Annotated in this window: 61 protein-coding genes (1 of these 61 running past the window's edge); 11 read left to right on the forward strand and 50 right to left on the reverse strand. The window is 64.6% G+C overall.

Annotated elements, in window-relative coordinates; all coding sequences use genetic code 11:
• The 3 genes from G3N64_RS09535 to G3N64_RS09545 form a co-directional block, all read left to right on the forward strand.
• Positions 1–272 (forward strand): SDR family oxidoreductase (locus G3N64_RS09535; RefSeq protein WP_205783613.1); only part of this gene is annotated, 272 nt, incomplete at its 5' end.
• A 141-nt stretch (positions 273–413) separates the two neighbouring features.
• Complete coding sequence (locus G3N64_RS09540; RefSeq protein WP_205783614.1) at positions 414–1,676, forward strand: MFS transporter; 1,263 nt, start codon at positions 414–416, stop codon at positions 1,674–1,676.
• On the forward strand, positions 1,657–3,033 hold the full coding sequence (locus G3N64_RS09545; RefSeq protein WP_346778811.1) for a D-amino acid dehydrogenase: 1,377 nt from the start codon (positions 1,657–1,659) through the stop codon (positions 3,031–3,033). Before G3N64_RS09540 ends, G3N64_RS09545 begins: the two co-directional genes overlap by 20 nt.
• Positions 3,034–3,136: 103 nt before the next feature.
• Here G3N64_RS09545 and thpR read toward each other — a convergent pair whose 3' ends face one another.
• Together thpR and G3N64_RS09555 are read right to left on the reverse strand one after the other, a co-directional pair.
• The gene (thpR, locus tag G3N64_RS09550) at positions 3,137–3,703 is read right to left on the reverse strand and encodes an RNA 2',3'-cyclic phosphodiesterase (protein WP_205783616.1); all 567 of its coding nucleotides are present in this window, start codon (positions 3,701–3,703) and stop codon (positions 3,137–3,139) included.
• Entirely contained in the window at positions 3,700–5,190 is a 1,491-nt protein-coding gene (locus G3N64_RS09555; RefSeq protein ID WP_205783617.1) for an alanine/glycine:cation symporter family protein, read from the reverse strand. The genes thpR and G3N64_RS09555 overlap by 4 nt, the downstream gene beginning before the upstream one ends.
• Positions 5,191–5,544: 354 nt before the next feature.
• Here G3N64_RS09555 and G3N64_RS09560 point away from each other — a divergent pair, with 354 nt between their 5' ends.
• On the forward strand, positions 5,545–5,916 hold the full coding sequence (locus tag G3N64_RS09560; RefSeq protein WP_205783618.1) for a hypothetical protein: 372 nt from the start codon (positions 5,545–5,547) through the stop codon (positions 5,914–5,916).
• Between the two features lie 105 nt (positions 5,917–6,021).
• Here G3N64_RS09560 and G3N64_RS09565 read toward each other — a convergent pair whose 3' ends face one another.
• Positions 6,022–6,606: a hypothetical protein gene (locus G3N64_RS09565; protein ID WP_205783619.1), complete on the reverse strand. Its 585-nt coding sequence runs from the start codon at positions 6,604–6,606 to the stop codon at positions 6,022–6,024.
• A 490-nt stretch (positions 6,607–7,096) separates the two neighbouring features.
• Between G3N64_RS09565 and G3N64_RS09570 the strand changes: the two genes are divergently transcribed.
• Positions 7,097–8,230 (forward strand): lipid II-degrading bacteriocin, encoded by a 1,134-nt coding sequence (locus tag G3N64_RS09570; RefSeq protein WP_205783620.1) that lies wholly within the window; start codon positions 7,097–7,099, stop codon positions 8,228–8,230.
• Positions 8,231–8,307: 77 nt separating this feature from the next.
• Positions 8,308–8,703, forward strand: a complete 396-nt coding sequence (locus G3N64_RS09575) for a hypothetical protein (RefSeq protein ID WP_205783621.1) — start codon at positions 8,308–8,310, stop codon at positions 8,701–8,703.
• A 56-nt stretch (positions 8,704–8,759) separates the two neighbouring features.
• Here G3N64_RS09575 and G3N64_RS09580 read toward each other — a convergent pair whose 3' ends face one another.
• The 3 genes from G3N64_RS09580 to G3N64_RS09590 all read right to left on the reverse strand — a co-directional run bounded on the left by G3N64_RS09580 (position 8,760) and on the right by G3N64_RS09590 (position 16,017).
• Positions 8,760–10,226 carry a glutamate synthase subunit beta gene (locus G3N64_RS09580; RefSeq protein ID WP_205783622.1) on the reverse strand — a complete coding sequence of 489 codons (1,467 nt, stop codon included), beginning with the start codon at positions 10,224–10,226 and terminating at the stop codon, positions 8,760–8,762.
• Positions 10,227–10,311: 85 nt separating this feature from the next.
• A complete protein-coding gene (locus G3N64_RS09585) occupies positions 10,312–15,015 on the reverse strand; it encodes a glutamate synthase-related protein (protein ID WP_205783623.1) in 4,704 nt (1,567 codons plus the stop codon).
• A 288-nt stretch (positions 15,016–15,303) separates the two neighbouring features.
• Entirely contained in the window at positions 15,304–16,017 is a 714-nt protein-coding gene (locus tag G3N64_RS09590) for a transposase (RefSeq protein WP_006477151.1), read from the reverse strand.
• A gap of 193 nt (positions 16,018–16,210) precedes the next feature.
• Between G3N64_RS09590 and G3N64_RS09595 the strand changes: the two genes are divergently transcribed.
• On the forward strand, positions 16,211–16,942 hold the full coding sequence (locus G3N64_RS09595) for an OmpW family outer membrane protein (protein WP_205783624.1): 732 nt from the start codon (positions 16,211–16,213) through the stop codon (positions 16,940–16,942).
• Positions 16,943–17,112: 170 nt separating this feature from the next.
• Here the strand turns inward: G3N64_RS09595 and ugpQ are convergent, their stop codons facing one another.
• The 12 genes from ugpQ to G3N64_RS09655 all read right to left on the reverse strand — a co-directional run bounded on the left by ugpQ (position 17,113) and on the right by G3N64_RS09655 (position 29,224).
• Positions 17,113–17,877 (reverse strand): glycerophosphodiester phosphodiesterase, encoded by a 765-nt coding sequence (ugpQ, locus tag G3N64_RS09600; protein WP_205783625.1) that lies wholly within the window; start codon positions 17,875–17,877, stop codon positions 17,113–17,115.
• A 28-nt stretch (positions 17,878–17,905) separates the two neighbouring features.
• Entirely contained in the window at positions 17,906–18,991 is a 1,086-nt protein-coding gene (locus G3N64_RS09605; protein ID WP_205783626.1) for a sn-glycerol-3-phosphate import ATP-binding protein UgpC, read from the reverse strand.
• A gap of 32 nt (positions 18,992–19,023) precedes the next feature.
• Positions 19,024–19,869 (reverse strand): sn-glycerol-3-phosphate ABC transporter permease UgpE, encoded by an 846-nt coding sequence (gene ugpE / locus G3N64_RS09610; RefSeq protein ID WP_205783627.1) that lies wholly within the window; start codon positions 19,867–19,869, stop codon positions 19,024–19,026.
• Complete coding sequence (gene ugpA / locus G3N64_RS09615) at positions 19,866–20,750, reverse strand: sn-glycerol-3-phosphate ABC transporter permease UgpA (protein ID WP_205783628.1); 885 nt, start codon at positions 20,748–20,750, stop codon at positions 19,866–19,868. The genes ugpE and ugpA overlap by 4 nt, the downstream gene beginning before the upstream one ends.
• A 102-nt stretch (positions 20,751–20,852) precedes the next feature.
• The gene (gene ugpB, locus G3N64_RS09620) at positions 20,853–22,187 is read right to left on the reverse strand and encodes a sn-glycerol-3-phosphate ABC transporter substrate-binding protein UgpB (RefSeq protein ID WP_205783629.1); all 1,335 of its coding nucleotides are present in this window, start codon (positions 22,185–22,187) and stop codon (positions 20,853–20,855) included.
• A gap of 90 nt (positions 22,188–22,277) precedes the next feature.
• Positions 22,278–23,462 carry a deoxyguanosinetriphosphate triphosphohydrolase gene (locus G3N64_RS09625; protein ID WP_241020870.1) on the reverse strand — a complete coding sequence of 395 codons (1,185 nt, stop codon included), beginning with the start codon at positions 23,460–23,462 and terminating at the stop codon, positions 22,278–22,280.
• A 65-nt stretch (positions 23,463–23,527) separates the two neighbouring features.
• Positions 23,528–24,607, reverse strand: a complete 1,080-nt coding sequence (gene aroB, locus G3N64_RS09630; protein WP_205783631.1) for a 3-dehydroquinate synthase — start codon at positions 24,605–24,607, stop codon at positions 23,528–23,530.
• Entirely contained in the window at positions 24,604–25,158 is a 555-nt protein-coding gene (aroK, locus tag G3N64_RS09635; protein ID WP_027788566.1) for a shikimate kinase AroK, read from the reverse strand. The genes aroB and aroK overlap by 4 nt, the downstream gene beginning before the upstream one ends.
• A gap of 40 nt (positions 25,159–25,198) precedes the next feature.
• Positions 25,199–26,830, reverse strand: a complete 1,632-nt coding sequence (gene pilQ / locus G3N64_RS09640; protein ID WP_205783632.1) for a type IV pilus secretin PilQ — start codon at positions 26,828–26,830, stop codon at positions 25,199–25,201.
• Entirely contained in the window at positions 26,827–27,696 is an 870-nt protein-coding gene (locus G3N64_RS09645; protein WP_241020868.1) for a pilus assembly protein, read from the reverse strand. The genes pilQ and G3N64_RS09645 overlap by 4 nt, the downstream gene beginning before the upstream one ends.
• Positions 27,693–28,301, reverse strand: a complete 609-nt coding sequence (locus tag G3N64_RS09650) for a fimbrial protein (RefSeq protein ID WP_205783633.1) — start codon at positions 28,299–28,301, stop codon at positions 27,693–27,695. Before G3N64_RS09650 ends, G3N64_RS09645 begins: the two co-directional genes overlap by 4 nt.
• Positions 28,298–29,224 carry a competence protein ComA gene (locus G3N64_RS09655; protein WP_205783634.1) on the reverse strand — a complete coding sequence of 309 codons (927 nt, stop codon included), beginning with the start codon at positions 29,222–29,224 and terminating at the stop codon, positions 28,298–28,300. Before G3N64_RS09655 ends, G3N64_RS09650 begins: the two co-directional genes overlap by 4 nt.
• Before the next feature lie 221 nt (positions 29,225–29,445).
• On the opposite strand from G3N64_RS09655, the gene G3N64_RS09660 reads away from it, so the two are divergent.
• A complete protein-coding gene (locus tag G3N64_RS09660) occupies positions 29,446–31,836 on the forward strand; it encodes a penicillin-binding protein 1A (protein ID WP_205783635.1) in 2,391 nt (796 codons plus the stop codon).
• A 99-nt stretch (positions 31,837–31,935) separates the two neighbouring features.
• On the opposite strand, the gene cyaY is transcribed toward G3N64_RS09660, so the two are convergent.
• Complete coding sequence (cyaY, locus tag G3N64_RS09665) at positions 31,936–32,265, reverse strand: iron donor protein CyaY (RefSeq protein WP_039366759.1); 330 nt, start codon at positions 32,263–32,265, stop codon at positions 31,936–31,938.
• Positions 32,266–32,301: 36 nt separating this feature from the next.
• On the opposite strand from cyaY, the gene G3N64_RS09670 reads away from it, so the two are divergent.
• Entirely contained in the window at positions 32,302–32,580 is a 279-nt protein-coding gene (locus G3N64_RS09670; protein WP_205783636.1) for a lipoprotein, read from the forward strand.
• A gap of 78 nt (positions 32,581–32,658) precedes the next feature.
• Here the strand turns inward: G3N64_RS09670 and msrQ are convergent, their stop codons facing one another.
• From msrQ to G3N64_RS09695, 5 genes are all read right to left on the reverse strand, one after another.
• Positions 32,659–33,345, reverse strand: a complete 687-nt coding sequence (gene msrQ / locus G3N64_RS09675; protein WP_205783637.1) for a protein-methionine-sulfoxide reductase heme-binding subunit MsrQ — start codon at positions 33,343–33,345, stop codon at positions 32,659–32,661.
• A gap of 20 nt (positions 33,346–33,365) precedes the next feature.
• A complete protein-coding gene (gene msrP, locus G3N64_RS09680) occupies positions 33,366–34,361 on the reverse strand; it encodes a protein-methionine-sulfoxide reductase catalytic subunit MsrP (RefSeq protein ID WP_205783638.1) in 996 nt (331 codons plus the stop codon).
• A gap of 158 nt (positions 34,362–34,519) precedes the next feature.
• The gene (gene ccsB / locus G3N64_RS09685; RefSeq protein WP_205783639.1) at positions 34,520–35,710 is read right to left on the reverse strand and encodes a c-type cytochrome biogenesis protein CcsB; all 1,191 of its coding nucleotides are present in this window, start codon (positions 35,708–35,710) and stop codon (positions 34,520–34,522) included.
• A 4-nt stretch (positions 35,711–35,714) separates the two neighbouring features.
• Complete coding sequence (locus G3N64_RS09690; RefSeq protein ID WP_205783640.1) at positions 35,715–37,931, reverse strand: cytochrome c biogenesis protein ResB; 2,217 nt, start codon at positions 37,929–37,931, stop codon at positions 35,715–35,717.
• 122 nt (positions 37,932–38,053) lie between these two features.
• Positions 38,054–38,707, reverse strand: coding sequence for a c-type cytochrome (locus G3N64_RS09695; RefSeq protein ID WP_205783651.1), 654 nt, complete (start codon positions 38,705–38,707; stop codon positions 38,054–38,056).
• A gap of 214 nt (positions 38,708–38,921) precedes the next feature.
• On the opposite strand from G3N64_RS09695, the gene yihA reads away from it, so the two are divergent.
• Both yihA and hemB read left to right on the forward strand, forming a co-directional pair.
• Positions 38,922–39,581 (forward strand): ribosome biogenesis GTP-binding protein YihA/YsxC, encoded by a 660-nt coding sequence (yihA, locus tag G3N64_RS09700; protein WP_085042824.1) that lies wholly within the window; start codon positions 38,922–38,924, stop codon positions 39,579–39,581.
• A 253-nt stretch (positions 39,582–39,834) separates the two neighbouring features.
• The gene (gene hemB / locus G3N64_RS09705; protein WP_021161736.1) at positions 39,835–40,833 is read left to right on the forward strand and encodes a porphobilinogen synthase; all 999 of its coding nucleotides are present in this window, start codon (positions 39,835–39,837) and stop codon (positions 40,831–40,833) included.
• A gap of 155 nt (positions 40,834–40,988) precedes the next feature.
• Here hemB and dsbD read toward each other — a convergent pair whose 3' ends face one another.
• From dsbD to rpsS, 26 genes are all read right to left on the reverse strand, one after another.
• Positions 40,989–42,836 (reverse strand): protein-disulfide reductase DsbD, encoded by a 1,848-nt coding sequence (gene dsbD, locus G3N64_RS09710; protein WP_205783641.1) that lies wholly within the window; start codon positions 42,834–42,836, stop codon positions 40,989–40,991.
• Positions 42,829–43,155 carry a divalent-cation tolerance protein CutA gene (cutA, locus tag G3N64_RS09715; protein WP_205783642.1) on the reverse strand — a complete coding sequence of 109 codons (327 nt, stop codon included), beginning with the start codon at positions 43,153–43,155 and terminating at the stop codon, positions 42,829–42,831. Before cutA ends, dsbD begins: the two co-directional genes overlap by 8 nt.
• Before the next feature lie 202 nt (positions 43,156–43,357).
• Positions 43,358–43,753 (reverse strand): 50S ribosomal protein L17, encoded by a 396-nt coding sequence (gene rplQ / locus G3N64_RS09720; RefSeq protein ID WP_006477175.1) that lies wholly within the window; start codon positions 43,751–43,753, stop codon positions 43,358–43,360.
• Between the two features lie 137 nt (positions 43,754–43,890).
• Positions 43,891–44,868, reverse strand: a complete 978-nt coding sequence (gene rpoA / locus G3N64_RS09725) for a DNA-directed RNA polymerase subunit alpha (protein ID WP_006477176.1) — start codon at positions 44,866–44,868, stop codon at positions 43,891–43,893.
• 124 nt (positions 44,869–44,992) lie between these two features.
• Positions 44,993–45,616: a 30S ribosomal protein S4 gene (gene rpsD / locus G3N64_RS09730; RefSeq protein ID WP_011350679.1), complete on the reverse strand. Its 624-nt coding sequence runs from the start codon at positions 45,614–45,616 to the stop codon at positions 44,993–44,995.
• A gap of 154 nt (positions 45,617–45,770) precedes the next feature.
• A complete protein-coding gene (rpsK, locus tag G3N64_RS09735) occupies positions 45,771–46,172 on the reverse strand; it encodes a 30S ribosomal protein S11 (protein ID WP_085042827.1) in 402 nt (133 codons plus the stop codon).
• Positions 46,173–46,200: 28 nt separating this feature from the next.
• Positions 46,201–46,566, reverse strand: coding sequence for a 30S ribosomal protein S13 (gene rpsM, locus G3N64_RS09740; protein WP_006477178.1), 366 nt, complete (start codon positions 46,564–46,566; stop codon positions 46,201–46,203).
• A gap of 38 nt (positions 46,567–46,604) precedes the next feature.
• Positions 46,605–46,721: a 50S ribosomal protein L36 gene (gene rpmJ / locus G3N64_RS09745; protein ID WP_004199844.1), complete on the reverse strand. Its 117-nt coding sequence runs from the start codon at positions 46,719–46,721 to the stop codon at positions 46,605–46,607.
• 20 nt (positions 46,722–46,741) lie between these two features.
• On the reverse strand, positions 46,742–46,960 hold the full coding sequence (infA, locus tag G3N64_RS09750) for a translation initiation factor IF-1 (RefSeq protein WP_004521905.1): 219 nt from the start codon (positions 46,958–46,960) through the stop codon (positions 46,742–46,744).
• Between the two features lie 7 nt (positions 46,961–46,967).
• Positions 46,968–48,317: a preprotein translocase subunit SecY gene (gene secY, locus G3N64_RS09755; protein ID WP_006482915.1), complete on the reverse strand. Its 1,350-nt coding sequence runs from the start codon at positions 48,315–48,317 to the stop codon at positions 46,968–46,970.
• Positions 48,318–48,359: 42 nt separating this feature from the next.
• Entirely contained in the window at positions 48,360–48,794 is a 435-nt protein-coding gene (gene rplO, locus G3N64_RS09760; RefSeq protein WP_006482880.1) for a 50S ribosomal protein L15, read from the reverse strand.
• A gap of 26 nt (positions 48,795–48,820) precedes the next feature.
• Positions 48,821–49,003: a 50S ribosomal protein L30 gene (gene rpmD, locus G3N64_RS09765; RefSeq protein WP_006400644.1), complete on the reverse strand. Its 183-nt coding sequence runs from the start codon at positions 49,001–49,003 to the stop codon at positions 48,821–48,823.
• Between the two features lie 15 nt (positions 49,004–49,018).
• Entirely contained in the window at positions 49,019–49,537 is a 519-nt protein-coding gene (gene rpsE / locus G3N64_RS09770) for a 30S ribosomal protein S5 (protein ID WP_006482895.1), read from the reverse strand.
• A gap of 14 nt (positions 49,538–49,551) precedes the next feature.
• Positions 49,552–49,917, reverse strand: coding sequence for a 50S ribosomal protein L18 (gene rplR / locus G3N64_RS09775; protein ID WP_006477183.1), 366 nt, complete (start codon positions 49,915–49,917; stop codon positions 49,552–49,554).
• Between the two features lie 12 nt (positions 49,918–49,929).
• Positions 49,930–50,460, reverse strand: a complete 531-nt coding sequence (gene rplF / locus G3N64_RS09780; RefSeq protein ID WP_006758786.1) for a 50S ribosomal protein L6 — start codon at positions 50,458–50,460, stop codon at positions 49,930–49,932.
• An 18-nt stretch (positions 50,461–50,478) separates the two neighbouring features.
• Positions 50,479–50,874: a 30S ribosomal protein S8 gene (gene rpsH / locus G3N64_RS09785; RefSeq protein WP_011350677.1), complete on the reverse strand. Its 396-nt coding sequence runs from the start codon at positions 50,872–50,874 to the stop codon at positions 50,479–50,481.
• Positions 50,875–50,888: 14 nt separating this feature from the next.
• A complete protein-coding gene (gene rpsN, locus G3N64_RS09790) occupies positions 50,889–51,194 on the reverse strand; it encodes a 30S ribosomal protein S14 (protein ID WP_006482884.1) in 306 nt (101 codons plus the stop codon).
• 7 nt (positions 51,195–51,201) lie between these two features.
• On the reverse strand, positions 51,202–51,741 hold the full coding sequence (gene rplE, locus G3N64_RS09795) for a 50S ribosomal protein L5 (protein ID WP_006477186.1): 540 nt from the start codon (positions 51,739–51,741) through the stop codon (positions 51,202–51,204).
• A gap of 16 nt (positions 51,742–51,757) precedes the next feature.
• Entirely contained in the window at positions 51,758–52,066 is a 309-nt protein-coding gene (gene rplX, locus G3N64_RS09800) for a 50S ribosomal protein L24 (protein WP_006477187.1), read from the reverse strand.
• Between the two features lie 9 nt (positions 52,067–52,075).
• Complete coding sequence (gene rplN / locus G3N64_RS09805; protein WP_006482918.1) at positions 52,076–52,444, reverse strand: 50S ribosomal protein L14; 369 nt, start codon at positions 52,442–52,444, stop codon at positions 52,076–52,078.
• A 309-nt stretch (positions 52,445–52,753) separates the two neighbouring features.
• Positions 52,754–53,026 carry a 30S ribosomal protein S17 gene (gene rpsQ / locus G3N64_RS09810; protein ID WP_006477189.1) on the reverse strand — a complete coding sequence of 91 codons (273 nt, stop codon included), beginning with the start codon at positions 53,024–53,026 and terminating at the stop codon, positions 52,754–52,756.
• On the reverse strand, positions 53,023–53,217 hold the full coding sequence (gene rpmC / locus G3N64_RS09815; protein WP_006400652.1) for a 50S ribosomal protein L29: 195 nt from the start codon (positions 53,215–53,217) through the stop codon (positions 53,023–53,025). The genes rpsQ and rpmC overlap by 4 nt, the downstream gene beginning before the upstream one ends.
• Before the next feature lie 9 nt (positions 53,218–53,226).
• On the reverse strand, positions 53,227–53,643 hold the full coding sequence (rplP, locus tag G3N64_RS09820) for a 50S ribosomal protein L16 (RefSeq protein WP_006482873.1): 417 nt from the start codon (positions 53,641–53,643) through the stop codon (positions 53,227–53,229).
• A 2-nt stretch (positions 53,644–53,645) separates the two neighbouring features.
• Positions 53,646–54,446 carry a 30S ribosomal protein S3 gene (rpsC, locus tag G3N64_RS09825; RefSeq protein WP_006482899.1) on the reverse strand — a complete coding sequence of 267 codons (801 nt, stop codon included), beginning with the start codon at positions 54,444–54,446 and terminating at the stop codon, positions 53,646–53,648.
• An 11-nt stretch (positions 54,447–54,457) separates the two neighbouring features.
• Positions 54,458–54,787, reverse strand: coding sequence for a 50S ribosomal protein L22 (gene rplV, locus G3N64_RS09830; protein ID WP_004199272.1), 330 nt, complete (start codon positions 54,785–54,787; stop codon positions 54,458–54,460).
• Between the two features lie 12 nt (positions 54,788–54,799).
• On the reverse strand, positions 54,800–54,983 hold the 3' portion of the coding sequence (gene rpsS / locus G3N64_RS09835) for a 30S ribosomal protein S19 (RefSeq protein WP_004199273.1). Its footprint extends 92 nt past the window's final position; 184 of the gene's 276 nt are visible here — the last part of the coding sequence; the start codon falls outside the window, past its right edge; the stop codon is at positions 54,800–54,802.

The following is a 54,983-nucleotide window of genomic DNA, read 5'->3' on the forward strand; positions in this document are numbered from 1 at the left end:
TGGCCGCGCTCGAATCGCTCGTGCGCACCGCCGCCGCCGAATTCGCCGCGCGCGGCATCACCGTCAACGCGGTCGCGCCGGGCTTCACGCGCAAGGATCACGGGCCGAGCGCCGGCAACGCCGCCGCGTGGGCGCAGGCCGAGCAGGCGACACCGCTCGGCCGGATCGCCGAACCCGACGACGTCGCCGCGCTGATCGCGTTCCTGCTGTCTGACGCCGCGCGGCAGATCACCGGCCAGGTCGTTCATGTCGACGGCGGCCTGACGCTCTGAAGCGGCGCCGGCGCCTCCTTCCCGCTTCCCCCGCCTTCCCGCACGAACCCGCACCGGTCTTTTTGGCTGGCTGCCTCGCGACCGTAAAATAACCGCCACGCGGCAGCGCGAGACAGCACAAGACGAGAGGGGGCGGCAAGCATGCGGGCATTCCAGTGGTTCAACGAACTGTCGACGCGCGAGCGCCGGACGCTGTACGCCGGCTTCGGCGGCTACGCGGTCGATGCGTTCGACTTCATGATCTATTCGTTCCTGATTCCGACGCTGATCGCCACCTGGGGCATGACGAAGAGCGAGGCCGGGATGATCGCGACGAGCTCGCTGATCTCGTCGGCACTCGGCGGCTGGGTCGCCGGCATCCTCGCCGACCGCTACGGCCGCGTGCGCGTGCTGCAGTGGACGATCGCGACGTTCGCGCTGTTCACGTGCCTGTCCGGCTTCACGCATTCGTTCTGGCAGCTGCTCGCGACGCGCACGCTGCAGGGTTTCGGCTTCGGCGGCGAATGGTCGGTCGTGACGATCATGATGGCCGAGACGATCCGCTCGCCCGAGCATCGCGCGAAAGCGGTCGGCACCGTGCAGAGCAGTTGGTCGTTCGGCTGGGGCGCGGCCGCGATCCTCTACTGGGCGTTCTTCGCGCTGCTGCCCGAGCAGGTTGCATGGCGCGCGTGCTTCTGGATCGGCATCGTGCCCGCGCTGTGGATCCTGTACATCCGCCGCAACGTCAGCGATCCCGATATCTACACGGCCACCCGCCGCGCGCGCGACGAGGGCCGCGTGTCGGGCCACTTCCTCGAGATCTTCTCGCCGCCGCACCTGCGCGCGACGTTGTTCGGCAGCGTGCTGTGCACCGGGATGCTCGGCGGCTACTACGCGATCACGACGTGGCTGCCCACCTACCTGAAGACCGTCCGGCACTTGTCGGTGTTCAACACGAGCGGCTATCTCGTCGTGCTGATCGTCGGCTCGTTCGTCGGTTACGTGGTCGGCGCGATCCTGTCCGACCGGCTCGGCCGGCGCGCGTCGTTCATCCTGTTCGCGATCGGCTCGTTCTCGCTCGGCATGGCGTACACGATGCTGCCGATCACCGACACCGCGATGCTGCTGCTCGGCTTCCCGCTCGGCATCGTCGTGCAGGGGATCTTCGCGGGCGTCGGCGCGTACCTGTCGGAGCTGTATCCGGGGGCGATCCGCGGCTCGGGCCAGGGCTTCTGCTACAACCTCGGGCGCGGGCTCGGCTCGTTCTTCCCGATCCTCGTCGGCTCGCTGTCGCAGTCGATGTCGCTCGTGAAGGCGATCGGCCTCGTCGCGGGCGGCGGCTACCTGCTCGTGATCGTCGCCGCGCTGGTGCTGCCGGAAACGCGCGGCAAGTCGCTCGTCGACGATCCGGCCGTCGCATCCTGAGCAACCGCTTCGTTCCGGAAACCGCATGCACGTGATCGTTCTCGGCGCCGGCGTGATCGGCGTCACTACTGCCTGGCACCTGCGCGAAGCAGGCTGCGACGTTACCGTGATCGAACGCGAGGCCGACGTCGCGCAAGCGACGAGCCTCGGCAACGCGGGCGTGATCGCCCCCGGCTACGTGACGCCGTGGGCCGCACCCGGGATGCCCGGCAAGATCCTCAAGTACCTGTTCAAGCCCGCGTCGCCGCTGATCTTCCGGCCGACGCTCGACGCCGCGCAGTGGCGCTGGATCGCGCGCTGGCTGCGCGAATGCGAATTCGAGCGATTCCGCGTGAACAAGCAGCGGATGCAGCGCATCGCGTACTACAGCCGCACGTGCCTGCACGCGTTTCGCGACCGTCATCCGTTCGACTACGGCGCGAGCCGCGGCTACCTGCAACTGCTGCGCGGTGCGTTCGACGTCGAGATGGTGCAGCCCGCGCTGCAGGTGCTGCGCGACGCCGGCATCGCATTTCGCGAACTCGATGCGGCCGGCTGCACGGCGATCGAGCCGGGCTTGCGCTGGGCGCGGCAGGCGCCCGTCGGCGGCATCTACCTGCCCGACGACGAAGCCGGCGACTGCGCACGCTTCACGCGCGAACTGCGGGCGCTGTGCGAAGCAAGCGGCGTGACGTTCCGCTTTCGCACGGAAGTGCAGGCGCTCGACGTCGAAGCCGGCCAGGTGCGCGGCGTGCGGATCGCCGGTAACGGCGATGAGGATGGCCATACGCAGGATCGGGCACGCCCGAATTCGCACGCATCGAACGCGGGCGGCCAGCACCGCGACGCGCGGCTCGCCGCCGACGCGATCGTCGTCGCGCTCGGCGTCGACAGCGCCGGGCTGCTGCGGCCGCACGGCATCGACGTGCCGCTGTATCCGGTCAAGGGCTACTCGGCGACGCTCTCCATCGTCGACGACGAAAAAGCACCGTGCGCCGCGCTGATGGACGAATCGCTGAAGACGGCGATCACGCGTTTCGGCCCGACGTTGCGCGTCGCGGGTACCGCTGAACTCGGCAGCCGGCACGCCGCACTGCGGCAGCAGGCGCTCGATACGCTGATGATGGTGCTCGACGACTGGTTCCCGCACGCGGCCGATCGTGCATCGGCGCGCTTCTGGGTCGGCCGCCGGCCGATGACGCCCGACGGCCCGCCGCTGCTGGGCGCGAGCGGGGTCGACGGGCTCTGGCTCAACGTCGGCCACGGCTCGACCGGCTGGGCGATGTCGATGGGATCGGGGAAGGTCGTGGCGGATCTCGTCACGGGGCGAGAGCCGGAGATCGATCTGTCGGGATTGACGCTCGCGCGCTACGGATAGCAGGCCGGACGTTGCGCGGCGTCGCCGCAGCGATACAGCGGCAAGCCCGCATGCGGCATGACGACGATCGCGGCGGGCAATCGCCGGGCCTCGCCGGAACGACTCAATCCGCCGCCTCGCCGTCCGCCCGTGCGATCGGTGCGGACACGATCGGCCGATGCGACACGCCTTCGTGCGACAACCGGCTTTCGAACAGCGTGAGCGCGTCGAACCGCAGCGCGACCGGCCGCTTCACCGCACCGCCGTGCGCCGGCTGCCCGACCGCATCGTGCGGCAGCCGCGCGAGCGTCACGTGCGGACGGAACGGCCGCCGGTCAGCCGGCACGCCGAGCTCGCGCAGCTTCGCCGATAGTGCTGCATTCAACGCAGCACACGCCGGCTCGGCGGCCAGTTCCGCGACGATCAGCCGCGCGCGCGGCAGGCTCGGCCACCACGCGATCCGCTCGACCTGCATCAACGGCAGCGCATGCGCGGCCGCGAGCGCCGGCAGGCACGCGGCCAGCTCATCGCAACGCACCCGCTCGATCGCGCCGACGAACGCCAGCGTTACATGCAGTTGCGCGGACAGAGAACGCCGCGCGCCACGGGTAACCGGCAACGCGTGCAGCGCGTCGCGCGATGCCGCATCGGGCATCAGCGCGACGAACACGCGCAGCCGGTCGCCGTTCATGACTCGCGCACCACCGCGCGCGGCACGCTTGCCGCATCGGCCACGGCCGCACGCTGCGGCAGCGGGCCATGCTCGCCCCACACGTCGGTCGGCAGCACGTTCGCGAGTGCCGGAATCGTGTTGCGCGTGAACACCGGATCGGCAACGCCTTCCGCGCGCTGGCGGCGATAGTCGCGCCATGCTGCATGCGCGTACTTGCCGAGCGCGAGGATCGCGATCAGGTTGATGATCGCCATCAGCCCCATGCTCGTATCGGCCATCGCCCACACGAGCGGCAGTTGCCCCACGCTGCCGAACATCACCATGCCGAGCACCGCGATGCGGAACAGCGGCAGCACGCCGCGCCGCTTCGTGATGAACTCGACGTTGCCTTCCGCATACGCGTAGTTGCCGATCACCGACGAGTACGCGAAGAAGAAAATCGCGAACGCCATGTAGATGCCGCCCCAGTCGCCGACGTGGCTCGCGATCGAGCGCTGCGTGAGCGCCGCGCCTTCCATGCCGGTGCCCAGCTCGTACTGGCCCGACAGCAGGATCACGAAGGCGGTCGCGCTGCAGATCACGATCGTGTCGACGAACACGCCGAGCATCTGGATCAGCCCCTGCACGACCGGATGCCGCGTACTGGCGGTCGCCGCCGCATTCGGCGCGCTGCCCATGCCGGCCTCGTTCGAGAACAGCCCGCGCTTCACGCCCATCGCGACCGCCTGGCTGACCGCATAGCCGGTCAGGCCGCCCGCCGCCTGCTCGAGACCGAACGCGCTCTTCACGATCAGCGCGATCACGCCCGGCACCAGCGCAATATGCGTCGCGACCGCATAGACCGCGAGCGCGAGGTAGCCGATTGCCATCATCGGCACGATCACCTGCGCGACCGCCGCGATCCGGCGGATCCCGCCGAAGATGATCGGCGCAGTCAGCAGCACGAGACCGAGACCGACGCTCGCGCGGCTCCAGCCGAACGACGTGTCGAACGCATCCGCGATCGCATTGGCCTGCACCGCGTTGAACACGAAGCCGAACGCGAGGATCAGCGACAGCGAGAACAGCACGCCGAAGCCGCGCGAGCGCAGGCCCGTCTGGATGTAGTACGCGGGGCCGCCGCGATAGCTGCCGTCCGGGTGCGACACCTTGAAGATCTGCGCGAGCGTCGCCTCGACGAACGCGGACGACATCCCGACCAGTGCCGTCATCCACATCCAGAAGATCGCGCCCGGCCCGCCGACCGTCAACGCGACCGCGACGCCGGCGATGTTGCCGGTGCCGACGCGGCTCGCGAGCCCGGTCGCAAACGCCTGGAACGACGAGATGCTGCCCGGCTCGCCCTTGCTGCCCACGAGCTTCACGCTGAGGAACAGCGCCTTCAGCTGGATCATCCGGAACCGCAGCGTGAACCACGCGCCCACGCCGAGCAGCAGCGCGATCAGCACGTAGTTCCACAACACGCCGTTGACGGCGTCGATCAGCCCTTGCACGAGTGCTTCCATCCAGTGTCCTTATAAATAGCGTCAGTCATGTGCAGCCACCGCGAACGCGGCTCGAGGGGCGACATGATATGACAGTTTTCAAGGATTATTACAAAACGAAAGGAATTGAATTGACGAAAAATCGCAGCCGGATGCCATCAGGTTAGGCGACGCTTCGAGAAAATGCGGGGTGCCGGCGCGACGCCCCTGCCGATCCTGGCAACCGGGCCGCATCGGCTCGGCAGGAAAATCCGGGTGTCGAAATGTCTTTCCGATGCCGCTCGCCCGACACCAGACCGGACACCGTCCGGATTGCCCGAACGGGACGCGAGGGGGATACAACTTCACCGACCGGAGCAGTAGCCGGACGCACCCATGATCCCAGCCCTCACTCGCTATTCCCGTCGTCTCGCGCTGATTCTCGTCACGGCAGCCGTCGCGCTCGCCTCGCTGTTTCTCGCTGTCGCGGTGATTGCCCGATACGGGCCCGACGACGGCTATTGCCCCGACGCGCCCCTCGCGGAGCTTGAAGCAAACATTCTCGTGTTCGCCGAAGCGCGCGGCATGCGTCCGGACGAAATCGAATTCGTCGGCATGCCGCGTTACCACGCCGACAAGCTCGGCTGGTGGGGCTTCGACCTGAAGTCGAACGAAACAGGCTACGTGGCCACGATCGATTGCGAGCGTCGCGTCACGGGCTTCGGGAAAATTCAAATGCTGCCGCTCGAACCGGCCGCGCCGATGTAACGGGGCCGTTCGTCAGACGGCATCGAACCGAGTGCGGCCAATCCCGTCCGTAGCGACTACCAGCGATCCCCCGATCGGCACGCCGGAGATTACGCCTTCGACACATCAGGGCAGCCGCCATTCGACCGGGATGTCGAAGACCAGCCCCGACAATCCGCTTGCGAGCAAGACACGCGCAAAATGCGCCCAGGCGGGTTCGACGGACGCGAATCGCTCGTACTGCAGGATCTGCTTGGCGATCAGTTCGAGCCGCAGCCCGGCATCCGGCAACACATCGGATTTCAGCAGTGGCGGGACGAGGCTCGTCACCATGTCACGCATCGCCGCGAGCGGAAGGGTGCGCCGCACGTCGTCGCTCGGGGTGAACTGGGCGAAACCCTCCAGCGCCACCCGGGCCTGGATGGCGTCGGCAACGTCCTGCTCGACTTCGATCGGCCGCTGCCGTCCGACGAATGCGTGATCCTCGACGTGAAGACCGGGGCCGAACGAAAGCAGCAGCGCGACGACCTCGTCGAGCCGGACGCGCTGGCCGTCGTCCGTCAGGCACGGTCGGGTGATTTCCGGGGCGTTTTCTCGAGACATGGACTGCGCGACACGTTCGTGGCTGCAACAGGCTTCGACCGTCGATCGGCCAAGGCCCGCACCCTGTTTCGCGCATGTTAAGCGGCAACCGTCATCCGGTGCACGCATAAAAAAACGGGCGCCCTTCCGGACGCCCGTCTCTCATCGAAACCCACTCGCGATCTTCGGCTTAACGCGGCAGGTTCGAATGCCCCATCAGGTAGGCATCGACCGACGCAGACGCCCCCATCGTCTTAGACAACGTCCCGTAACTGTTGGACACATTGCTCCGCCAACGGAACATGCAGAAAAAGCGCTTCCGCATTCGATTTTTCTCGATTCTTGTCCGAAGGTTACGCCGTGGCAATTGATCGGCTTGCTGACCAGCCGTCTTCAGCATTCCCCCATCCAGAGCCCGTTCCCGGTGAATACCGAGACAGGAGGCACCGTCACATTCGCTCGAAAATTCCCTTTGAAATCACCTCGCAGAATCATTCCGGATGACCCTGTCGCAAACACGTTCCGGAAAAATCTCTTGCACACCTAATAAAAAAATATAACCGTTTCATTCTCAGGCATGCGAATCAATCACCCAAACCACCACTGCACGGGGCATGAAATGACGACGCGCAATCCTTTGAAACAGACAAACCAGGTTTCCGAAGCAGAACAACAGCCTTCGATGCGACGACGTTTGCTGGTTGCGTCAACCGCACTCCCGTTTGGCGCGCTGCTGAAGCACACAACGGCCATGGCTCAGAACAATGTCCTCCCACCCATCACGATCACAACGTCGAAGCCACCGGATTTCAATTTTGGAGATTTCGGCATCAAGGTAAACGAAGTTCCCGGCGCCAACCCTGGCGCTGGAATTCCGGCACCCACCGTTTGCTTCAATCAGTATTGCACGTCGAATTTCATGTTGCATTTTGCAAACACGGGAAACATGATCCGAGCTACCGAGATGTTTCTCAAACATCTCCAGATCTTCGGCGGCAATGACACAACATTCTGGCGCAATCAACTAACACTGGTAGGTGGCTTCACTCCGTGGCTGGCCATCGGTGGCTACAAGTACTTGCCTGGCGCCAACCAATACGGATTCAATTTTGAACCGGGGCAATATGCCAATATCACCGCGCTATTTGGCATATACATTGGTCAGTCACACGGCATCCCTCCAACGAGCACATTCGCATCGTATGGCAACCCACTGATGTTCGTCGAAGCAATCAATCATTGGATACACGGCGATGGAACCCAACGAACCATCAACATTGAATCGCTCAACTTGAAAATGAACGCCGCCGATTTCGGCGAAATAACGAAGGCTATTGAAAATCCCGGATATGGCCCTGGCACCTACTCGCTCGACACAGCTTTCAGCACCAACATCTTCCGTCACGGGACGAAAGATCTCTGGAGCGCCTCAGTCTTTGGGCGAGTATCCGGCAGGATACGTGGCACGCTTGTGATGCTTGAAGACGATACATATAGGTTTGACGGCTACTACTCACTCAATCCCGACAGGTTCGATGCAGACCCTTCCAACCGGCCATTCCTGCAGGAGACTGCGACAACGTTTCTGGCCAAGCTCGGTGCCATCCTGGGACACAAGGACTATCAAATTAATTTTTTCGGCGAAAAAAACCTCTCGTTCTCAGGCCAACGACCTGTCAGGAATGCAGGCGCACGGCCCCCGCAGGCAGTTCATAGGCCATCGCTCGGTGGAATGATGCGGCCACCTCGCTAGTACGCTCCCGGGCGACTCCAGTAGGTTGGCTGCCCGGGTCAACCCCGCAAGTTGTTTGCGCCCACATCGAGCACTTCATGATTTCCAGAGTCATACGCGGAGTTCTCAAACTAGTTCTGTGGCTAGTTATCGCAGTGATCTGCGCCTATACGCTACTGTTCATCATCGTCGCAACTTCCCGGTATGAGAGAACGGAAGGCAGTTGCCCCGACATGTCTCTCGATACGCTACGAAAAAAGGTCCTGCTACGTCTTGAGGAACACGGAATACCACCAGACAGCATCCGGTTCGACGGTGCGCCGCAGTATCACGCGTGGAAGTTGGGGGTATGGGAATTCCCGCTGCGTGTTGACGAAACCAGATACACCGCGATGATCGATTGCAACGAGCAACTTTCAAGCTACGGCGAAGTCAAGCATCAGCCGGTCGACCAACCCGGACAAGCTCACGATCGCCCGCAGCTTCATAAATAAAAACCGGGCGCCCTTTCGGACGCCCGGCTGATACGACAGCAACCCTCGAACCGCGCTTAACGCGGCAGGTTCGAATGCCCCATCAGGTATGCATCGACCGAGCGCGCGCACTGGCGGCCTTCGCGGATCGCCCACACCACGAGCGACTGGCCGCGGCGCATGTCGCCTGCCGCGAACACCTTGTCGACCGACGTGTAGTACGAACGATCGCCTTCGGTCGCCGCACGCGCATTGCCGCGCGCATCCTTCGCGACGCCGAATGCGTCGAGCACGGGTGCCGCCGGCTGCGTGAAGCCCATCGCGAGCAGCACGAGGTCGGCCTTCATCTCGAACTCGGAGCCCGGCACTTCCTGCATCTTGCCGTCCTTCCACTCGACGCGCACCGCGATCAGCTTCTCGACCTTGCCGTTCTTGCCTTCGAGACGCTTCGTCGCGACCGCCCAGTCGCGCTCGCACCCTTCGTCGTGCGACGACGACGTGCGCAGCTTGATCGGCCAGTACGGCCACACGAGCGGCTTGTTCTCTTCTTCCGGCGGCTGCGGCAGCAGCTCGAACTGCGTGACCTGCTTCGCGCCGTGGCGGTTCGACGTGCCGACGCAGTCCGAACCCGTATCGCCGCCGCCGATCACGATCACGTGCTTGCCCTTCGCGAGCAGCTGGTCGACGAGCTTGTCGCCCGCGTTCACGCGGTTCTGCTGCGGCAGGAAGTCCATCGCGTAATGAACGCCGGCGAGTTCACGGCCCGGCACCGGCAGGTCGCGCGGCGTTTCCGAACCGCCCGCGATCACGACCGCGTCGAACTCTTCCTTCAGCGTGTCCGGCGAGAGGGTTTCCTTCGCGAGGCTGCCGATCGACTCGGGCAGCGGATCCTTGCCAATGAACACGCTGGTGCGGAACGTCACGCCTTCCGCTTCCATCTGGCGCATGCGGCGGTCGATCAGCCACTTCTCGAGCTTGAAGTCGGGAATCCCGTAGCGCAGCAGGCCGCCGATGCGGTCGTTCTTCTCGAACACCGTCACGTCGTGGCCCGCACGCGCGAGCTGCTGCGCGGCGGCGAGGCCCGCGGGGCCCGAACCGACCACCGCGACCTTCTTGCCCGTCTTGTGCTCGGCCGGCAGCGGCTTCACCCAGCCTTCCGCCCAGGCCTTGTCGATGATCGCGTGTTCGATCGACTTGATGCCGACCGGGTCGTCGTTGATTCCCAGCGTGCACGCGGCCTCGCACGGCGCCGGGCAGATGCGGCCCGTGAATTCCGGGAAGTTGTTGGTCGAATGCAGGACTTCGATCGCCTGCTGCCAGTCCTGGCGGTAAACGAGATCGTTGAAGTCCGGAATGATGTTGTTGACCGGGCAGCCGTTGTTGCAGAACGGGATGCCGCAATCCATGCAGCGCGCGCCCTGGACCTTCGCGTCCGCGTCGGTCAGTGCCGCGACGAATTCCTTGTAGTGCTTCACGCGCGTGAGCGGTGCTTCGTACGCCTCGTGGCGGCGTTCGAACTCCAGAAAACCGGTTGCCTTGCCCATAAGGTGCTCTTCTGTTCGGTGTATCGGGTGGGGGAGCCGCGCGCGGCAGTCATGCGCGCGCGGCATTCGCTATGTCGTTCGTCGCTCAGGCGGCCAGTTCTTCCTTCGCCGCCTTCTTCGCACCGATCTCGCCCAGCGCGCGCTTGTATTCGTGCGGGAACACCTTCACGAACTGGCGGCGCGCCGCGTCCCAGTTTTCCAGCAGCGACTTCGCACGCGGCGAACCCGTGAACTGGAAATGACGCTCGACGAGCCCCTTGAGCAGCGCTTCGTCCGTCGTGCCTGCGTGCCAGAGTGCGCGGTCGACCGTACGCTCCTGCTCGGCCTGCTGCAGCACCGGCTCGAGCGCGACCATCGACTTGTTGCACTTCGCCGCGAACGTGCCTTCCGGATCGTAGATGTACGCGAGACCGCCCGACATGCCGGCCGCGAAGTTGCGCCCCGTCTCGCCGAGCACGACGACCGTACCGCCCGTCATGTATTCGCAACCGTGGTCGCCCGTGCCTTCGACGACCGCCGTCGCGCCCGAGTTGCGCACGCAGAAGCGCTCGCCCGCCACACCGCGGAAGAACGATTCGCCTTCGATCGCGCCGTACATCACCGTGTTGCCGCAGATGATGTTTTCCTCGGACTTGCCGCGGAAGTCGTTGGTCGGACGGATGATGATCCGGCCGCCCGACAGGCCCTTGCCGACGTAGTCGTTACCGTCGCCGACGAGGTCGAGCGTCACGCCCTTCGCGAGGAACGCGCCGAAGCTCTGGCCTGCCGTGCCCTTCAGCTGGATGTGCACCGCGTCGTCGGCCAGGCCGTCGTGGCCGTGCTTCTTCGCGATCACGCCCGACAGCATCGCGCCGACCGTACGGTTCACGTTGCGCACCGGCTGGATGAACGACACATGCTCGCCGTTCTCGATCGCGGCCTTCGCCTTCTCGATCAGCACGTGGTCGAGCGCACGCTCGAGGCCGTGATCCTGCACGTCGACGTGACGCGGTGCGACGTCCTCGCATTCTTCCGGCTGGTAGAACACGCGCGAGAAGTCGAGGCCCTTCGCCTTCCAGTGCTCGATGCCCTTGCGGGTGTCGAGCAGGTCGGCGCGGCCGATCAGGTCGTCGAACTTCGCGACGCCGAGCTGCGCCATGATCTCGCGCACTTCCTCGGCGACGAAGAAGAAGTAGTTCACGACGTGCTCGGGCTGGCCCTTGAACTTCGCACGCAGCACCGGGTCCTGCGTCGCGACGCCGACCGGGCACGTGTTCAGATGGCACTTGCGCATCATGATGCAGCCTTCGACGACGAGCGGCGCCGTCGCGAAGCCGAATTCGTCCGCGCCGAGCAGCGCGCCGATCACGACGTCGCGGCCCGTCTTCATCTGGCCGTCGGCCTGCACGCGGATCCGGCCGCGCAGGCGGTTCAGCACCAGCGTCTGCTGGGTTTCGGCGAGGCCCAGTTCCCACGGCGTGCCCGCATGCTTGACCGACGACAGCGGCGACGCACCCGTGCCGCCGTCATGGCCGGCGATCACGACGTGATCGGCCTTCGCCTTCGCGACACCGGCCGCGACCGTGCCGACGCCCACTTCCGACACGAGCTTCACCGAGATGCTCGCGCTCGGGTTCACGTTCTTCAGGTCGTGGATCAGCTGCGCCAGATCCTCGATCGAGTAGATGTCGTGGTGCGGCGGCGGCGAGATCAGGCCGACGCCCGGCACCGAGTAACGCAGCTTGCCGATGTATTCGGACACCTTGTGGCCCGGCAGCTGGCCGCCTTCGCCCGGCTTCGCGCCCTGCGCCATCTTGATCTGGATCTGGTCGGCCGATGCGAGGTACTCGGCGGTGACGCCGAAGCGGCCCGACGCGACCTGCTTGATCTTCGAGCGCAGCGAGTCGCCGTCCTTCAGCGGAATGTCGCTGACGATCTCGTCGCCGATCACCGACTTCAGCGTCTCGCCCGACTTGATCGGAATGCCGCGCAGCTCGTTGCGATAGCGCTTCTCGTCTTCACCGCCTTCGCCGGTGTTCGACTTGCCGCCGATCCGGTTCATCGCGACCGCGAGCGTCGCGTGCGCTTCGGTGCTGATCGAACCGAGCGACATCGCGCCCGTCGCGAAGCGCTTGACGATGTCCTTCGCCGATTCGACGTCGTCGATCGGGATCGCCTTGGTCGGCTCGACCTTGAACTCGAACAGGCCGCGGAACGTCATGTGACGCTTGGTCTGGTCGTTGATCAGGTGCGCGTATTCCTTGTACGTCTGGTACGAGTTGCTGCGGGTCGCGTGCTGCAGCTTCGCGATCGAATCCGGCGTCCACATGTGGTCTTCGCCACGCACGCGGTACGCGTACTCGCCGCCCGCGTCGAGCATGTCGCGCAGAACCGGGTTGTCGCCGAACGCGTCGCGGTGCAGGCGGATCGCTTCTTCCGCGACTTCGAACAGGCCGATGCCGCCGACCTTCGACGCGGTGCCCTTGAAGTACTTCTCGACGAGGTCGCTCGACAGGCCGAGCGCTTCGAAGATCTGCGCGCCCGTGTACGACATGTACGTCGAGATGCCCATCTTCGACATCACCTTCTGCAGGCCTTTGCCGACCGCCTTCGTGAAGTTGTAGACGGCCTTCTCCGGCGACAGGTCGCCCGGCAGGCCTTCGGCCATCTTCGCGAGCGTTTCCATCGCGAGGTACGGGTGCACGGCTTCCGCGCCGTAGCCCGCGAGCAGCGCGAAGTGGTGCGTTTCACGCGCGGAGCCCGTCTCGACGACGAGGCCCGTGCTCGTGCGCAGCCCTTGCTGGACGAGGTGCGTGTGGATCGCCGACGTGGCGAGCAGCGCCGGAATCGCGACATGCTCGGCGTCCGTCTTGCGGTCCGACACGATCAGCATGTTGTAGCCCGACTTCACCGCGTCGACCGCTTCCGCGCACAGCGACGCGAGGCGCGCCTCGATGCCTTCCTTGCCCCAGGCGACCGGGTAGCAGATGTTCAGCTCGTATGCGCTGAACTTGCCGCCCGTGTACTGGTCGATCGCGCGGATCTTCGCGATGTCCTTGAAATCGAGCACCGGCTGCGACACTTCGAGACGCATCGGCGGGTTGATGTTGTTCGTGTCGAGCAGGTTCGGCTTCGGGCCGATGAACGACACGAGCGACATGACCATGTTCTCGCGGATCGGGTCGATCGGCGGGTTCGTGACCTGCGCGAACAGCTGCTTGAAGTAGTGATAGAGCGTCTTGTTCTTGTTCGACATCACCGCGAGCGGCGAGTCGTTGCCCATCGAGCCGACGGCCTCTTCACCCTGCTGCGCCATCGGCGCCATCAGGAACTTCAGGTCTTCCTGCGTATAGCCGAACGCCTGCTGGCGGTCGAGCAGCGCGGCGCCCTGCGTGCGGCCGGCCGCGACTTCCTCGGCTTTCGGCTCGATCTCGTCGAGCTTGATGCGCACGGCGTCGATCCAGCTCTTGTACGGCTTCGCGTTCGCGAGGTTGTCCTTCAGTTCCTTGTCGTCGATGATGCGGCCGTGTTCCATGTCGATCAGGAACATCTTGCCCGGCTGCAGGCGCCACTTCTTGACGATCTTCGATTCGGGGATCGGCAGCGTGCCGGCTTCCGACGCCATGATGACGAGGTCGTCGTCGGTCACGATGTAGCGTGCCGGGCGCAGGCCGTTACGGTCGAGCGTCGCGCCGATCTGGCGGCCGTCGGTGAACGCGATCGCGGCCGGGCCGTCCCACGGCTCCATCATCGCGGCGTGGTATTCGTAGAACGCGCGGCGGTTGTCGTCCATCAGCGTGTGCTGTTCCCACGCTTCCGGGATCATCATCATCACCGCGTGCACGAGCGGGTAGCCGGCCATCACCAGCAGTTCGAGACAGTTGTCGAACGAAGCCGTATCCGACTGGCCCGGGTAGATCAGCGGCCACAGCTTCGGAAGATCGTCGGCGAGCACGTGCGACGCGATCGCGCCGGTACGCGCGTTCAGCCAGTTCACGTTGCCCTTCACGGTGTTGATCTCGCCGTTGTGCGCGATCATCCGGTACGGGTGAGCCAGCTCCCACGCCGGGAACGTGTTGGTCGAGAAGCGCTGGTGCACGAGCGCGAGCGCCGACACGACGCGCGGGTCCTGCAGGTCGCGGTAATACACGCCGACCTGGCCGGCGAGCAGCAGCCCCTTGTAGACGATCGTGCGCGCCGACATCGACGGCACGAAGTATTCCTTGCCGTGCTTGAGCTTCAGCGCCTGGATGCGGTGGCTCGCCGTCTTGCGGATCACGTACAGCTTCCGCTCGAGCGCGTCCGTCACCATGATGTCCTTGCCGCGGCCGATGAAGATCTGGCGGATCAGCGGCTCGCTCGCCTTCACGGTCGGCGAAATCGGCATGGCATGGTCGACCGGCACGTCGCGCCAGCCGAGCACGACCTGGCCTTCGGCCTTCACCGTCCGCTCGAGCTCCTGCTCGCACGCGAGACGCGATGCGTTTTCCTTCGGCAGGAAGATCATGCCGACCCCATATTCGCCAGCCGGCGGCAGATTCACGCCCTGCTTGGCCATTTCCTCGCGATAGAACGCGTCCGGGATCTGGATCAGGATGCCCGCGCCGTCGCCCATCAGCGGATCGGCACCGACCGCGCCACGGTGATCGAGGTTCTCGAGGATCTTCAGACCCTGCTGGATGATCTCGTGGCTCTTCTTGCCCTTGATGTGAGCGACGAAGCCGACGCCGCAGGCGTCGTGTTCGTTTTGCGGGTCATACAGACCTTGTGCGGCGGGCACCGCGGCGAGCGGCTGCTGGTGGTCGTTCATGGGGACACCGTCGTAAAGGGGGCCTGGAGGCCGTTGAACCATTTTCTTGTTGCCGTCGATCCCGCTCCCGACGGGAGACGGCACGGCCGACAGTGGATGGGCATGCTTCGCCCGAGCCACCGGAATTCGGAATATACGCGACGAATCAAAGGAATAGCAACAAAAACCGCTTTATCGAACCCCATTTAAATGGATGCCTTGATCTGGTGCCATTTTATTGGGGCCGTATCGTTTTGGTGCAAAAAGAAGCGGCGCCCGCAGCGCCGCCTCCTGAACCGCCGCTCCGCCTTATTGCTGGATCGGCGGCGTATTTTCACGCACCTTTCTGGGGCGTCCGCGTGGCAGCGGCGACACGCGCCGGTTCGCGGTGCGCGCCGCCCACTCGCGGTAGTTCTCGCCGCCGAGCACCCAGCCCTTCAACGTCGCCTGCTGCAGCTGGTCGGCCTGACGCTCGTCGAGCGGCTGCTCGCACAGCTCCTTGTACGCGCGCTGGCGGTCGAACGGTGTATTGCCGAGCGCCCAGTAGAGCGGATGGTCGGTGATCAGGCTGTCGACGGTGAGCCCGACGTGGTGCCGGTAGCTCGACCAGCGATAGGCCTCGGGCGTCGCGACGAGCTGCGCGCGCACCGGGCTCATCTCGACCACGCGGCTCGCGAGCAGGAAATAGCGCTCGCCTTCGATCACCGTCGCGCGATAGCGGCCTTCCCACAGGGTGCCGCGCCGCGAATAGCGCCGGTTGAAATGCGCGACGTAGCGGCGGCCGACAGCCTGCATCGCTTTCGGCAGGCTCGCCTCGTCGCTCGGCGTCACGAGCAGTTGCACCTGGCGCGGCAGCAGCACATAGGCGTGCACCGACAGGTGATGATCGCGCGCGGCGGCCTTCAGGCAATCGATGAAGAGTTCGTAGTCCTGGTCGTCGACGAACGCGGGTTGCTGATCCAGGCCGCGCAGAATCACGTGCTGCGGCTGGTCGGGAACGTAGAGTCGTGCTAACCGTGCCATGCTGAATGTCCGTTTGAACGCGTTAGGAAATACCCGGGGGTCCGAAAGTGCGCACCTGCGTAGAATGCCCGTCCCAGCGGCGCGCGAAAGCGTACGGTCGTACGCAACCTAGGGAGAAAACTCTAACTTACAAGCTTGTTTGGTTTTAAACGCAGTCGTCATAATGAGCACGCCTTTGATCGGAGGAGACACAATGAAACGAAAACTGGCCATTACGGGGGCCGCGGCGCTCGCATTCTCGTTGGCGGGCGCTACGGCACATGCACAATCCGCAGGTGATTTCTACGTCAGCACCGGCTGGCTGCACCTTTCGCCGCAGGACAGCAGCGACCCGCTGTTCCTGTACGGTGTCGGCGGCACGCCCATCAACCAATCGATTCCCAACACGGGCGCCGGCATCAACGACGCCGATACGCTCGGGCTCGCAGCTGGCTACTTCGTCACCGACCACATCTCCACCGAGCTCGTCATGGGGATACCGCCGAAGTTCGACATTACCGGCAAGGGTCAGTTCGAAAAGTTCGGCGTCCTCGGCCGTGCATACCAGTGGAGCCCAGCCGTATTGCTTCGCTACCACTTCAACGACGCCAACGCGAAGTTCCGTCCGTATGTCGGCGTCGGCGCGACGTATGTCTGGTTCACCGGCGCAAAGATCACGAACAGCAGCTTCGAGAATGGCGTGCTCGGCGGCCCGACCAGCGCTACGACCAGCAACCAGTGGGCGCCCGTGTTCAACGCCGGCTTCACGTACAACTTCACGAAACACTGGTTCGGGGGCCTGTCGATCTCGTACATCCCGGTCAGCGTGACCGCAACCTTCACGACGGCCCGCCGGACGCCGGTCGGCACCCTGACCGAAACGTCGAAAGCGAAGATCTCCCTCAACCCGATCGTCACGTACCTGAACGTCGGCTACCGCTTCTAAGCGTAGTCGAATATTTGGGGAATGGTTAATCCTGCTGCAATTTGTAGCGGATTTTTCCTGACGTAACGTCTCCACGATGCAAAACGCCCCGGCGGGAGTCCCGCAGGGGCGTCGTTTTTTCGCGTCAGGCACGTTCCCGGCAAAGGATTCGCCGGACGCGGCCGCGACCGTCAGACGATGTCGTCCAGCGCAGCGGGACCGATCAGGTCGATCCGGTCCGTGCAGACCGCGTCGACGCCCCAGCGGGCGAGTTCGCGTGCCCGTTCGAGGTCGTTCACCGTGTACACCAGGATGCGCAGTCCGGCCGCCTTGATCGCGCGCACGAGCGGTTCGTCGAGCTGTTTGTGGTCTGCATGCAACGAAACGCAGCCGAGCGCACCGACAACTTGCGCATGCCAGTCGTCCGGCACGGCCTCGTAGAGCATCCCGCGCGGCAGCGTCGGCACGGTCGCACGCGCCTGTTGCAGCGCATCGAACGAGAACGACGACAGGAGCGGCGGGACTGCGGCATCGCGCCAGTACGCGGCTGCGTCGGCCGCCACGCGCTGCCCGGTCTCGCGCTCGCGTCCCGGGCACGGCTTGATCTCGACATTCGCGGCCAGCCCGTGGGCGAGGCAGCGCGCTGCCGCCGCCTCGAGCGTCGGCATCCGCTCGCCCGCGAAGCGCGCGTCGAGCCACGCGCCCGCGTCGAGCGCGGCCAGCGCCGCATAACGCATGCCCGCCGCCGCACCCTGCCCGTTCGACGTGCGATCGACCGTGTCGTCGTGCAGCAGGAACGTCACGTCGTCGGCCGACAGCTTCGCATCGAACTCGACCATCCGGTGGCCGCGGCGCGCACCCTCGTCGAGTGCGGCGAGCGTGTTCTCCGGCGCGAGCGTGCCGCCGCCGCGATGGGCGACGACGCGCGGATAGGGCCAGTCGGTACGGGATGTCATCGTCGGTCTCTCGGCAGGTGCAGCAGGTTCAGCCGGCACGCTTGCCGGTCTCGGGATCGAAGAAATGCAGCCGGTGCGCAGGCAGCGCAGCCGCGAGCGCCGCGCCGCGTGCGGGACGATCCGCGTGCGGCAGGCGCACCGCGACATCGTGATTGCCCCAGCGGCCGTGCGCGAGATTGTCCGCGCCGAGCAGTTCGCACGAGTCGACCGGCAGCGTCGCCTGCGCGACGCCCGGCTGCGGCGTCATGTGTTCGGGACGCACGCCGAGCACCCAGTCGCGCCCGGTGGCGATCTCCGTGCCGATGCCGGGCGCGCCGGCGACCGGCAGCGCGGGGCCGCCGCCCGCAACCGTAAACGTCGCGCCGTCGTCCGACAGCCGGCCGTGCATCAGGTTCATCGCCGGCGAGCCGATGAAGCCCGCGACGAACACCGTCGCCGGCTTCTCGTACACGTCGACCGGCGCGCCGATCTGCTCCGCGTAGCCGCGGTTCATCACGATCACGCGCTGCGCGAGCGTCATCGCCTCGATCTGGTCGTGCGTCACGTACACGCTCGTCGTCGCGAGCCGCGCATGCAGCCGCTGGATCTCGAGCCGCATCTGCACGCGCAATTTCGCGTCGAGGTTCGACAACGGCTCGTCGAACAGGAACACCGACGGCTCGCGCACGATCGCGCGCCCCATCGCGACGCGCTGCCGCTGGCCACCCGACAGCTCGCGCGGCCGCCGCGCGAGCAACGGCTCGAGCTCGAGGATCTTCGCGGCCGCGGCCACCCGCGACTCGATCGCTGCGCGCTCGATCCCGCGGATCTTCAACCCGTAGCCCATGTTCTGCGCGACCGTCATGTGCGGGTACAGCGCATAGTTCTGGAACACCATCGCGATGTCGCGATCCTTCGGCTCCAGCGCGTTGACGACGCGCTCGCCGATCGCGATCTCCCCGTCCGTCACCGTCTCGAGCCCCGCGATCATCCGCAGCAACGTCGACTTGCCGCAGCCCGACGGGCCGACCAGCACGATGAATTCGCCGTCGGCGATCTCCACGTCGATGCCATGCAGCACGTGCTGCTTGCCGTCGTAGGATTTCCTGACGCCCTTCAAGCTCAGCGCAGCCATTCTTGGTCTTTCTCCCGGTTGCCGTCCGTCATTTATTTCTCTGAATCGACGAGGCCGCGCACGAACCAGCGCTGCATCGCCAGCACGACGACGAGCGGCGGGATCATCCCCAGCAGCGTCGCCGCCATCACGTATTGCCATTCGGTCGCGGCGTCGCCGCTCGCGATCATCGTCTTGATGCCCACCACCGCCGTCGACAGCGATGCCTCCGTCGTAATCAGGATCGGCCACAGATACTGGTTCCAGCCGTAGATGAACGTGATCACGAACAGCGCCGCGATGCTCGTCTTCGACAGCGGCAGCACGACGTCCCAGAAGAACCGCAGCGGCCCCGCGCCGTCGATGCGCGCGGCATCCATCAGCTCGTCGGGCAGCGTCATGAAGAACTGGCGGAACAGGAACGTCGCGGTCGCCGATGCGATCAGCGGCAGCGTGAGCCCCGCGTAGGTGTTCGTCAGGTGCAGCGTCGACACGACCTGCACGGTCGGGAAGATCCGCACCTCGACCGGCAGCATCAGCGTGACGAAGATCAGCCAGAACGCCGTGTTGCGGAACGGGAAGCGGAAATAGACGATCGCGTACGCGGACAGGATGGATACCCCGATCTTGCCGACCGCGATCCCGAGCGCCATCGCGAAGCTGTTCACGAGCAGGCGGCCGAACGGCGCCGTCGTGCCGCCGCTGCCGTGCCCCCAGATGTACGCGACGTTCTCGAACAGGTGCGTGCTCGGCACGAGCGACAGCGGCACCGTGAACACTTCCTGCGCGTTCATCGTCGCCGCGCAGAATGCGACGTAGACGGGGAACACGATCAGCACGACGCCCGCGATCAGCACCGCGTGGCAGAACAGGTCGAAGCCCTTGCGATTTTCGATCATGCGTATTGCACCCTGCGTTCGACGAAGCGGAACTGGATCACCGTGAGCCCGACGACGATGATCATCAGCACGACCGACTGCGCGCCCGAGCTGCCGATGTCGAGCCCCTGGAAGCCCTCCGCGAAGATCTTGTAGATCAGCGTCTTCGTGCTCTGCGCCGGGCCGCCGCCGGTGGCCGCGTCGATCACCGGGAACGTGTCGAAGAACGCGTAGACGAGGTTCACGACCAGCAGAAAGAAGCTGGTGGGCGACAGCAGCGGCAGTACGATGTTGAAGAAGCGCCGCACCGGCCCGGCGCCGTCGATCGCCGCCGCCTCGATCAGCGAGCGCGGGATCGCCTGCAGGCCCGCATAGAAGAACAGGAAGTTGTAGCTCACCTGCTTCCACACCGACGCGAGCACGACGAGGAACATCGCCTGGCCGCCGTTCAGCGCGTGGTTCCACACGATGCCGCTCTTCGCGAGCGCATAGGTGATCAGGCCGATGCTCGGGTTGAACAGGAACGCCCACAGCACGGCGGCGATCGTCGGGGCGACCGCGTACGGCCAGATCAGCAGCGTGCGGTACACGCGCGCACCGCGGATCACACGATCGGCGCACGCGGCGAGCAGCAGCGACACGACGAGCCCGCTCACCGTGACGAGCGAACTGAACACGAGCGTCGTGCGAAACGAATCGAGATACAGCGGATCGGCGAACAGGTGCGTGAAGTTCGCGAGGCCGACGAATTCGCTCGACGTGCCGAACGCGTCCTGCATCTGCGTCGACTGCCACAGCGCGACGCCGGCCGGCCACTGGAAGAACACGGCGGTGATCGCGAGTTGCGGCGCGATCAGCAGGTACGGCAACAGGCTCGTACCGAAACGGGAACGGGATTGCATCGCGGATATCCGGTCAGGCGCAACGGAAAGGTGGCCGTGCCGCAGGCCGGCGCGTGCATCCGTAAGGATGCGACGCGGCCGGCGGCACGATGCGATGCGGGCTCAGCCGCCCGACTTCTCGAAGCGGCGCAGCAGTTCGTCGCCGCGCGATGCGGCCGAATCGAGCGCGTCCTTCGGCGACTTCTTCTGCGCCCAGACCTGTTCGAACTCCTCGTCGACAACCGTGCGGATCTGCGGCATGTTGCCCAGGCGCAGCCCCTTGGTGTACGGCAGCGGCGGCTTGTTCAGCATCTGCTTGATCGCGGTTTCGGCGCTCGGGTTCTTCGCGTAGAAGCCCTGCTGGCGCGTGAGGTCGTACGCCGCGGTCGTGACCGGCAGGTAGCCCGTGTCCTGGTGCCACTTCGCGGCGACGGCCGGCGAGGCCAGGTACGCGAGGAATTTCGCGACGCCCTTGTAGGTCGCCGGATCCTTGCCGGCCAGCACCCACAGGCTCGCGCCGCCGATGATCGCGTTCTGCGGTGCGCCCTTCACGTTCGCGTCGTACGGCATCATGCCCGTGCCGTAGCTGAACTTCGCGAATTTCTGCACGTTCGCGAGCGCGCCCGACGACGTCGTCATGATCCCGCAGTCGCCGCTGTAGAACTTCGCCGACGCTTCATCCTTGCGGCCCGCGTACGTGAACGTGCCGTCCTTCGCCATCTGCTGCAGGAACGAGATGTGCGCGATCTGTTGCGGCTTGTTGAATTCGAGCACCGCGTCGGTACCGTCGAAGCCGTTGTTGCGGCTCGCGAACGGCAGCCCGTGCCATGCGCTGTAGTTCTCGAGCTGGATCCAGCCCTGCCAGCCGGTCGTGAAGCCGCATGCCATCCCCGACTTGCGCAGCTTCTCGGCATCGGCCTGCACGTCGGCCCACGTCTTCGGCGGCTGGTTCGGATCGAGGCCGGCCTTCTTGAAGGCATCCTTGTTGTAGTACAGCACCGGCGTCGAGCTGTTGAACGGCATCGACACGAGATGGCCCGTCTTCGCGTCGCTGTAGTAGCTCGCGATGGTCGGCACGAACGCCTTTTCGTCGAGCGTCACGCCGGCCTGCTTGAACACGTCGTAGACGGGCACGACGGCCTTCTTCGCCTGCATCATCGTGGCCGTGCCGACTTCATAGACCTGGAGGATTGCCGGCGCGTTGCCGCTGCGATAGGCGGCGATGCCGGCCGCGAGCGCCTGGTCGTAGGTGCCCTTGAAGACCGGCACGATCTTGTAGTCGCTCTGCGACGCATTGAACTGGTCGGCGATCGCGTTGACCCGCTCGCCGAGCGCGGCCTCCATCGCATGCCAGAACTGGATTTCCGTCGCGGCGAGCGCCACGTGCTGTACTCCGAACATCAGCGCGCCGCCGAGCGCGATCGAACGAACCAGTGTCCCCGCAGGCTTCTTCTTCATCGACCTCTCTCCTATGAAAACGTTACCAACAGCGTGTGCAACATTCCCGTCGCCATTGAACCGGCGAAGTCTAGTGATCGTTTGTGACAGTCAGTTGTCGCTGATGACGAACAGGCGCTGATACTCCTTCAGCGCGAAGCGGTCGGTCATGCCGGCGATGTAGTGCGCGACGAGGCGCGGCTGCTGTGCCGCGTCGTCGGACTGGTACGGCGGCGGCAGCAGGCGCGGATCGTCGATGAACGCATCGAACAGCCCGGTGACGACGCGCTGTGCCTTGCTCGCCATGCGCATCACCTTGTAGTGGCGATAGAGGTTCTTGAAGAGGAAGCGCTTGAGCGCGGCCGCCTGCGCGGCTACAGATTCGCTGTGCGACACGAGCGGCGGCGCGGCGCGCACGTCGTCGAGCGACGCGGGCGCGACGCGTGCGAGATTGCGCGTCGTCTCGTCGATCAGGTCGACGATCAGCGTGTTGATGATGCGGCGCACCGTCTCGTGCACGAGGCGGCGGCCTTCGAGATGCGGGAATTCGGCGAGCGCCGCCTCGTAGTGGCGCTGCCACAGCTCGACTTCCGCGAGCTGCTCGATCGTGATCAGGCCGGAACGCAGGCCGTCGTCGACGTCGTGGTTGTTGTAGGCGATCTCGTCCGCGATGTTGGCAAGCTGCGCTTCGAGCGACGGCTGGCGGCCCTGCAGGAAGCGCTCGCCGAGCGCACCGAGCTTGCGCGCATTCTCGCGCGAGCAGTGCTTCAGGATGCCTTCGCGCGTCTCGAAGCACAGGTTCAGCCCGTTGAACGCGCCGTAGTGCTCCTCGAGCTCGTCGACGACCGCCAGGCTCTGCAGGTTGTGCTCGAAGCCGTCATGCTCGCGCATGCACGCATTCAGCGCGTCCTGCCCGGCATGGCCGAACGGCGTATGGCCGAGATCGTGCGCGAGCGAAATCGCCTCGACGAGATCCTCGTTCAGGCGCAGATTGCGCGCGACCGAGCGCGCGATCTGCGCAACTTCGAGGCTGTGCGTGAGGCGCGTGCGGAACAGGTCGCCTTCGTGATTGACGAAGACTTGCGTCTTGTATTCGAGCCGGCGAAACGCGGTCGAATGGACGATGCGGTCGCGGTCGCGCTGGAATTCGGTGCGCGCCGCCGGCGGTGTTTCCGGATGGCGGCGGCCGCGCGACTGCGACGCGTGTGCGGCATACGGAGCGAGATGGGCTTCCAGCGCCGCCAGTGTCGGCGGCTCGGCCACCGGCGCAACGGATGCGCGGCCGGCTTCGGGCAGTGTGCTGCTGGATGTCTCGCTCACGTCTCCTCCATGTCAGGGGCGCCGGGGCATCCGGGCGGCCGTTAGCGGGTCGTCTGTGCCAGTGTAGCGAACACGGCTTCGTCCGGCGCCTGCGTGATCAACGTATCGCCGAATCGCTTCAGCAGGATGAACTTGATCGCGCCGGCTTCTGCCTTCTTGTCGACGCGCATCAGGTCCATGTAGCGCGCGTCGCCGAGCGCGGGCCCGCGGGTCGGCAGGTGCGCAGCCGCGATCACCGCATCGAGGCGCTGCCGCGACGCTTCGTCGAGCAGACCGAGCCGCACCGACAGGTCGCCCGCCATCACCATCCCGCAGCCGACCGCCTCGCCATGCAACCACTCGCCGTAGCCGAGCCCGGCCTCGATCGCATGGCCGAACGTGTGGCCGAAGTTCAGGATCGCGCGCAGGCCGCCTTCGCGTTCGTCGGCCGCCACCACGCTCGCCTTGATCTCGCACGAACGCTTCACCGCGTGCGCGAGCGCAGCCGGGTCGCGACGGTTCAGCGCGTCGACGTTCGCCTCGATCCAGTCGAAGAATTCCGCATCGGCGATCGCGCCGGTCTTGATGATCTCGGCGACACCGGCCGCCAGTTCGCGGTCGGGCAGGGTCGACAGCGCGCCGATGTCCGCGATCACGGCCTGCGGCTGGTAGAACGCGCCGATCATGTTCTTGCCGAGCGGGTGGTTGATACCCGTCTTGCCGCCGACCGACGAGTCGACCTGCGACAGCAGCGTCGTCGGCACCTGGATGAACGGCACGCCGCGCATGTAGCACGCGGCCGCAAAGCCGGTCATGTCACCGATCACGCCGCCGCCGAGCGCGACGAGCGTCGTCTTTCGGTCCGCGCGGTCGGTCAGCAGGCCGTCGAAGATCAGGTTCAGCGTTTCCCAGTTCTTGTACGCCTCGCCGTCCGGCAGCACGACCGTCGACACGCGCTTGCCGAGCGGCGCGAGCGCCGCGCGCAGCCCGTCGCCGTAGAGCGGATCGACCGTCGTGTTCGTGACGATCGTGACGGACGAACCCAAGATGCGAGGCGCGAACAGCTCGGCGCGGCCGATCAGGCCGGCGCCAATATGAATCGGATAGGCGCGGTCGCCCAGATCGACGTTGACAGTAATCATGCTTGTAGCGGCTTGGCGATGACGCCCGCCAGTTCGAGTTGCATCAGCACCATGTTGACGAGACCGTTGACCGACGGACGACCGGTCTCGATGACGAAATCCGCGCATTCGCGGTACAGCGGGTCACGTACTTCGTACAGCGCTTCGAGACGCCCCTTCGGATCTTCGGTCTGCAGCAGCGGGCGGTTCTTGTCCTTGCGCGTGCGCAGCCATAGATCGTGCGGATTGGCGCGCAAGTAGACGACGATACCGTTACTTTTCAGGCAGTCGCGATTTTCCGGGCGCAGCACCGCGCCGCCGCCCGTCGCGAGGACGATGTTTTCGCGCTGCGTGAGATCGGCGATCACCTGCGTTTCGCGATCGCGAAACCCGGCCTCGCCCTCCAGCTCGAAGATCACCGGAATGCGCGCGCCCGTGCGGGCCTCGATTTCGTGGTCGGAGTCGAAGAACGTCCTGTCGAGACGACGCGCGACCGCACGGCCCACGGTGGTCTTACCCGCTCCCATAAGGCCGACGAAAAATACGTTTGCATGTGGGTCCCGCGCTTGCAACGGCTTCCTCTGCTTCAATCTTGCTGGTGTGTGGCGCAGCTTACTGGCAAAGCGGCTGCCTTGTCGAGCCTGCGCCGGCGGCTTCCGGCCCCGTTTTTTCGGCATCCGCGCTGCCCGCGCCGTGCGCATTGCAGCGCGCATCGACGACGGTCGGCGTGATGAATACGACCAGTTCGTTGCGCTGGTCGCGTTGCGCGCGGTGCCGGAAAAGCGCGCCCAGAACCGGTATTTTGCCCAAGAGCGGCACGCGCGTCACATCGTTCCGGTTCAATTGCTCGTAGATCCCGCCTATCGCGACCGTCCCGCCGTTCTCGACCTCGACGCGCGTCTGGACGTGCTTCGTATGAATCGCCGGGCCGGCCGCCGTCGGCTCGCCGATGCTGTCCTTCGTCACGTCCAGGTCGAGCACCACGCGCCCGTCCGGCGTGATCTGCGGCTCGACCTCGAGCTTGAGCGTCGCCCGGCGGAACTGCACGCCGCTCACGCCGTTGCCGACCTTCGCCTGGTACGGCAGCTCCGAACCCTGTTCGACGATGGCCTTGACGCGATCGGCGGTCACCACGCGCGGACTCGATACGATCTGGCCCCGCCCCTGCGCCTCGAGCGCGCTCAGTTCGATGTCGAGCACACGGCTGAGCGGCGCGGCGAACAGCGTGAAGCCGGCAGTCGCTGCTTCGAAGCCGCCGAGCGGCCGCGCAGCAAGGTCGAGCGCATTGCGCGCACCGGTCGCGAACGTGGCGTTCTCGCCCGACGGCGGCCGCGCCTGCGCCCGCAGCGCGACGCGTGCGCCGAGATTGCGCGAAAAACCCTGCTCGCCCTCGACGATGCGGGCCTCGATCCGGACCTGCCGCGACGGCCGGTCGATCGCATCGATCAGGCTCGCGATCTGGTCGAGACGCGGCGCGAGATCGGTGACGAACAGCAGGTTCGTGCGCGGATCGGCCGCCGCGGCGCCACGCTTCGACAGCAGGCGCTGGCCGGTCGCGCCGGCCAGCAGCCGTTGGACGTCCTGCGCGCGCGGGTAGTGCAGCGCAAACGTACGGCTCGAAAGCGGCTCCAGATCGGCGGCCCGCGCGTGCATTTCGAATCGCTCGCGTTCGCGCGCGGCCAGCTCGGCGGCCGGCGTGACCCATATCACGTTGCCCCGCCGGGACATCGCGAGCCCGTGCGTGTCGAGCAGCGTGTCGAAGGCATCCCGCCAGCGGACATTATTCAGACGTAACGTGACGGTACCGCGCACCTGCTCGCCGACGACGATATTGAGTCCGGTGAACCGGGCAAACGCGTCAAACGCGGCTGCGAGCCCCGCGCCCTGCAGATTCAGCGAGATCCGCCGCGCGTCGTCCGCATCGCCCGGTTGCCGTGCCGCGGCATCGCCCATCCGGACCGGCGGCGCCAACGGGATCGGCGGCCCCTCCAGCCCGGGCGCCGGGGAGGCAACCTCCGCCTGAAGCGCCGCGCGAGCCGCCTGATCGAATGGGGGCGGGCCGGCCTCCGTCGATACAGTGTTGTCCGCACCGTCCACCGCGCCTTGAGGCAACGGCACGCCCGGCACCGGCATCTCCACCGATGCGGCAGGCCAGACGGCCGGCAGCGGCGGCAACGAGGCGCTTGCGCCGGCCGCCGTCAATCCGGCCCAGACGGCGAGTACCCGACATCCATGCCTCATCATGGCCGCCTCCCGTCGTCCAGGGTGACTCGGTACGCGCCGTCCGCCGTCGCGAGCGTCACGGCGACGGGATCGATTCTCACCACCCGCGCGGCCCCGAGGGCTTCGCCGGGCACCACCGCCGTGAACGCGCCATCACCGTCGTCGAACAGCGCGAGACCGGCACGCCCGTCGCGAATCGTGCCGGCCAGGCGGGCAGCCGCTCCCTCCGCTTCAGACGAACCGGCCTCACCGAACGGATCGGCGGCGGGCGCGTCGACCAGAACCGGCTTCGCGCCGCCCGTGGACGTTACCGCCGGCAACCCCGGAAACACGTCGACAGACATTTCCACGCGCGCGGCCTCCTTTCCCCGTTCGACGCGCAGCACGGACGGCACCGCCAGCACCGGGAAACGGGCCAGCCCGCCGACCATCTGCAGCAACGCGCGAAAACCGCCGTCGGCGACGATGCGCACCGTGCGCCGGCCGTCCGGCGCCGCACCATCGGCGCGCAGCCGTTCGATCGATACGCCGCGCAGTCCGCTCGACGCGGCGCGGTCAGCCAGTTCCAGCATCAGCGCGGCCCATTCCGGCGCACGCGACAAGTGATCGCCGTGTGCCTCCGCCGGACGCCCGTCGTGCTGCCGTGCGGCGGCTGCCAGCACATGCTGCGCATCGGCCTCACGCATCTGCGCCGCTGCCAGCAACGCGCGGCTGTGCGCGAGCCCGCTCCAGTCGGCGGCATTCGCCAGATGAATGCCGCCTGCCAGCACGGCCGCGAACGCGAGCACGCAGCCTGCGATGTGTGCAGCCGCCGGCGACACGCGCGGCATGCCGCCGAGCCATCCGTCGCCACGCCGTGCGGGCCGATGCGCGAGCGCCGCCGTCATGCGCCACCTCCCGGCGCATTCCGGGACGGCATCGCGTCGTGCCAGCGCAGCTGGACCGAGAAACGGAACGGCATCCCGCCGGTCGCGACCGGGGCATCCAAAGCAGGCTTCAATGCATCGATATCGATCCGCCAGCCACGCTGCTCGCGTGCCATCCCCGCGAGCCACCGGGCGGCCGCCCGGTAGCTCGCGGCGCGCGCATCGAGCACGGCACCGGCCGACGTCGTGCGCAGCGCGTCGAGCCGGACGGTACCGTCGCGCACCTGCGCCAGTATGGCCAGCAGCCCCGCGACGTGCCGGTGAGGCACCGCAAGCGCGGCCGCCTGCGCGTCGCGCTGCGCGGAAACGGCCGCTGCCTTGGCGGCGCCCGTCGCGGCCCCCACCTGCGGCTGCAACTGCCGCAGCCGCGCCTCCACGCTTGCGCGCTCGGCATCCACACGCCATCGCGCCCCGGCGGCGGCGCCGGTCCACAAGCCGGCGCCGAGCACGCCGAACAGAATCGCCGTACCGCACTGCACGGCCCGACGACGTCGCAACGCCTGCGCCAGCCGCTCGCGGTACGGCAGCAGGTTGAAGCCGCCCGGCTCCGCACGACAGGCCGTCATTCCCACACCCCGTGCAATGCCAGCCCGAATGCGACAGCCCATGCCGGGCCGCCCGGCATGCCGGCGGGCTTGCCCGGTTTCCCGCCCCAGCCCGTGCAGTCGAATGACACCGCAACCGCGCCGAGCACATCGCCGATCTCGGCGACGGACGTATCGAAGCAGGCAATGCATCGCTCGTCCCCGGCCACGAGTACGCAACACACGGCCCCGAGCGCGCGCCGGCGCAATGCATCGGCAAACGCCCCCGGCACGGCGCCGGACAGCGTCAGCACCGGTACGGCCAACGGGCCGTCGATTCGCCAGCCGTGCACGCCCGAGTCATGGAACCAGAGCGCCGCGCAGGAGCCTGCCTGCCCGTCGGGTTCGAATTGCGCGGCATAGCGCAACGCACGCAGCGCCGCGGCCGACTCGCCGTCGATCACCGTCAGGTCGACACCGGCCTGGGCAGCCACGTCGATTCGCCGTTCGAGCAGCGCCAGCGGGGCCACGGCAATCTCGATCTCGCCCGACCCCGCGCCGCCATGCTGCCGCCAGTCGAACGCGAGACTGTCCGGCGCCAGCCCCGAGATGCGTTCGGCCGCCTGCCGCGCGGCGTCCTCGATGTCGTCCCGCCCGGCCAGGTCGAGCGTCGCGGTGCGCATCTCGTCATCGTGCAACGCCATCACGCCGCGCGCGTCGCACCGCACGTCGACCGCTGACAGCCTCGACACCGCGGCGGCCAGCGCTCGCGCGACCGCCGCCCAGCGCGCATCCTCCGGCCCGCCCGCCAACCCGACCGGCTCCCGCTCGAGCCCCTCGACGCACACCTCCGCGCTCCGGCCGCGCCGGCTCAGCACGACCACCCTCACCTCGTCCGCACCGACGTCGATTCCCGTCGACCGGTGCCCGCCCTGCGCAAACCGCGCTCTCCATCGTCCCGCCATCCCAGCCTCCCGAAATCGTCGCGGCCCACGCCGCGTTTCCGAGACCTGATTCTGCAAAGCGCCGCGTGCGGCCGACAGTCGGCCTAACGGCCAGCATCCGCTCGCGACGGCCTCGCGCGGGCTATGCTGGAAGTAAGGCCAACCCGCGGCTTCAGGGCGGGCGGCCCCCGCGTCAGGACCGGTCTTACCGGGCAGCTATAATCGCGGGACTGTTTTCCGGTATGCCTATGCAATCCACGACTCCTACGTCCCCGCCTCCTGCCCCGGAGCCGAAGAAGCGGCCCTGGTGGCAAAAAGTCCTGCTCGGATTCGCCACGATGTGCGTGGCGCTCGTCGTGGCCGGCGGCCTCGTGCTCGGCTACGCGCTCGTCGTTGCGTGGCCGAACATGCCGTCGCTCGACGCGCTGACCGACTATCGCCCGAAGGTGCCGCTGCGCATCTATACGTCCGATCACGTGCTGATCGGCGAATTCGGCGAAGAGCGCCGCGACGTCGTCCATTTCAAGGACGTGCCCGAATCGCTGAAGAAGGCGATCCTGGCGATCGAGGACGCGCGCTTCTACGATCACGGCGGTGTCGACCTCACCGGCATCGTCCGCGCCGGCTTCGTCGCGCTGACGAACGGCCACGCGTCGCAGGGGGCAAGCACGATCACGATGCAGGTCGCGCGCAACTTCTTCCTGTCGAGCGAGAAGACCTACACGCGCAAGATCTACGAGATGCTGCTCGCGTACCGGATCGAGCGTGCGCTGACGAAGGATCAGATTCTCGAGGTCTACATGAATCAGATCTATCTCGGCCAGCGCGCGTACGGCTTCGCGAGCGCCGCGCGGGTCTACTTCGGCAAGGACCTGAAGGACATTACGCTCGCCGAAGCCGCGATGCTCGCGGGGCTGCCGAAGGCGCCGTCCGCGTACAACCCGGTCGTGAACCCGAAGCGCGCGAAGGTGCGCCAGGAATACATCCTGCAACGGATGCTCGAGCTGAACTTCATCTCGCGCGAGCAATACGACGAGGCCGTCGCACAGCCGCTCGTCGTCAAGGGGCCGGGCCGCGATTTCAGCGTGCACGCCGAGTACGTCGCGGAAATGGTCCGACAAATGATGTACGCGCAGTACCGTGAGGAAACCTACACGCGCGGCTTCAACGTCGTCACGACGATCGACTCCGCGGACCAGCAGGTCGCGTACACCGCGCTGCGCAAGGGCATCATGGATTACGAGCGCCGGCACGGCTATCGGGGGCCGGAAGGCTTCATCGAACTGCCGGCCGGTGCCGACGACCGCGAACAGGCGATCGACGATGCGCTGCTCGAACACCCCGACAACGGCGAACTGATTGCCGCGGTCGTCACGGCCGCCAGCCCGCGCCAGATCACGGTTGCGTTCATCGACGGCAGCAATGCGACGATCGAAGGCGACAACCTGCGCTTCGCGTCGGGTGCGCTGTCGGCCAATGCGCAGCCGAATCGCCGTATCCGCCCGGGCGCGATCGTCCGCGTCGTGAAGAACGACACCGGCAAATGGTCGATCACGCAGTTGCCGCAGGTCGAGGGAGCGTTCCTGTCGATCGTCCCGCAGGACGGCGCGATCCGCTCGCTCGTCGGCGGCTTCGACTACAACAAGAACAAGTTCAACCACGTCACGCAGGCGTGGCGGCAGCCGGGTTCGTCGTTCAAGCCGTTCATCTATTCGGCGTCGCTCGACAAGGGTCTCGGGCCGGCAACCGTGATCAACGACGGCCCGCTGTATTTCAGTGCCGCCGAAACGGGCGGCCAGCCGTGGGAGCCGAAAAACTACGGCGGCGGCTTCGAAGGCCCGATGTCGATGCGTACCGCGCTGCAGCGCTCGCGCAACCTCGTGTCGATCCGGATCCTCAACCACATCGGCACGAAGTACGCGCAGCAGTACATCACGCGCTTCGGCTTCGACGCCGAACGCCATCCGGCCTACCTGCCGATGGCACTCGGTGCGGGCCAGGTCACGCCGCTGCAGATGGCGGGTGCGTACTCGGTATTCGCGAACGGCGGCTACCGCGTCAATCCGTACCTGATCGCCGAAGTCACCGATCCGAACGGCGCGATCGTCGCGCGCGCGCAGCCGCTCGTCGCCGAGCAGAACGCACCGCGCGCGATCGACGCGCGCAACGCGTACGTGATGAACAGCCTGCTGCAGAGCGTCGCGCAGCGCGGCACGGGCGCACGGACCAACGTGCTGAAACGCACCGACCTCGCGGGCAAGACCGGCACGACGAACGACTCGCACGACGCGTGGTTCGCCGGCTACCAGCACACGCTCGCCGCAATCGCATGGATCGGCTACGACAATCCGCGCAGCCTCGGCGATCGCGAAACGGGCGGCGGCCTGTCGCTGCCGGTCTGGATCGACTACATGGGCGCCGCACTGAAGGGCGTGCCCGAGTTCAAGCCGACGGTGCCGGACGGCGTCGAATCGCTCGGCGGCGAGCTGTACTTCACCGATTTCGCGCCGGGTCACGGCTTCGTGTCGACGGTCGGCGTACCGCAGGCACCGGCCGCGCAGAACGTCGACGCCACCGTGCCGCACGTCGACGAGCAGGAAAAGCAGGACATCATGAACCTGTTCGCACACTGACCACCGGCCCGGACATGAAAAAGCGCCCCGCGGGGCGCTTTTTCTTTGGCACGACGCCTAGGGCGCGGCCCCGGCTTCGGCCTTGGCTGTCCTTCGCTGTTACGGCGCGCTGAACGTGATCGGCAGGCCGGCCTGCTGCGTCGCGTATTCGGTGAGCGCCGAGAAAAACTCGGTGCCCGTGCGCGTATCGCGCCATTCGCCGTCGATGAAACGGTAGTGGAAACCGCCCGCCTTCGCAGCGATCCACACTTCCTTCATCGGCGGCTGCAGGTTGACGATGATCTTCGAACCGTTCTCGAACGTCAGCGTCAGGACGCTGCCGTTGCGCTCCAGGTCGATGTCGTGGTCGCCGTCGTTGGCGTCGTCGACGGTACGCTCGACGGCCGCCAGCACGGCCTCGGCACGGGTCAGGTATTCGGTATCGGACATGCTAAACTCTATCGGTTCAATTGTTCAGGGACGATCATGCGAATCGTTTTCCGGATGAGCGCGATTGTAGCGGCTTTGGCGATTCTTGCCGGCTGCGGTCAAAGCGGCGCGCTCTATCTGCCCACCGTGCCTCCGATGCCCAAGCCACTCCAGCAGCAGGACACGCCGCCGTCGGACGTGAAGCCGACCGATGAAAACGCGTCGTCCGACAGTGTGCCCGATTCGTCCGGCACGCCGCTCACGCTTTCGCCCGAATTGTCGAGTGCGGCATCGGCCATGCCTGCACCAGCGTCGAGCCCGGCCGTCGCGAAGTAACGTCGCGCCGCCTGTACGGCTCACGCAACTAGGCGATGACTTCCCGGTCATCGCCTTGTGTTTTTTCAGGCTGCGCCGTCACGCGCGCACGCGCCGCCATCCCCATGCAATGAGCCGCCAGCCGAGCAGCGCGGCGACGATCGCCGCATAAAGCTTCGGCTGCGCGAGATTGTGCTTGCCGGCCCTCATCCACCAGAAGTGCAGCACGCCGAACAGCGCGATCGCGTAGATCGCGCTGTGCAGCGTCGCCCAGTGGCGACCGAGCCTGCGCACCATCGCGCGCGGCGACGTTGCCGCGAGCGGAATCAGCAGCACGAACGCGGCAAAGCCGACCGTGATGAACGGGCGCTTACCGACGTCCTTCAGGATCGCGACGACGTCGAACCACTTGTCGAACCACAGGTAGGTCGTGAAGTGCAGCGTCGCGTAGAAGAACGCGAACAGCCCGATCATCCGGCGAAAGCGCAGCAGCATGGCGAACCCCGTCATGCGCCGAACCGGCGTGACGGCGAGCGTGACACACAGCATGACGAGCGTCCAGAGGCCCGTCGAGCGCGTGATGAACTCGATCGGATTCGCGCCGAGCCGGTCGATCAACCCGAACAGCACGAGACGCGCGAGCGGATACAGGCCGGCCGAGAAAACCAGCACCTTGGCCGGCGCGAGCCAGCGCGGCGCGGCGGGACGGACCGCGCCGGACCGCGTGGCACGTGCAGCCGGGCCGGCGCCGACTGCGCGCGGGGGCGTCAGCGTCGAAGGAGGCATGTCGTTTCTCACTGTCGCCCTCAGAAATTCTTCTTCAGGTCCATGCCCTGATACATCGATGCGACCAGATCGCCGTAGCCGTTGAACATCAGCGTCTTGCGCTTCGGCGTGAAAAAGCCGTCCTCGCCGATGCGCCGCTCGGTCGCCTGGCTCCAGCGCGGATGATCGACGTTCGGGTTCACGTTCGAATAAAAGCCGTACTCGTTCGACGCGTAAGTGTTCCAGCTCGTCTTCGGCTGCTTGTCGACGAAGCGGATCTTCACGAGCGACTTCGCGCTCTTGAAGCCGTACTTCCACGGCACGACGATCCGCACCGGCGCGCCGTTCTGGTTCGGCAGCACCTGCCCGTAGACGCCCATCGTCAGCAGCGTCAGCGGATTCATCGCCTCGTCCATCCGCAGCCCTTCCGAGTACGGCCAGTCGAGCACGGGCGTCGAGAGGCCGGGCATCTGCGACGGATCGGCCAGCGTGATGAACTGCACGTATTTCGCGTTGCCGGTCGGCTGCACGCGCTTGATCAGTTCGGACAGCGGCACGCCGATCCACGGGATCACCATCGACCATCCCTCGACGCAGCGCAACCGGTACACGCGCTCCTCGAGCGGCGCGAGCTTCAGCAGTTCGTCGAGATCGAACACCTTCGGATGCAGCACCTCGCCCTCGACGCTCACGCGCCACGGGCGCGGCCGCAACGTGCCGGCGTTCTGCGCGGGGTCACTCTTGTCGGTGCCGAATTCGTAGAAGTTGTTGTAGGACGTGATGTCCTTGAACGGCGTCACCTTGTCGGCTGCGACGAACTTCGGATTCGTCTTCGCCGCGAGCTTCGCGGCCCGCACATCGGGCGACGCATAGGCGGCCAATGCTGCGCCGCTGCCGCCGAGCAGCCCGCCCGCCGCCGCGAGGCCGGCCGCCTGCAATACGCGCCGCCGGTTCTCGAAGATTGCACGCGGCGTGATTTCGCCGGGGGCAATATCGCCGCCGGTCAGTACGTTCCGCAAAGGGCGTTTGATCCACATCGTGCTGCTCCTCCTGCATGCGCCGCGCGCAGCTTCATGAGCGTTCGACCCGACCTGTCTTGCGCCGTTCGACGCCCGGACCGCTCGCCCGTTACAAAAGAAAACCGCCGGGCACGCAGTGCACCGGCGGTCTCATAGTCGGACGAGCAGCAGAAATCTTACAGCTTGCCGTAGCTGTGCAGCCCGGACAGGAACATGTTGACGCCGAGGAACGCGAAGGTCGTCACGAGCAGGCCCGTAAGCGCCCACCATGCAGCCACCGTGCCGCGCAGGCCTTTCATCAGGCGCATGTGCAGCCATGCCGCGTAGTTGAGCCACACGATCAGCGCCCAGGTTTCCTTCGGGTCCCAGCTCCAATAGCCGCCCCATGCTTCGGCGGCCCACAGCGCGCCGAGGATCGTCGCGATCGTGAAGAACGCGAAACCGACCGCGATCGACTTGTACATCACGTCGTCGAGCACCTCGAGCGTCGGCAGGCGATCCGCGAACACGCCGCGTTCCTTCATCAGGTACGCGACCGACACCATCGCCGACAGCGCGAAGCTGCCGTAGCCGATGAAGTTCGCCGGCACGTGGATCTTCATCCACCAGCTCTGCAGCGCCGGCACGAGCGGCTGGATCTGCTGCGCATCGCGCGCGACCGAGTACCACATCAGGAAGCCCACCGCCGCGCTGATCACCAGCAGCACGAACGCGCCGAGCGAACGCGTGCCGTAGTGGCCTTCGTAATACAGATAGAGCAGTGCGGTGATCAGGCTGAACAGCACGAACACTTCATACAGGTTCGACACGGGGATGTGGCCGACGTCCGAACCGATCAGGTAGGACTCGTACCAGCGCACCATCAGGCCGGTGAAGCCCATCAGCACGGCGACCCACGTGAGCTTCTGGCCGATCGCGGAGCCCGACTCCGAGCGTGCGAGCAAGCCGATCCAGTAGAAGATCGTCGCGAGCACGAACAGCGCGCTCATCCACAGGATCGCCGACTGGCTCGACAGGAAGTACTTGAGGAAGAACGCCGAATCGGCGCGTGCGAGATCGCCCTGATAGATCTGGATCGACAGCAGCGCCAGCACGGCGATCGACGCCATCATCAGCCGCGCGGGCTTCCAGCGCCAGCCGAGCGCGATGAGCGCCGGCACGGTGCCGATCATCACCGCCTTGTCGTAGTAATCCATGTGCGCGTTGTAGTGCACGAGCGCATAGCCCGCGCCCACCACGAGCGCCAGTGCGAACAGCCAGTCAAGCAGCGACAGGCGCGCGAGAAACGGACGGTCGTCGAACAGTGGCGCCGTAACCGGAGCCTGGGCCGACGCCCGATGGGATGAGGAAACTTGCGTGAGATCCATGATGTTACCGGGTGGAATTCTCGGAATCGGAACCGCCGCCGGCAGGCGGACGGGCCGTCGATGCCGCACCGGCCGGCGCGGCGTCGCGAGGTGCGGCGCGCAGGGCGGCCCCGGCCGCGTCGCGCGTCTGCACGAATTCTTTCTCGAAATCGAAGGTCTTGCGGGCCGTGGACATTGCCATCACCACATCGACGCCCGAACCGGCGTCCTTCAGCCAGAACCAGAGGCGCCGCTCGCGCACGTAGAACATCGAGAAGATGCCGGCGACCAGCAGCAGGCTGCCAAGATACACCAGATTCTTGCCGGGTGCGCGCGTCAACTGAAATACCGAAGCTTGCACCTGCTTGAATGAGTCAAGCTGCAAATAGACCGGCGATCCATACAAAAAGCTGTCGGATAGCGCATTGATCGCGTTCTGCACGAAGCGGATCGTGTCGGTGCCCTGCTGCGCCGCCGGCTCGCCCGCACGCTCCCGCGCGATCTGCCAGACCTCCCACATCGAGCCTTCGAGCATCCGCAGCAGCAGGCTCGCGGCCTTCTCCTGCTCGGCCTTGGGCACCGAGCGGTCGATGAACGTCGCCACGGCCTGGAAACCGCCGATCGGCTGGCCGTCGGCGCCGCGGCCGACGCTGTCGTCGCTCGCCGCAAAAAGGGTCAGCACTTTCAATGCGCTGTCCTGCAGGCGGCCGCGCAACGATGCGTCGGTGCCCGGCAGTGAACGCTGCGCGAAGCGCGCAGCGGCTTCGGCACGCGCGGACGGATCCTCGAGCGCGGCGCGCAGATGCATCCATTCGCCGATCGAATCCTGGCTGTCGGCCGGAATCCGCATGTAGCGGAACGGGTCGTTCGGGCTCGCACGCACGCCGGCAAGGAACACGCGCTCGCCCTTCATGTCGACGGGCAGCATGTAGTTGTTGAATTCGCGCGCCTGGCCGTCCTTGCCGCGAATCTTGTACTGCACGGACGGGCCGATATTGTGAAGCTGCGTCGGCTTCGACGTCTTCGCACCGGAGCCGAGGCGTTCGTCGAACACTTCCTTCAGCGAGCTCGTCGTCGCGACACCGCGCACATCTGGCTTGCCGTTCGCGTCGGCCATGTTCTCGACGTTGATCGCGCGGAAATCGGAGAACTCGATCGTGTCGCCATCGTTGCCCGGCATCTGCAGCGGCGCCGAACTGCCGATCGTCCCCTTCACGGGGAAGGTCTTCGCGTCGCCGCCCGTCATCGGGTAGGCCGTCATCTGCATCTGCGAGCCGCCGTCCTGGAAGCTCGACTGGTAGATCGACACGCCCTTGTACGTGAACGGCTTGTTGACCTCGACGCGCGCCGGGATCTTCTGGCCGGTCTCGCGATCGATCACGACGATGTCGCTCGCGAACAGCTTCGGCATGCCCGTCGTGTAGTAGTCGACGATGAACTTGTTGAGCTGGATCGAGAACGGCAGGTCCTGGATCAGCGAGCCGCTCGGCTGGTTCAGGATCGCGGTCGACACGAACTGCCCCTCGGGCACCCACGCGTAGCCGCGGAACGTCGGGTTCGACGCGGACAGTCGATGGTCGGGCGAGATCTCGCTGATCGTCGCGCTCGTGTTGACCGGGCTTTTGCCGAACATCCACATCTGGAATTTGATCGGCAGGTTGCTGTCGAGCAGGCCGCCGATACAGATCACGACGATCGCGAGGTGCGCGGAGATGTAGCCCCATTTGGTCATCGCGCCGCGCTTCGCGGAGATCAGCGTCGCGCCGTCGTTCTCACGCACGACGTGCTTGTAGCCGGCCTTGGTGACGAACGTGGCGAGCGTCGCCGCGACGCTCGCGCGGGTGCCGGACGTCGTGTATTCGGCCTTGTGGTGGAACGCGCGCAGGCTGCCTTCGCGCACCTTGTCCTTCCAGCTCTTCGCGTCGGCGACCATCTTCGGCGCGTTGCGGATCACGCACAGCGAGATCGACACGACGAGGAAGATCAGGATCAGCATGAACCACCACGCGCTGTACACGTTGTACAAGCCGAGCGAGCGGAAGATGTCCGCCCAGAACGGCCCGAACTGGTTCACGTAGTTTGGATACGGATCATCCTGGGTCAGGACCGTGCCGATGATGCTCGCAATCGACAGCACCACCAGCAGCGCAATCGCGAAGCGCATCGAGCTCAGCAGCTCGACCGCGCGCTTCGACGCACCCTGACCCGACTTCGACTGCAACCCCGACGTGGTAACGCTCATTCAAACTCCAACTGACAACAAAAAAGGGCAAGGCGGCCGCAATGGCGCGGCGCCCCACCCTTTTCTTGTTCTGACTCCAGCCGCCCTTCGGGCGCCCGGCTATTCCATTCGCGGCCGACCGCTCAACGCAGGCCCGCGATGTAATCGGCGACGGCCTTGATCTCGTTGTCCGACAGCCGCGTGGCGATCTGATGCATCGCCTCGTTGTTGTTACGCGCGCCGGCACCCTGCTGGAACGCGGTCAACTGCGCGACCGTGTAATCGGCCCATTGCCCCGACAGACGCGGGTACTGGACCGGGATCCCCTGCCCCGTCGGCCCGTGGCAGCTCGCGCAGGCGGGTACGCCCTTCTCCGCGATGCCGCCGCGATAGATCTTCTGGCCGATCGGCACGGTTGCCGCATCGCGTGCGGTACCGAGCTTCGTCGTCTGCGACCCGTAGTACGCGGCAACATTGCGCATGTCGTCCGCGCTCAGCGCGCTCGCGAATCCGACCATCACCGCGTTGTTACGCACCGGCCCCTTCGCGCCCGGCTGCGTCTTGAAGTCGTTCAACTGCTTGACCAGATAGTCGGGATGCTGGCCGGCAAGCTTCGGGAAACTGCCCGACGCACTATTGCCGTCGGCGCCGTGACACGACGCACAAACCTGCCCGGCAATCGCCTTGCCGCGGTCGAGATCCGGCTTTGCCGCATCCGCCGCGTTTGCCTCCGCTACGAAACCTACGAACCCTGCTGCAACCTGAAGCACCATCAGAGACTTGCACAGTCGATTCATTCGCACACCCTGTTTCGTCTTGTGGGAATTTGAGGTTCTGCAAAAAACGACGGCGTTCAGTCTACCGCAGAAGCTACATAAAAGCGCGAGGCAGGCGCCCTGTGGCCTTCGGTAAAACCGCCGTATTGTACAATATCGTGTTGAAAGCTCCGGCGCCTATCGGGGCTACCCCGCCTCCACCAAGCGGCTTGCGCCGCCCGTCCTTCCGGTTCCCATGGCCTTTCTGCTCCATCAAGCCCGCTTCTACACGACCGTCAACCATCTGCGCGACCTGCCGCCGACGGTCCAGCCGGAAATCGCGTTCGCGGGCCGCTCGAATGCCGGCAAGTCGACGGCGATCAACGTGCTGTGCAACCAGAAGCGGCTCGCCTTCGCATCGAAGACGCCCGGCCGCACGCAGCATATCAACTACTTCTCGGTCGGCCCGGCCGCCGAGCCCGTCGCGAATCTCGTCGACCTGCCCGGCTACGGCTACGCGGAAGTGCCCGGTGCCGCCAAGGCGCACTGGGAAATGCTGCTGTCGTCCTACCTCGCGACCCGCTCGCAGCTTTGCGGCCTGATCCTGATGATGGATTCGCGCCGTCCGCTGACCGACCTCGATCGCCGCATGATCGAGTGGTTCGTGCCGACCGGCAAGCCGATCCACACGCTGCTGACGAAGTGCGACAAATTGACGCGGCAGGAAAGCATCAACGCGCTGCGGACCACGCAAAAGGGGCTCGATGCGTATCGTGACCAGGGTGTCCAGGGCAAGCTGACGGTCCAGCTGTTCTCCGCGCTGAAGCGCACGGGGCTCGACGAGGCACACGAGCTGATCGAGAGCTGGGTGCGGCCGTCCGCCGCCGACGAAAAAAGCGAGCCTGTAGCACAATGATCGGGCAACGCGCGGCCGGGCTCGGCGGCGCGCACCTGACGGCGCCTGCGGATTCGGCCGGCTCATAAAAAAACCCGCCGTTGAACGGCGGGTCAAACAGCCTAATCGAAAAACGACAGGCACCCGCTCAGGGAGGAGAAGCGGGGAGCTGCACGCGACGCGTGCCGCTCGATCGCTATCATATACCAACGCTCCCGAAAATGACCTAAGGGTTCCGTAAGGTCCTTACTGCCCTGATTTCTACCCAATCGCCATGAGCTTCCATCCGCTTCATCGTCCGCGCCGGATGCGCCGCGACGACTTCTCCCGCCGCCTGATGCGCGAAAACCGCCTGACCACCGACGACCTGATCTATCCGGTGTTCGTCGTCGAAGGCACCAACGAACGGCAGCCGGTGCCGTCGATGCCCGGCGTCGAACGCGTGTCCGTCGACCTGCTGATGCATGTCGCCGAGCAGTGCGTCGAACTCGGCGTACCCGTGCTGTCGCTGTTCCCGGCCATCGAGCCGTCGGTGAAAACGCCTGACGGCCGCGAGGCAGCCAATCCGGAAGGCCTGATCCCGCGCGCGGTGCGCGAGTTGAAGAAGCGCTTCCCCGAACTCGGCGTGCTGACGGACGTCGCACTCGATCCGTACACGAGCCACGGCCAGGACGGCGTGCTCGACGAGAACGGGTACGTGATCAACGACGATACGATCGAGATCCTGATCGATCAGGCGCGTGCGCAGGCGGAAGCCGGTGTCGACATCGTCGCGCCGTCGGACATGATGGACGGCCGCATCGGCGCCATCCGCGAAATGCTGGAAAGCGACGGCCATATCCATACGCGGATCATGGCCTATTCGGCCAAGTTCGCATCGGCGTTCTACGGCCCGTTCCGCGACGCGGTCGGCTCGGCGTCCAATCTGGGCAAGGGCAACAAGATGACCTACCAGATGGATCCGGCGAACAGCGACGAAGCGCTGCGTGAAGTGCGCCTGGACATCGACGAAGGCGCCGACATGGTGATGGTCAAGCCCGGCATGCCGTACCTCGACATCGTGCGCCGCGTGAAGGACGAGTTCCGCTTCCCGACCTACGTGTACCAGGTGAGCGGCGAATACGCGATGCTGAAGGCCGCCGCGATGAACGGCTGGCTCGACCACGACAAGGTCGTGCTCGAATCGCTGCTCGCGTTCAAGCGTGCGGGCGCCGACGGCGTGCTCACGTACTTCGCACTCGACGCCGCGCGTCTGCTGAAAGCGCAACGCTGATTGCCCGCCGGCAGGCGGAAAGAAAAACGGCGGGACACTTCGGTGTCCCGCCGTTTTTTGTTTTCCGTCGATCTGGGCAATCTGCCCTTGTCGATCGCCAGCTCATGCCGCGCAAGCGCGCCGGTTCGCCACCAGCACCCGCCCGACAGCCTTGGTCATACCGTCGGGATCGCAGCCCGGTCGAGGCTGCGCAGGAACGTCTCGGCCGCCTGATAGCCGACCACGCGCCCGATCTCGTTGCCGCTGCGATCGAAGAAGATGATGCCCGGCGGCCCGAACAGGTTGAAGCGCTTCAGCAGCGCCTGATCGTCCGGGTTGTTCGCGGTGACGTCCGCGCGCACGAGGTGAAGCTGCGCGAGCCGCGCCTGCACACGCGCATCGGTAAACGTCAGATGCTCCATCTCCTTGCAGCTCACGCACCAGTCGGCGTAGAAGTCGAGCATCACGGGCCGGCCCGGCGTCTTCAGCAGCGCGTCGAGTTCGCCGCTCGAACGCACCGGTGCGAACGCGGGCCCGTCCTGCGCAGCGGCCGGGCCTGCCGCCGCCGTGCCGCCGGACGCAACCGTGCGTGCCGCCAGCACCGCCAGCGGCTTGACCGGATCGGTCGACCCCGCGGCCAGGCCGACGAGCAGCGTTGCCGCCCAGATCGCGAGCGCGGCGCCGACACCACGGCCAAGGCGACGCCAGATGGACGTGGCACCGGCGTTCGGCGTGAACAGCCCGAGCGCCGCGGCCGCGATGAGCAGCCACAACGCAGCGAGCACCATCTTCAGGCCACCGGCAAGCACCGGCCACACGATCCACAGCGCGGCCGCGAGCAGCACGATGCCGAAGAACACCTTCACGCCATCCATCCACGCGCCGGCGCGCGGCAGCACCGTCCCGGCACCGACGCCGACGACCAGCAGCGGCACGCCAAGCCCCAGCCCCATCGCGAACAGCGCCGCACCGCCGAGCAACGCATTGCCCGTGTGCGCAATGAAGGCGAGCACCGCGAACAGCGGTGCCGTCATGCATGCACCAACGACCAGCGCGGACAGCGCGCCCATCGCCGCGACCGCGACGAAATGGCCACCCTGGCGCGCACTCGATGCCTCGGCCGCGCCGCTCTGCCAGCGCGCGGGCAGCGCGATGTCCTTGCCCGAAATCAGCGAGACGGCAAACGCGGTCAGCAGCACACCGAACGCGCCGAGCACCCACGGGTTCTGCAGCCACGCGCCGAGGCTCTGGCCGACCAGCGCTGCGGCGATGCCGAGCACCGTGTAGACCAGCGCCATGCCGACCACATAGGTCAGCGACAGTGCGAAACCGCGCGCATGCGTCGCGCGCGTGCCCTGTCCGATGATGATCGCCGACACGATGGGGATCATCGGGTACGAACAGGGCAGGAGGCTCAGCACGACGCCCGCGGCGAAATACAGTGCGACGATCGTGAAGAAACCATGGCCTTCGAGCAGCGACTGCGCGAAATCGGCGCTCGTGATCTTGTCGAACCAGCTGCCCGCGGTAGCCGCATCGCCGGACGACGAGGCGGCGCCCAGCGCGGCGCCATCGATCTTCACGATGTGCTCGGCCGGCGGATAGCAGATGCCTTCGTCCGCGCATCCTTGCGACGTCACCGCGAGTTCGAACGGCCCCGATGCCTGCTTGACGGGCACGCGAACGACGACTTCGTCACGGTATGTCTCGACGTTCTTCTGGAACGTCTGGTCGAACTTCACGTGGCCGGCAGGGAATTGCGGATCGCCGAGCGTCGCCTGCCCGCTCTTCACCGCGAACGCGAACCGCTCGCGGTACAGATAATAGCCGTTGGCGACCTTGAAGCGGACGTCCACCTGTCCCGGCGATTCGCTCGCACTGAACTTGAACGCAACCGACGGATCGAGGAAATCGTCGGCCGCGCGCGCGACCGACAGGCCGCCCAGCACGAGCATGAACGACAACAGGACTGCGAGGAACCGCAGCGCGCGCACGCGCACGGGAAGCGCCATACCGTTAAACATGAAATAGACGTTGAGTTTCGCTCGTCACCCACTGACCGTACGCGGCCGATGCCGTCGTCTGCCACGAGACGATTTCGGGCGTCTCGTAAGGATGATGCGCGAGAATAAATCGCTCCAGTTCGAGTGCCCGCACGGGGCTCGTCTTGAACAGCAACTGGATCTCGTCGGCCGTTTCGACCTTGCCCTGCCAGTGATAGCGCGACTTGATCGCACCGAGCTCCGACACGCATGCGGCAAGCCGCCCATCGAGCGCACCGTCGGAAAGCGCCTTGGCGGTCTCGGCATCGGGCACCGTCGTCAGCATCAGCACCACTATCATCCGCGCCCTCCTGGCTGGTCTGTCGGCTCCAGCCGACGCGGATTGCTCACCTGGGAAGCGCGCCGGCTGCCCCGTATCGTAGCGCAGCCCGCGCAACGCTGCCGGCACCACCCTGCGACAATCGATCGCAGCCGGTGCCGGAAAAACAAAAAGGGCCAAGCAATTGCTCGGCCCCTTTCAGATACTGCTGCGTACCGGAAGCTTACTCAGCTTCTTGCACGTTTTCCGTTTCGTCGACTTCCGGACGATCGAGCAGCTCGACCAGTGCCATCGGTGCGTTGTCGCCCACGCGGAAGCCGAACTTCAGCACGCGCAGGTAGCCGCCCGGACGGTTCGCGAAACGCGGACCGAGCACGTCGAACAGCTTCGCCACCGAGTCACGATCGCGCAGGCGGTTGAACGCCAGGCGACGGTTTGCCAGCGACGGCTTCTTGCCGAGCGTGATCAGCGGCTCGACGACTTTACGGAGTTCCTTCGCCTTCGGCAGCGTCGTCTTGATGACTTCGTGCTCGATCAGCGAGTTGGACATGTTACGGAGCATAGCCAGACGGTGGCTGCTCGTGCGGTTCAGTTTCCGCAGACCATGACGATGGCGCATTTCAGTTTCCTTGATTCAAAGTTTTGATCCAGCTCTTCTATCGCACCCCGAAGGGTGCACGGGCCGGTAACGAAAAAAGCAAGATGCGGATTTTAAAGGAAAATCCGCATCTTTGCCAACTACAGCAACAACCGGGCTTACTTGTCGAGACCAGCCGGCGGCCAGTTTTCGAGCTTCATGCCCAGCGTGAGACCGCGCGAAGCGAGCACTTCCTTGATCTCGTTGAGCGACTTGCGACCGAGGTTCGGCGTCTTCAGCAGCTCGTTTTCCGTGCGCTGGATCAGGTCGCCGATGTAGTAGATGTTCTCGGCCTTCAGGCAGTTCGCCGAACGAACCGTCAGCTCGAGATCGTCCACCGGACGCAGCAGGATCGGATCGATCTGCGGAGCACGCGACGGCGCTTCGGCTGCCGTTTCCGTGCCTTCCAGCGCCGCGAACACGGACAGCTGGTCGACCAGGATGCGGGCCGATTGACGGATCGCTTCTTCCGGCGTGATCACACCGCTCGTCTCGATGTTCATCACGAGCTTGTCGAGGTCGGTACGCTGCTCGACACGTGCGCTTTCGACAGCGTAGCTCACGCGGCGAACCGGCGAGAACGATGCGTCGAGGACGATGCGGCCGATGATCTTGGCCGTGTCTTCGCCGTAGCGACGGACGTTGCCGGGCACATAGCCGCGACCCTTTTCGATCTTGATCTGAACGTCGAGCTTGCCGCCCTTCGACAGGTGCGCAATCACGTGATTCGGGTTGATGACTTCGCAGTCGTGAGCCAGCTCGATATCGCCGGCCGTGACAACGCCTTCACCTTCCTTGCGCAGCGTAACCGTCACTTCGTCACGGTTATGCAGCTTGAACACCACGCCCTTCAGGTTCAGCAGCAGGTTGACGACGTCTTCCTGCACGCCATCCAGCGTCGAGTACTCGTGCACCACGCCCGCGATCGTCACTTCGGTCGGCGCGTAGCCAACCATCGACGACAGCAGCACGCGGCGAAGCGCATTGCCCAAGGTATGGCCGTAACCGCGTTCGAACGGTTCCATGACCACCCTCGCGTGGTTCTCGCCCAGCGATTCCACGGCGATGATCTTGGGTTTCAGCAAACTGGTTTGCATGGGCTTTCCTTTTCAATACCCTCGGCTCGTTACACCGATAAGGCTGACCGGTAACAACCAGAAAATAAACAGCCGAGGCCCCTCCTTGCGGAACGCAATCGGGGTACCTCGGCCGTCAATCGGATTAACGCGAATACAATTCGACGATCAGGCTTTCGTTGATGTCGCCTGCGATTTCAGCGCGTTCCGGCATTTGCTTGAACGTACCTTCGAACTTCTTCGCATCGACTGCAACCCAGCTCGGCATGCCGCCTTGCTCGGCCAGCGACAGCGCTTCGACGATACGCGCTTGCTTCTTCGCCTTTTCGCGGATCGCAACGACGTCACCCGACTTCACCTGCTGCGACGGGACGTTCGCGACGACGCCGTTCACGGTGATCGACTTGTGGCTCACCAGCTGACGCGCTTCAGCGCGGGTCGAGCCGAAGCCCATGCGATACACGACGTTGTCGAGGCGCGACTCGAGCAGTTGCAGCAGGTTTTCACCCGTGTTGCCCTTGCGACGGTCGGCTTCGGCGAAGTAACGGCGGAACTGACGCTCCAGCACGCCGTAGATGCGCTTGACCTTCTGCTTTTCGCGCAGCTGCGTACCGTAGTCGGACGTACGTGCGCCCGAGGTACGGCCGTGCTGACCCGGCTTGCTGTCGAGCTTGCACTTGTCGGCGAGCGAGCGGCGTGCGCTCTTCAGGAACAGGTCGGTGCCTTCACGGCGGGACAGCTTGGCCTTGGGGCCGATATAACGTGCCACTTTGCATTCCTCTATCAATCAGTCACGCAGATCGAAATCCGCGCTAGTTCGCGCCCTTTGGGGCGAACGGTGGGCTTAGTCAATCAAAAAAGCAACGCCCGTCGACGCTACGCGGCGACAGGCAATGCGCTAGCACGAACGTGCCAGCACATCTTTAGATACGACGACGCTTCGGCGGACGGCAGCCGTTGTGCGGAATCGGGGTGACGTCCGAAATCGCGGTGATCTTGATGCCGAGACCGTGCAGTGCACGCACTGCCGACTCACGACCCGGGCCCGGGCCCTTGATCCGCACTTCCAGATTCTTCACGCCGTATTCCAACGCGACGCGGCCAGCCGACTCGGCTGCGACCTGAGCAGCGAACGGCGTCGATTTGCGCGAGCCCTTGAAGCCCTGGCCGCCCGACGTCGCCCATGCCAGTGCATTGCCTTGGCGATCGGTGATCGTGATGATCGTGTTGTTGAACGACGCGTGAACGTGAACCACGCCTTCAGCGACGTTCTTCTTAACCTTCTTGCGAACGCGTTGCGCCGCGGTGTTCGAAGCCTTAGCCATTACGTTTTCCTGTAACTGTCAGTTCCGCTTACTTCTTCAGCGCTTGCGCTGCACGACGCGGACCCTTGCGAGTACGTGCGTTCGTACGCGTACGCTGACCGCGCATCGGCAGGCCCTTGCGATGACGAACACCACGGTAGCAACCGAGGTCCATCAGGCGCTTGATGTTCATCGTCACTTCACGGCGCAGATCGCCTTCGACGACAAACTTGCCCACTTCTTCACGCAGCTTTTCCAAGTCTGCGTCGGTCAAGTCCTTGACCTTCTTCGAAAAATCGACGCCAGCTGCCACGCAGATGCTGCGCGAACGGGTGCGGCCGACACCGAAGATAGCCGTCAGGCCGATCTCGGTGTGCTGGTGATTCGGGATGTTAACCCCTGCGATACGAGCCATTGTTTTTCCTCAAACAAAAAGCGCAAACAAACGCGCGGTCAGCCTTGGCGCTGCTTGTGGCGCGGATCCGAGCTGCAGATCACGCGAACGACGCCTTTGCGCTTGATGATCTTGCAATTGCGGCAAATGCGCTTAACCGATGCCATCACTTTCATGATAATACCCTTTTTTCAAATCACTTCGCCCGGAACACGATCCGCGCACGAGACAAATCGTAAGGCGTCAATTCAACCGTCACCTTGTCGCCCGGCAGGATGCGGATGTAGTGCATCCGCATCTTCCCGGAAATATGCCCCAACACGACATGGCCGTTTTCCAGCTTCACGCGGAAGGTCGCATTCGGGAGGTTTTCGATCACCTCACCCTGCATCTGGATTACATCGTCTTTGGCCATAGTCCTTTCAACGCATCGGGATGTTGCCGCCCTTGAAGTTCGCCTTCTTGAGCAGTGACTCATACTGTTGCGACATAACGTACGACTGCACCTGCGCCATAAAGTCCATCGTGACGACGACAATGATCAGCAGCGACGTTCCACCAAAATAAAACGGCACGTTCCAGCGCAGTACCAGGAATTCCGGCAGCAGACACACGAAGACGATGTAGATCGCACCGGCCAACGTCAGACGCGTGAGGATGCGGTCGATATATCGTGCGGTCTGATCGCCCGGACGGATGCCCGGAACAAACGCGCCGCTCTTCTTCAGGTTGTCTGCGGTTTCCCTGCTGTTGAACACCAGTGCGGTGTAGAAGAAGCAGAAAAACACGATCGCCAGCGTGTACAGCAGCACATAGACCGGCTGGCCCGGCTTCAGCGCTTCCGCAACGTTATGCAACGTATTGGAAATCCAGCTTCCCGTCGGCTGACCGGTACTGAACCAGCCGAGAATCGTTGCCGGGAACAGAATGATCGACGATGCGAAGATCGGCGGAATCACGCCCGACATGTTCAGCTTCAGCGGCAGATGCGACGACTGCCCACCGTAGATCTTGTTGCCGACCTGGCGCTTCGCGTAGTTCACGAGGATCTTGCGCTGACCGCGTTCGATGAACACGACCAGGTAAGTCACCGCGGCAATCAGAACGACGATGATGATCGCCGAAATGATGCTCATCGAACCCGTACGCACCAGCTCGAACAACCCACCGACGGCATTCGGGAACCCTGCTGCGATCCCGCCGAAGATGATGATCGAGATACCGTTGCCCAGACCACGCTCGGTAATCTGCTCGCCGAGCCACATCAGGAACATCGTGCCGGTAACCAGCGTCACGACCGTCGTCAGACGGAACAGCATGCCGGGATCGGTGACGAGGCCCGGCTGGTTTTCCAGCGCAGCCGCGATACCGAACGCCTGGAAGGTCGCGAGCACCACGGTGAAATACCGCGTGTACTGCGTGATCTTCCGTTGCCCTGCCTGCCCTTCCTTCTTCAGCGCCTCGAGCTGCGGCGAGACGATCGCCAGCAACTGCATGATGATCGACGCCGAGATGTACGGCATGATCCCCAGCGCAAAGATCGTGAAGCGGGAAAGCGCGCCACCCGAGAACATGTTGAACATGCCCAGGATGCCGCCCGCCTGGCTCTGGAACAGCTTAGCCAGTTGATCCGGATCGATGCCCGGCACGGGGATGTGCGCGCCGATGCGATAGACGATCAACGCCAGGAGCAGGAACATCGCTCGCCGGCGCAGATCGCCGAATTTCGCCGTGCTTCGACCGGGTTTTGCAAGACTCGGGCTGTTAGCCAAGTACCTTCTCCGATGAATGCAAGTGACGACGCGCTACGCGTGTCACTCGGCGAACGAACCGCCAGCCGCTTCGATCGCAGCGCGCGCACCCTTGGTGGCACCGAGACCCTTCACGACGATCTTGCGCTTCAGTTCGCCCGTCGCGATGATCTTTGCGCTCTTCGTCAGCTCGCCGACCAGGCCGGCTTGCTTCAGTGCGAGCAGATCGATCTCATCGACCGGCAGCTTCTCGAGGTCGCCCAGGCGCACTTCACCGACGAATTCCTTCGTCAGGGACGTGAAGCCGCGCTTCGGCAGACGACGTTGCAGCGGCATCTGACCGCCTTCGAAACCGACTTTGTGGAAGCCGCCCGAACGCGATTTCTGACCCTTGTGACCACGGCCGGCCGTCTTGCCGAGGCCCGAACCGATGCCACGGCCGACGCGACGCTTGGCGTGCTTGGCGCCAGCTGCCGGCTTCAGGTTATTCAATTCCATATCAACTCCTTGATCCGTAGGGCCGCTTACGCGATGACCTTAACGAGGTACGAGACCTTGTTGATCATGCCGCGGACCGCCGGCGTGTCCTGAAGCTCGCTGACCGAGTTGAGTCGGCGCAGGCCCAGGCCACGCACGGTCGCGCGGTGCGATTCGCGGGTCCCGATCAGGCTCTTAACGAGCTGAACCTTGACAGTTTTTTCAGACATGGTGACCACCCGGGCTTAGCCCAAAATTTCTTCGACGGACTTGCCGCGCTTCGCCGCGATGTCTGCCGGGGTGGACTGCTTGCGCAGACCGTCCAGCGTGGCGCGAACGAGGTTGTACGGGTTCGTCGAACCGTGGCTCTTGGCCACGACGTTCTGAACGCCCATCACGTCGAACACTGCGCGCATCGGGCCGCCGGCGATCACGCCCGTACCTGCCTTCGCCGGAGCGAGGAGGACAGCGGATGCGCCATGCTTGCCGTGCACTTCGTGTTGCAGCGTGCCGTTCTTGAGCGGCACCTTGAACATGTTGCGGCGAGCTTGTTCCATTGCCTTCTGGACAGCGACCGGCACTTCCTTCGCCTTGCCCTTGCCCATACCGATGCGGCCATCGCCGTCGCCAACCACGGTCAGTGCGGCGAAGCCGAGAATACGGCCACCCTTCACGACCTTGGTCACGCGGTTGACCGAAATCATCTTTTCGCGAAGGCCGTCGTCGCGCTCGTCAGCCTGAACTTTCGCTTGCATCTTTGCCATGACGAATTCCTTCCTTAGAACTTGAGCCCAGCTTCGCGAGCTGCCTCAGCCAGCGCCTTGACGCGGCCGTGGTAGCGGAAGCCCGAGCGGTCGAAGGCGACGGATTCGATGCCGGCAGCCTTTGCCTTCTCGGCAATACGCTTGCCGATCAGCGTCGCGGCATTAACGTTGCCGCCCTTGCCCGACTTGTCGGCCAGTTCAGCGCGCACTTCAGCTTCGAGCGTCGACGCGCTGGCGAGCACCTTGGTGCCGCAGGGCGAGAACACTTGAGCGTAGATGTGCGTGTTCGTGCGATGCACGGCGAGACGCGCGACCTGCAGCTCAGCGATCTTGATACGCGTCTGGCGAGCGCGGCGCAGGCGAGATTGAGTCTTATCCATGATTGCGCACCCTTACTTCTTCTTCGTTTCTTTGAGGATCACAACCTCGTCGGAATAGCGCACGCCCTTGCCCTTGTACGGCTCCGGCGGACGGTAACCGCGGACTTCCGCAGCCACTTGACCGACTTGTTGCTTGTTGATCCCCTTGATCACGATTTCGGTTTGCGTCGGGGTTTCTGCCTTGACGCCTTCCGGCATCTGGTGCACCACGGGGTGCGAGAAACCCAGCGACAGGTTCAGCTTGTCGCCTTGCGCTTGCGCACGATAACCGACGCCAACCAGCGTCAGCTTGCGCTCGAAACCCTTGGTCACGCCGTGCACGGCATTCGCGATGATCGCGCGCATCGTGCCCGACAGTGCATTTGCTTCGCGGCTTTCGTCCACCGGCGACAGGTTCAGCGTGCCGTCGTTGTTCGCCACGTTCACGAGCGGATTGATCGCTTGCGTGATGGTGCCCAGCGGGCCCTTGACGGTGATTGCACCGTCGGCCAGCTTGACTTCCGCGCCTTGCAGCGCGATCGGGCTCTTACCTACTCGAGACATGTTTCTCTCTCCTCGGCTTTAAGCGACGTAGCAGATGACTTCGCCGCCGACGCCGGTAGCGCGCGCCTTGCGGTCGGTCATCACGCCCTTCGGCGTCGACACGATTGCCACACCGAGGCCGTTCATGACCTGCGGAATGTCGTTACGGCCGCGGTACACGCGCAGGCCAGGCTTCGACACGCGTTCGATGCGTTCGATGACCGGACGGCCAGCGTAGTACTTCAGCGCGATATTCAGTTCGGACTTCGCACCTTCCGCCTTCACGGCGAAATCGTCGATATAGCCTTCGTCCTTCAGGACTTGCGCGATTGCAACCTTGACTTTCGACGAGGGCATCGACACCGATACCTTCTCGACCATCTGCCCGTTGCGGATGCGAGTCAGCATATCGGCGATAGGATCACTCATGCTCATTTACGTTTCTCCTATTACCAGCTCGCCTTGGTCAGGCCAGGAATCTCGCCACGGAATGCGATTTCACGAATCTTGTTACGCGCGAGGCCGAATTTACGGAACGTGCCACGCGGACGGCCCGTGATCGCGCAGCGGTTACGCTGGCGGGTCGGGTTTGCGTTGCGGGGCAGTTGCTGCAGCTCAAGGCGTGCTTCGTAGCGCTCTTCTTCCGACTTGCTTTGGTCTTCGACGATCGCCTTCAGCGCTTCGCGCTTTGCTGCGAACTTCGCGACCAGGCGGGCGCGCTTCTTTTCACGTTCGATCAGTGCCAGTTTAGCCACGGTAACCTCAGTTTCTGAACGGGAACTTGAAGCTGGCGAGCAGTGCCTTTGCTTCGTCGTCGGTCTTCGCAGTCGTCGTGATGCTGATGTTCAGCCCACGCAGTGCGTCGATCTTGTCGTAGTCGATTTCGGGGAAAATGATCTGCTCTTTCACACCGATGTTGTAGTTGCCACGGCCATCGAAAGCACGACCCGACACGCCGCGGAAGTCACGCACGCGGGGCAGGGCAACCGTCACGAAACGGTCGAGGAATTCGTACATTGCTTGGCCACGCAGCGTCACCATCGCGCCGATCGGGTAACCCTGGCGGATCTTGAAGCCTGCGATTGCCTTGCGTGCCTTCGTCACGACCGGCTTCTGACCAGCGATCTTCGTGAGGTCGCCAACGGCGTTCTCGATGATCTTCTTGTCAGCGATCGCTTCGCCAAGACCCATGTTCAGCGTGATCTTGGTGATGCGCGGCACTTCCATGACCGACTTGTAACCGAACTTCTCGATCAGGCCGGGCACAACCTTTTCTTTGTAAAACTCTTGAAAACGAGCCATTTTTTACTCCGCTGCGTCAGGCGCTCAGTACGGCACCGGTCGTCTTCAGGAAGCGAACCTTCTTGCCTTCCTCGACCTTGATGCCAACACGCGACGCCTTGCCATTCGCGTCGACCAGTGCGACGTTCGAAATATGCAGGGGCATCGTCTTCGCTTCCACGCCACCCGTCGTACCCTTCATCGGGTTCGGCTTCACATGCTTCTTGACGAGGTTGATACCTTCAACCGTCACATGCTCTGCACCGACAGCCAGCACGACGCCGCGCTTGCCCTTGTCCTTGCCAGTGACGACGATGACTTCGTCACCTTTGCGAATCTTGTTCATCGCGACTCCTTACAGCACTTCCGGCGCCAGCGAAACGATCTTCATGAATCGTTCGCTACGCAGCTCACGCGTCACCGGCCCGAAGATACGGGTGCCGATCGGCTCGAGCTTGTTATTCAAAAGCACAGCGGCGTTGCCGTCGAACTTGATCAGCGAGCCGTCTTGACGGCGCACGCCCTTGGCGGTGCGGACCACCACGGCGTTGTAAATTTCGCCTTTCTTCACGCGCCCGCGCGGCGTTGCCTCTTTGACGCTCACCTTGATGATGTCGCCAATGCCGGCATAACGACGCTTCGAGCCGCCGAGCACCTTGATGCACAGAACTTCACGTGCACCCGTGTTGTCGGCTACTTCGAGCCGAGATTCGGTCTGGATCATGGTTTGTCTTTCCCAACTTAATCCGGATGCACCACCATGATGCATTCGGTCAGTCTTGGTCCCGTCAGCCAATCGGCTGCTTGGGTTGGAACAGCAGCGACGGCAAACGAAACCCGCCATCGCAATTCGGTGAATCTTTCGGACAGGCAGGCGCCAGTCCGCTTCCCCCACCAACTTCGCCCGCGACGGGGCTCCCATAAAGAGGGAAGACCAGGATTATAACAAATAATCCTGGTCACGCAAGCAAATACTTTGCGATTTCAAGCACTTCGCGGAGAAGTGCCTGTTACTGCCTACTGCACTGCCCGCTTAGATGACGCGAGCTGCTTCGACGAGGCGCGACACCGTCCAGGCCTTCGTCTTCGAAACAGGACGCGTTTCCTGGATTTCGACGAGATCGCCTTCGTTGTAGGTGTTCGCTTCATCGTGCGCGTGGTACTTCTTCGAGCGCACGACATACTTGCCGTAGATCGGGTGCTTGACGCGGTGCTCGATCAGCACGGTGACGGTCTTGTCCATCTTGTTGCTGACGACCCGACCGACCAGCGTCCGCTTCAGCGAGGTTTTCACGCTATCGTTCATTTCTGGTTCGCCTTCTGAGTCATGACGGTCCGCACACGTGCGATGTCGCGACGAACCTTCTTCAACTGGCTCGTGTTCGTGAGCTGCTGGGTCGCGAGTTGCATGCGCAGGCCGAATTGCGCCTTCAGCAGGTCCGCCAGCTCCTTGTTGAGCGCGGCCTGGTCTTTCTGGAGAAGTTCGGAAGCCTTCATATTTTCTCCTTAGGCGCCGAGCTGGCGCACGATGAACGCCGTCTTCAGCGGCAGCTTGGCTGCAGCCAGACGGAACGCTTCGCGTGCCAGTTCTTCGGTTACGCCGTCCATTTCATAGAGCATCTTGCCCGGCTGAATCTCGGCGACGTAGTACTCCGGGTTACCCTTACCGTTACCCATACGCACTTCGGCCGGCTTCTGCGAAATCGGCTTGTCCGGGAAGATCCGGATCCAGATGCGGCCGCCACGCTTGATGTGACGCGTCATTGCACGACGCGCCGCTTCAATCTGGCGTGCGGTCAAACGACCGCGACCGATAGCCTTCAGGCCGAATTCACCGAACGACACTGCGTTGCCGCGCGTCGCCTTGCCGGTGTTACGACCCTTCTGCTCTTTACGATACTTTCTGCGTTTCGGTTGCAGCATCGTTATTCTCCAGTCTTGCCGTCTTCGGGCTTGCCGGCGCCACGGCGCGGTGCGCCACGACGAGCACCCGGAGCGCCGCCTTCGCCGTCACGGCGCGGACGACGGTCGCCCGGACGCGCATTGCGACGCGGACGCTTGTCTTCGGCTACTTCTTCCACCACCGGTGCGTCGTTGCGGCCGAGCGTGTCGCCCTTGTAAACCCACACCTTGACGCCGATGATCCCGTAGGTCGTCTTCGCTTCCGAGGTCGCGTAGTCGATATCAGCACGCAGCGTGTGAAGGGGCACGCGACCTTCGCGATACCACTCCGTACGAGCGATTTCGATACCGTTCAGACGGCCCGCGCTCATGATCTTGATGCCCTGGGCACCCAGACGCATCGCGTTCTGCATCGCACGCTTCATCGCGCGACGGAACATGATCCGGCGCTCGAGCTGTTGCGTGATCGAGTCAGCGATCAGCTGAGCATCGGTTTCCGGCTTGCGGATTTCTTCGATGTTGACGTGAACCGGCACGCCCATGCGGCGTTGCAGTTCCGTCTTCAGCTGCTCGATATCCTCGCCCTTCTTGCCGATGACCACGCCCGGACGCGAGCTGTAAATCGTGATGCGCGCGTTCTTCGCCGGACGCTCGATGACGACCCGACCGACCGAAGCGTTCTTCAGCTTCTTCTTCAGGTATTCACGAACACCGATGTCTTCCTGCAGCATCGCCGCGAAATTGTTGTTGTTCGCGTACCAACGCGAAGCCCAATTGCGGCTGACAGCCAGGCGGAAGCCAGTCGGATGAATTTTCTGTCCCATCGTATGGCTCCTTAATTCCCGACCGTCACAGTGATGTGACAGGATTGCTTCTCGATGCGGTTACCGCGGCCCTTGGCGCGCGCGGTGAAACGCTTGAGCGATGCAGCCTTGTCGACGTAGATGCTCTTGATCTTGAGCTCGTCGATATCGGCGCCTTCGTTGTGCTCCGCATTCGCGATTGCCGACAGCACAACCTTCTTCACGATGCCAGCCGCCTTCTTCGGCGAGAACGTCAGAACGTTCAGCGCCTTGTCGACCGGCAAACCGCGGATCTGGTCAGCCACAAGGCGCGTTTTTTGCGCCGAGATGCGGGCACCGCGATGAATTGCTTTCACTTCCATCTTGATTGCCCCTTATTTCTTGGCCTTCTTGTCGGCTGCGTGACCCTTGAACGTACGGGTCAGTGCGAACTCGCCAAGCTTGTGGCCGACCATGTTTTCCGAGATGTACACCGGAACGTGTTGACGGCCGTTGTGAACAGCGATCGTCAGGCCGATGAAATCCGGCAGAATCGTCGAGCGACGCGACCAGGTCTTG

Origin of the sequence: Burkholderia sp. Ac-20344 (assembly GCF_017104975.1) — a bacterium.
Lineage (GTDB): Bacteria > Pseudomonadota > Gammaproteobacteria > Burkholderiales > Burkholderiaceae > Burkholderia.

Excerpts from the sequence above, each read along its gene's own strand:
- G3N64_RS09660 (WP_205783635.1), top strand. The coding sequence starts at position 29,446 with ATGCCTATGCAATCCACGACTCCTACGTCCCCGCCTCCTGCCCCGGAG.
- rpmJ (WP_004199844.1), bottom strand. The coding sequence starts at position 46,721 with ATGAAAGTGATGGCATCGGTTAAGCGCATTTGCCGCAATTGCAAGATC.
- rplE (WP_006477186.1), bottom strand. The coding sequence starts at position 51,741 with ATGGCTCGTTTTCAAGAGTTTTACAAAGAAAAGGTTGTGCCCGGCCTG.
- G3N64_RS09605 (WP_205783626.1), bottom strand. The coding sequence starts at position 18,991 with ATGGCTGCGCTGAGCTTGAAGGGCGTCAGGAAATCCTACGACGGCAAG.
- cutA (WP_205783642.1), bottom strand. The coding sequence starts at position 43,155 with ATGATAGTGGTGCTGATGCTGACGACGGTGCCCGATGCCGAGACCGCC.
- G3N64_RS09695 (WP_205783651.1), bottom strand. The coding sequence starts at position 38,707 with ATGAATCGACTGTGCAAGTCTCTGATGGTGCTTCAGGTTGCAGCAGGG.
- rplQ (WP_006477175.1), bottom strand. The coding sequence starts at position 43,753 with ATGCGCCATCGTCATGGTCTGCGGAAACTGAACCGCACGAGCAGCCAC.
- G3N64_RS09645 (WP_241020868.1), bottom strand. The coding sequence starts at position 27,696 with ATGACGGCGGCGCTCGCGCATCGGCCCGCACGGCGTGGCGACGGATGG.
- rplP (WP_006482873.1), bottom strand. The coding sequence starts at position 53,643 with ATGCTGCAACCGAAACGCAGAAAGTATCGTAAAGAGCAGAAGGGTCGT.
- G3N64_RS09655 (WP_205783634.1), bottom strand. The coding sequence starts at position 29,224 with ATGGCGGGACGATGGAGAGCGCGGTTTGCGCAGGGCGGGCACCGGTCG.
- G3N64_RS09585 (WP_205783623.1), bottom strand. The coding sequence starts at position 15,015 with ATGAACGACCACCAGCAGCCGCTCGCCGCGGTGCCCGCCGCACAAGGT.
- ugpQ (WP_205783625.1), bottom strand. The coding sequence starts at position 17,877 with ATGACATCCCGTACCGACTGGCCCTATCCGCGCGTCGTCGCCCATCGC.
- rpsC (WP_006482899.1), bottom strand. The coding sequence starts at position 54,446 with ATGGGACAGAAAATTCATCCGACTGGCTTCCGCCTGGCTGTCAGCCGC.
- rpsK (WP_085042827.1), bottom strand. The coding sequence starts at position 46,172 with ATGGCTAAGGCTTCGAACACCGCGGCGCAACGCGTTCGCAAGAAGGTT.
- rpsE (WP_006482895.1), bottom strand. The coding sequence starts at position 49,537 with ATGGCAAAGATGCAAGCGAAAGTTCAGGCTGACGAGCGCGACGACGGC.
- pilQ (WP_205783632.1), bottom strand. The coding sequence starts at position 26,830 with ATGATGAGGCATGGATGTCGGGTACTCGCCGTCTGGGCCGGATTGACG.
- ccsB (WP_205783639.1), bottom strand. The coding sequence starts at position 35,710 with ATGGATCTCACGCAAGTTTCCTCATCCCATCGGGCGTCGGCCCAGGCT.
- msrP (WP_205783638.1), bottom strand. The coding sequence starts at position 34,361 with ATGTGGATCAAACGCCCTTTGCGGAACGTACTGACCGGCGGCGATATT.
- rpmD (WP_006400644.1), bottom strand. The coding sequence starts at position 49,003 with ATGTCTGAAAAAACTGTCAAGGTTCAGCTCGTTAAGAGCCTGATCGGG.
- ugpB (WP_205783629.1), bottom strand. The coding sequence starts at position 22,187 with ATGAAGAAGAAGCCTGCGGGGACACTGGTTCGTTCGATCGCGCTCGGC.
- G3N64_RS09670 (WP_205783636.1), top strand. The coding sequence starts at position 32,302 with ATGCGAATCGTTTTCCGGATGAGCGCGATTGTAGCGGCTTTGGCGATT.
- G3N64_RS09580 (WP_205783622.1), bottom strand. The coding sequence starts at position 10,226 with ATGGGCAAGGCAACCGGTTTTCTGGAGTTCGAACGCCGCCACGAGGCG.
- rplR (WP_006477183.1), bottom strand. The coding sequence starts at position 49,917 with ATGGATAAGACTCAATCTCGCCTGCGCCGCGCTCGCCAGACGCGTATC.
- cyaY (WP_039366759.1), bottom strand. The coding sequence starts at position 32,265 with ATGTCCGATACCGAATACCTGACCCGTGCCGAGGCCGTGCTGGCGGCC.
- G3N64_RS09565 (WP_205783619.1), bottom strand. The coding sequence starts at position 6,606 with ATGCGTGCACCGGATGACGGTTGCCGCTTAACATGCGCGAAACAGGGT.
- G3N64_RS09575 (WP_205783621.1), top strand. The coding sequence starts at position 8,308 with ATGATTTCCAGAGTCATACGCGGAGTTCTCAAACTAGTTCTGTGGCTA.
- ugpE (WP_205783627.1), bottom strand. The coding sequence starts at position 19,869 with ATGATCGAAAATCGCAAGGGCTTCGACCTGTTCTGCCACGCGGTGCTG.
- rpmC (WP_006400652.1), bottom strand. The coding sequence starts at position 53,217 with ATGAAGGCTTCCGAACTTCTCCAGAAAGACCAGGCCGCGCTCAACAAG.
- hemB (WP_021161736.1), top strand. The coding sequence starts at position 39,835 with ATGAGCTTCCATCCGCTTCATCGTCCGCGCCGGATGCGCCGCGACGAC.
- rplO (WP_006482880.1), bottom strand. The coding sequence starts at position 48,794 with ATGGAATTGAATAACCTGAAGCCGGCAGCTGGCGCCAAGCACGCCAAG.
- G3N64_RS09570 (WP_205783620.1), top strand. The coding sequence starts at position 7,097 with ATGACGACGCGCAATCCTTTGAAACAGACAAACCAGGTTTCCGAAGCA.
- rpsH (WP_011350677.1), bottom strand. The coding sequence starts at position 50,874 with ATGAGCATGAGTGATCCTATCGCCGATATGCTGACTCGCATCCGCAAC.
- rplX (WP_006477187.1), bottom strand. The coding sequence starts at position 52,066 with ATGAACAAGATTCGCAAAGGTGACGAAGTCATCGTCGTCACTGGCAAG.
- dsbD (WP_205783641.1), bottom strand. The coding sequence starts at position 42,836 with ATGTTTAACGGTATGGCGCTTCCCGTGCGCGTGCGCGCGCTGCGGTTC.
- rpsQ (WP_006477189.1), bottom strand. The coding sequence starts at position 53,026 with ATGAACGATAGCGTGAAAACCTCGCTGAAGCGGACGCTGGTCGGTCGG.
- rpsM (WP_006477178.1), bottom strand. The coding sequence starts at position 46,566 with ATGGCTCGTATCGCAGGGGTTAACATCCCGAATCACCAGCACACCGAG.
- yihA (WP_085042824.1), top strand. The coding sequence starts at position 38,922 with ATGGCCTTTCTGCTCCATCAAGCCCGCTTCTACACGACCGTCAACCAT.
- G3N64_RS09595 (WP_205783624.1), top strand. The coding sequence starts at position 16,211 with ATGAAACGAAAACTGGCCATTACGGGGGCCGCGGCGCTCGCATTCTCG.
- G3N64_RS09540 (WP_205783614.1), top strand. The coding sequence starts at position 414 with ATGCGGGCATTCCAGTGGTTCAACGAACTGTCGACGCGCGAGCGCCGG.
- G3N64_RS09560 (WP_205783618.1), top strand. The coding sequence starts at position 5,545 with ATGATCCCAGCCCTCACTCGCTATTCCCGTCGTCTCGCGCTGATTCTC.
- thpR (WP_205783616.1), bottom strand. The coding sequence starts at position 3,703 with ATGAACGGCGACCGGCTGCGCGTGTTCGTCGCGCTGATGCCCGATGCG.
- infA (WP_004521905.1), bottom strand. The coding sequence starts at position 46,960 with ATGGCCAAAGACGATGTAATCCAGATGCAGGGTGAGGTGATCGAAAAC.
- msrQ (WP_205783637.1), bottom strand. The coding sequence starts at position 33,345 with ATGCCTCCTTCGACGCTGACGCCCCCGCGCGCAGTCGGCGCCGGCCCG.
- rpoA (WP_006477176.1), bottom strand. The coding sequence starts at position 44,868 with ATGCAAACCAGTTTGCTGAAACCCAAGATCATCGCCGTGGAATCGCTG.
- G3N64_RS09690 (WP_205783640.1), bottom strand. The coding sequence starts at position 37,931 with ATGAGCGTTACCACGTCGGGGTTGCAGTCGAAGTCGGGTCAGGGTGCG.
- ugpA (WP_205783628.1), bottom strand. The coding sequence starts at position 20,750 with ATGCAATCCCGTTCCCGTTTCGGTACGAGCCTGTTGCCGTACCTGCTG.
- aroB (WP_205783631.1), bottom strand. The coding sequence starts at position 24,607 with ATGATTACTGTCAACGTCGATCTGGGCGACCGCGCCTATCCGATTCAT.
- rplV (WP_004199272.1), bottom strand. The coding sequence starts at position 54,787 with ATGGAAGTGAAAGCAATTCATCGCGGTGCCCGCATCTCGGCGCAAAAA.
- rplF (WP_006758786.1), bottom strand. The coding sequence starts at position 50,460 with ATGTCTCGAGTAGGTAAGAGCCCGATCGCGCTGCAAGGCGCGGAAGTC.
- G3N64_RS09555 (WP_205783617.1), bottom strand. The coding sequence starts at position 5,190 with ATGGAAGCACTCGTGCAAGGGCTGATCGACGCCGTCAACGGCGTGTTG.
- G3N64_RS09590 (WP_006477151.1), bottom strand. The coding sequence starts at position 16,017 with ATGGCACGGTTAGCACGACTCTACGTTCCCGACCAGCCGCAGCACGTG.
- rplN (WP_006482918.1), bottom strand. The coding sequence starts at position 52,444 with ATGATCCAGACCGAATCTCGGCTCGAAGTAGCCGACAACACGGGTGCA.
- G3N64_RS09650 (WP_205783633.1), bottom strand. The coding sequence starts at position 28,301 with ATGACGGCCTGTCGTGCGGAGCCGGGCGGCTTCAACCTGCTGCCGTAC.